This window comes from Myroides sp. LJL115, assembly GCF_054871665.1.
This window is the reverse complement of sequence record NZ_JBTXLS010000001.1, coordinates 1-57,671: the sequence shown is the minus strand read 5'-3', so window position 1 is coordinate 57,671 and position 57,671 is coordinate 1. Positions and strand designations below refer to the sequence as shown.

Here is a 57,671-nt window from a genome sequence, read left to right as displayed (position 1 = left end):
ATTACAGATACAGATAATTGGCCTCGTTGTGTACAGATTGCTTGGCAATTGCATGACGAAATGGGGAATCTAGTAGAACATCAGGATTACCTTATCAAGCCAGAAGGTTATGATATACCTTACGATGCTGAGAGAATTCATGGGATCTCTACTGATTTAGCTCTAGAGCAAGGTGTAGAGCTAAAACAAGTTTTAGACAAGTTTAATATTGCTCTATCAAAGGCTAAGTTTATTGTAGGGCAAAATTTAGGTTTTGATGTAAATATTATGGGCTGTGAATTTCATCGTTTACAGACTCCAAGCAATATGGCAAATATGCCAGTTTTAGATACTTGTACTGAAACTACTGCAGAATTACTTAAACTTCCAGGGGGAAGGGGAGGTAGGTTTAAGTTACCTACTCTGACGGAACTTCATCAGTACTTATTTGGAGTTGCATTTGGGGAGGCTCACAATGCAACTGCTGACGTTGAGGCTACCACAAGATGTTTTTTAGAATTATTAAGAAAAGGAGTATTTACTGCCGAGCAACTACAAAGGGATACTTCTTATTTTAAGGAGTTTGCTCGTGTTAATCCTCAGCCTTTTACTCCAATTGGTTTAAAGCATATTAACTTAAAAAAAGCTTCTTTAGACATTGCTAAGAAGTTAGCTAAAAAGCAAGGCAACGTTCAAGTTGAAATAAGCCAAGAGGATAGAGAGCGTTTTGAAAAGGCACGATTCGCGCATTTACATACACATACGCAATTCTCTATTTTACAAAGTACCATTGGCATAGGGAAATTAGTCAATAAAACAGCTGAATTAAATCTATCTGCTGTAGCTATGACCGATCATGGTAATATGATGGGGTCTTTTCTATTTGTAAAAGCAGTGAGTGATTATAATAAATCTCTCTCAAGCACAAATGCTGCTCGTTTAGAAGAAGGACTTGATCCTATTGAGCCGTTGACTCCTATTGTTGGGTGTGAATTCTTTGTATGTGAGAATCATTTAGATAAGAAAAAGAAAGATAATGGTTACCAAATTGTTCTACTAGCTAAAAATAAAAACGGCTATCATAATTTAGCCAAAATGGCATCTATAGCCTATACAGAAGGATTTTATTACGTTCCAAGAATTGATAAAAAAATCATCTCTGAGTATAAGCAAGATGTTATGGTGCTTAGTGGAAACTTATATGGAGAGATACCAGGTAAAATACTAAATATTGGGGAGCGCCAAGCTGAAGAGGCTCTACTATGGTGGAAAGAGGAATTTGGTGAGGATTTTTATATGGAGATTATGCGACATAATCAAGAAGATGAAAATCGCGTAAATCAGATTCTAGTACCTATGGCTAGAAGAAATAATGTAAAACTTATCGCTACTAATAATGCTTATTATTTAGATAAAAAGGATGCTAATGCCCATGATATTCTATTGTGTGTTAAAGATGGAGAAAAGCAATCTACCCCTATAGGGCATGGTAGAGGATATAGATATGGACTTCCAAATCAAGAATATTACTACAAAGGGGAACAAGAAATGAAAGAACTCTTTGAAGATTTGCCTGATGCCATTTATAATATTCAAGAAATTGTAGATAAGGTAGAACCCTTTGTTTTACATAGAGATGTCCTTCTTCCTAAATTTGATATTCCAGAAGAGTTTCAAGATCCCAATGACCTTTTAGGTGATGGGACAGGAAAAAATGGTGAGAACAACTATTTAAGACACCTTACTTACGTAGGTGCTGAAAGACGATATACTGAGATAACAGAGGAGATTAAAGAGCGACTAGATTTTGAGCTAGAGACAATAGAAAGAACTGGATATCCAGGATATTTTTTAATTGTACAAGATTTTATTGCAGCTGCTCGTAAAATGGGAGTTTCTGTTGGACCAGGACGTGGTTCTGCTGCAGGGTCAGCTGTAGCATACTGTTTAGGTATTACTAACCTAGATCCTATTGCTTACGATTTACTTTTTGAGCGTTTCTTAAATCCTGATCGTGTATCCATGCCCGATATTGATATTGACTTTGATGACGAAGGAAGAAGTAAGGTAATGGATTATGTAATTAATAAATACGGTTCTAGCCAAGTAGCTCAGATTATTACTTATGGTAAGATGGCTACAAAGAGTGCTATTAGGGATACAGCCAGGGTACTAGATTTGCCACTTTTTGAAGCAGACCGCATTGCTAAATTAATTCCGGCAATGATGCCTTCGAAGTGGAATTTACAGCGTTTTTTAAGTGAAGATGAATCAGCTATTAAGGCAGTGTTACGCCAAGAAGATTTTGATAAGATAAAGGAGTTAATCCAGCTAGCAAACGATAATTCTTTAGCTAGTGAAACCATTCAACAAGCAAAGATATTAGAGGGATCTATGCGTAATACTGGGATTCATGCCTGTGGAGTAATTATTACACCAGACGATATTACCAAGTTCGTGCCTGTTACCCTAGCAAAAGATTCTGATTTATATGTAACTCAATTTGATAACTCTGTTGCAGAGAGTGCAGGGTTATTAAAGATGGACTTCTTAGGGCTTAAAACCCTTACTCTTATTAAAGATACTATTAAGTTAGTGAAGTATCGTACAGGTATTGAAATTGATCCAGATCAAATACCAATTGATGATAAAAAGACCTATGAGTTATTCCAAAGAGGTGAAACCATTGGAGTATTCCAATATGAATCTCCAGGGATGCAAAAACATATGCGTGATTTAAAACCTACGGTGTTTGGGGATTTAATTGCGATGAATGCTCTATATAGACCTGGGCCAATTGAGTATATTCCCTCATTTATTAATCGTAAAAATGGTAATGAGCCTATTGTTTATGATTTAGATGCCTGTGAGGAATATTTACAAGAGACTTATGGTATTACAGTTTATCAAGAACAGGTGATGTTACTTTCTCAAAAATTGGCAGACTTCACAAAAGGTGAAGCCGATGTTTTGCGTAAAGCTATGGGTAAAAAGCAGAAAGATGTCTTGGATAAAATGAAGCCAAGGTTTTTAGCTCAGGCTTCTAGTAAAGGCCACGACACGGTTATTTTAGAGAAAATATGGAAGGACTGGGAAGCTTTTGCATCTTATGCCTTTAATAAATCTCACTCTACTTGTTATGCATGGATTGCTTATCAGACTGCTTATCTAAAAGCACATTATCCTGCAGAATATATGGCTGCCGTATTATCTAATAATATGAATGATATTAAACAGGTAACCTTTTTTATGGAAGAGTGTAAAAGAATGGGGTTACATGTTTTGGGACCAGATGTGAATGAATCCTTCTATAAGTTTACTGTAAATGAGGATTATGCTATTCGATTTGGTATGGGAGCCATTAAAGGTGTAGGTCAAGGTGCAGTACATACTATTGTAGAGAACAGAAAAGATGGTAATTATAAATCTATTTTTGATCTAGCAAAGCGTATTGACTTGCGTGCGGCAAATAAAAAAGCATTCGAGAATCTTGCTTTAGCTGGAGGATTTGATTGTTTTGAAGATAGCCACAGGGCCCAATACTTTTATTGCGAAGTGCCAGATGGTCCAGCTTTTTTTGAAAAAGCAATTCGCTTTGGAGCCAAGAGCCAAGAGAATGAGAACTCTTCTCAATTTAGTTTGTTCGGAAATACAGAGGAAGTTGCCATACCAGAACCTGTTCTTCCAATGTGTGAGGAATGGTCAACAATGGAAAAACTAGCCAAAGAAAAAGAGGTAGTAGGTATTTATATTTCAGGACATCCTTTAGATGACTTCAAGTTTGAGATGAAGTATTTCTGTAATGTATCTGTAGAACAAATGGCCAATTTGGTACCTTTAACAGGAAGAGTAGTCACTTTTGCAGGAATGATTAGTGATGTACAGTTTAGAACTTCTGCCAAAGGAAAAGATTGGGCTATGTTTACCATTGAGGGCTATGATGAAGGTTTTGAATTTAGAATGTTTAATGAGGAATTTTTAAAATTCAGGCATTTCTTACTTCAAAATACTTTTGTTCATATTAAGGTGATGGTAAAAGAAGGGTGGATCAAAAAGGAAACTGGTGAGAGAAGTGAGCCAAGGTTGCAGTTCTTAGAAATGCGTTTGCTGCATGAAGTCATTCCTAATTTTTCTAAAAACCTTCAAATTAAGATGAATGTTAAAGAAATTGATCCAGATATAATTTCTGAACTAAAACAAGTTTTAGACAAACACCAAGGAGATAAGACTGTAGGATTTGAAATTGTTGAAATTGAAAAAGTAATGGTTCCTGCGGACAATAATATACTATTTAATGCTTTAGACCAGGAAGAGGAACATGAGGAATCTTCTTTGGAAGATATGGAAGTGAACTTTAGTCCAATGGTGAAAGAGGAGCTTAAGGTAATAAATAGGATAGAACTATCTAGTCGAAATGCAAGAGTGAATATTACTTCAGAATTACTTGAAGAATTGGAGTCTTTACAAGTGAATTTTGGAGTGAATTAATTTTATACATCCCATTATAGATAAAATTAAATTAAAGTAAACAAGAAAGTTTAAATTATTTATTAGATTTGTCTATATAACTAAAAATATATTAAAGATGGCATTAGAAATAACAGATGCTACTTTTGAGGAAGTAGTATTAAAATCAGAGAAACCAGTAGTGGTGGACTTCTGGGCAGTATGGTGTGGACCTTGTAAAATGTTAGGACCAGTTATCGAAGAATTGAGCGTAGAATACCAAGATAAAGCAATTGTAGGAAAAGTGGATGTTGACGCTAACCAAGAATTTGCAGCTAAATTTGGAATTCGTAATATCCCTACAGTTTTAATTTTCCAGAATGGAGAAGTAGTAGGTCGTCAAGTAGGAGTTGCTCCAAAGCAAACTTATGCTGATGCAATCGATGCTTTATTATAGTAAGCAAGGACAATTTTGTAGCCTTTGCAAAAAAAAGCATTAAAAAACTTAGAAGAGTTAGCTCTTGATATAGAAAAAAATCTCCGTTTTACGGAGATTTTTTTGTTTGTTATTCTTTCTAAAGTCTGATTCTTGTTCACTTTGTGAAAAAAAAATAAATTTTTTTTACTCTCTATATTGTTGAGTTTCAATACGGTTTAAAAAAAAGTAAAAAAACTTTAAAATTTTTTCACTCCAGGATTTGCAAGTGATGAAAATGGTTGTATATTTGCACCGCATTACAGCAATAACGACGAAGGTTTGGTAGTTCAGTTGGTTAGAATACATGCCTGTCACGCATGGGGTCGCGGGTTCGAGTCCCGTCCAGACCGCACAAGAGAGATAGGCATCTCTATAGTAATGTAGAGATGCTTGTTAATCTAAATTTTTGAGAAAGCATTAATGAAAATTAAAGTTTGAATTCTTAAAAAAAGGTTTATCTTTGTCTAGAGTAATGATTTTTGGTTAATACTGGTTTGGTAGTTCAGTTGGTTAGAATACATGCCTGTCACGCATGGGGTCGCGGGTTCGAGTCCCGTCCAGACCGCCAGTAAAAGGAAGCCTCTCACAAGTTGAGAGGCTTTTTTTGCCCTGTAATTTCCACGTGAAATACAGTAAAGATATTTAAAAGTAGTTGTGTTGTTAAGTGCCTAAAAGCGCTATGGTTTAGTAGTTAGACCAATGAAAAGCTTTCCTAGTGCGGGAGAGCTTTTTTAAAGCACAAATTTGGTTTGGTAGTTCAGTTGGTTAGAATACATGCCTGTCACGCATGGGGTCGCGGGTTCGAGTCCCGTCCAGACCGCCAAAGAAGAATACTTCCTTTTATGGAAGTTGTTTTCCGACCTTATTCAATAGAATGGGTATACAATTTAGTTGTGTTGTTAAAGTGCTTAAAAGCACTTGGTTTAGTAGTTAAACCAATGAAAAGCTTTCCTAGTGCAGGAGGGCTTTTATTTATCTGGTTTGGTAGTTCAGTTGGTTAGAATACATGCCTGTCACGCATGGGGTCGCGGGTTCGAGTCCCGTCCAGACCGCCAGAGGAAATAATATTTCCAATTTAAAATAGAAAGCTATTTTAAAATAAAAACTAGTTGTGTTGTTAAAGTGCCTAAAAGCACTATGGTTTAGTAGTTAAGCCAATGAAAAGCTTTCCTAGTGCGGGAGAGCTTTTACTTATTCGGTTTGGTAGTTCAGTTGGTTAGAATACATGCCTGTCACGCATGGGGTCGCGGGTTCGAGTCCCGTCCAGACCGCCAGGAAACACAAGATCTTTAAAGGCCTTACAATTTTGTAAGGTCTTTTTTGTTTTATATAACTTGTTATAAGTCGTAAATAACGAAAAATCTAAAGTTAGATGTGGTTTTTATAGGTCTATATTGGGTAAAATTGAAAATTATTATACCTTTAACAGCATCTATGTTTACTATTATAGAGAGGTAGTTCCCTACTAGTTTAAACAATTTTAAAGGATCTAAAATCGAAAAGCTTACAATGAGAAAATCTTTAGTATTTATATTAGTTACGTTTATAAGTGGTGTTTTAAGTGTAGGGTGTTCAAGTGAGACGCCTACTGCAGTAGATCGTCCAAATGTTGAAATTGTAAATTATGACGTAATCAGTAGAGATTCCGCCTATGTGCAGTATACTGTCAAGGCTTTAGAACTTATTTCTCATGGGATTAAATATTCTACTGAGAGTAATCTTATAGATCAAGGGGAGTTAGTTACTTCTAAGGATGGTAAAGTTACACTAGATAATTTAATGTACAATACGACCTATTATGTTCAGGCATTTGGTACTAATGTACTAGGTACATCTAAAAGTGATGTGATCAGCTTTCAAACCGACGGTCCAAAAGAATATATGGATTTCGATAATTTGGCTGAATTAAAGAAATACATGGGTAAATATACTAATGCTGAACCAGAGGTATCCTACCTAACTATAGGAGGAGACTTACTTTTAGAGGATTATATGTTCTTAGGTGAATTAGGTGATGAGTCAGGAAGATTTCCTTCTTTAAAAGGACTAGTATTAACCCAGGTAGACTCTATTATTAGTGATGCATTTAATTCTGATTTAAATAAAGCGGCTACTTGGCTAGAAAGTATTTCTGCTCCGAATGCGGTTTCTATTGGAGATCAAGCTTTTTTAAACTGTTCGTTGTTAAGTGATATATATTTTCCAAATGTTACCTTAATAAAGACACAAGGCTTGTATAATATAGGCACTACGGACTTTACTAAAGAGCAGTTACCTTCTGTTGTTGAATGGGAAGATAATGTGATAGATGCCACCAAAGTAAATAGTATTGTTTTACCTTCTTTAAAAGAAGTAGGAAATAATTTACGAAACACACCAAAGATCCGTTATGTGGAAATAGGTTTAGAGGAAATACCTTCTAAAATGATGGTTTTTAGTGAAGGTATTACCGAGTTTGGAGAACGCTCTTTTTTAAATGCTACCTCTATTGGTGATTTAGCTTTTGCCTTTTGTCCCAATCTAAAACGCGCTACCTTTCCAAAGGTAAATACCATAGGTTCTGTGGCTTTTAGCTTTTCCAATCATATTATTCAATTGCGTTTCGATTCAGATATTGAACAAGTTGCACCAGATGCCTTTGATGAATTTAATACCCAAGAGTGTATTTTATTATTAACGGAGAATACTGCTGCCCAAGCTCAAGGTCAAGTTTGGCAAGGAAAGACTTGGAAGGCAATTATTACCTTATAGCATTACCCCCTTGTTTTAAATCGTATTTAAAGAATAAAGTGTTTTCTAAAGGAGTTGGATAATAAGGTTTAGTTGGCTTGAAACCTAGGCTTAAATAGAGTTGTACTGCGGCATCTAAGATGTCTAAAGTATCTAAATACATATGGTCATAGCCTTTATTTTTAGCAAATTCTATTAACTCTAAGCATAAGAGCTTACCTATTTTATACCCTCTATAATTGGGTTTTACAAATAACCTTTTCATTTCACAATCGTTTTGATTTAAAGGTCTTAATGCTATACATCCTACAGGCACATCTTGTAAAAAAGCAATGTATAATGCGCCATTTGGATTTTGGTATTCTCCAGGCAGATTATCGAATTCTTGGCTGTAATTTTGAAAGTCTAAGTCTATTTGTAAACTGTTAGTATATTGGGTAAATAGTTCCTTTATTTGCTGTAAGTGCCCATAAGCAGGTAGTATGCGTATTGCTGACATAATTTTTAATTTAAGATATAAAAAAAATCAATCTATATATATAGATTGATTTTTTTATTTTAAAGACAGTAGTTGAATTTTTCTATTGTGTTACCTCTAGATTTTTTAGGGTGAAATAAGCAGGTGTATTCATACCAAATTGGCCTGTATCTGAACTTTGTAGGTAGAAAACTAAATAAGAAGCATTTTGTAATTCTCTTAAATCTACTTTTTCCCATTCTTGAACAAAAGTTGAATTATCGTCTAGGAAGTTAGCAAGGTAAAATTCCACTGGGTTTTGATTAATCACCTTTTTATCATGGTCTAAACCGTGAATCATTAATTTGAAGTAATCTCCTTTTTCAAATTTCTTAGCAAATTGGTCTCCTTCTTTCATTGTGAAATAAGCATAAGGAGAGTTGGTTACCCATACACTTTGAGGTTTAGTAATAACATCTTGACTATTTTTTAATTCTATATAAGAATAGATCTGATCTAAATCAATTTGTGTTCCTTTGGTAATACCATCAGGGTATGCTTGAGAGTTTGCTACTAAGAATCTTTCTTCAGTAGATCCCATGGTACCATACATTTTTTGCTCGTGGAAACTTCCAATATGGTTTGCCTTATCCTTACTATTAGAGATAGTGAAACCTCTCCAAAATGTTCCCCATTCTGAAGCAGTCACATAATGGCTCATTTCAAAAATAGAAGTAGAGAAGAAAACCTTCTCATCCGGGTTTTCAGTTGGTTTTAAAGTGTTTTCCCAAATAAAACCTCCTTCTACTTCTTTATCTAATAAGAAAGACTCTAAAGAAAGGTTATAGGTTTGCTTGTCATCTGCAATAGTATTGTCGTCCTTAGAACAACTAGTAAAAGTAAAGCTGGTTAATAATAAAGCTAAAAAAGCTAAATAAGAAATGTTTCTAATTTTCATATTTTATAGTTGAAATGTTTATTTGTTCTAAATGTAAGTCTACTGCTCCAGTAATTTCTGTTGAGGATTCTCCAAGAATACCTACTTGTTGATTTACTCCACTATACACACGTATAAAATCAATTGCTTTTAAGTGTACTTTATTACCATCTTTGTCAACAGCCCATGAAATGTCGATGGCAGATTTATCATGTGTATTAGGGTAATTATCTGCATATCCATAATCATACATGGTATAACTCCAAGAGTTTTGAGTTTTATTGGCATTATCTGGAAGTAAGGTTCCTTCAAAGGTAATACTGCTGTGTTCTATCCATAAGGGATAATAACTCTGTTGATGGGAAGCATTTTTAGGTTTATAACCCTGATTTCCTTGGTTATCTGACCATTTTACATACTCTAAAACTTGACCTTTTGCAGCATCTAAATCCGCTGTTGGTTTGTAATAGGTAATTTGATAGTTTTTAATAGTTTTAGCATTGTGGTATTCACTACCTGCAATCTCATACCACTCGTTTGGGTCTGGTTTACCATTTCTGTTTTTATCCTGTGCCACTAAAATAATTCCTGGTTCAGAAGCTCCTGTGGTTAGGATTTGGTTTTCTTGCGCAATAAAAGCATTACCTAAAACTCTAAAATCTGCCTGTCCTGGGACATTGACAATACTGTGGTCAAAACCAAACTCTATAAATCCACCAAACCCACCTAAGGATACTAAATCTGCTTTAGGTTTGCTTAATAGCTCTTGGACTTTGTGTAACATCTCTACTTTAGTGTCTCCTTGTGTATAGGCTGGGTATTTATTGACAAATTGTCCATAAGCTGGTTGAAAGTCAAAAACTCTGGTAATATGAGAGACAAATCTTTTTTTCTCTTGAACTACCTCTACTTCAAATTCTTGCTCTACTTCTTGTTGGAAGTCACTCACAGTAACTCTTATGGTATAAGTACCTAGATCTAGAGAGATAAATTCTAAAAAAGGATCGTTTCCAAGAAAGATTTCCTTGTCAACCGAGTTATATTTTTTTTGTGTCCAAACTACAGTAGGATTGGAAAATTCACCTAATTTTGGGTATATGTCTAGCCATGTACTTCTATCTACTTTATAAGACTCTGCAAGTTGTAATGGACCAGTAAGTATAATTTCATCCTCATCAGCAATTAAGTGATCATCATTACTACAAGACCAAATTCCCAATGAAAATATTGCGATCAGTAAAATTAAATATGTTTTAAGTTTCATCATTATTTAATATGTAAATCGATTGCTCCTGCAACCTCCGTTGATATTTCTCCTAACCATCCTGCTTCTTGGTTTACTCCTGTGTATACTCGGATGAAGTCTATACCTCTTAGTTTGGCAGGTTTACCTTCTTTATCCACTGCCCAATCAATATCAATATGACTTCTTTGATCAGTATTTGGTGCGTTATCTGCATAGCCATATTCATAGGAGATTTGTTCCCAGAATTCAGTCTCAGTTCCTACGTTTTTAGCATTGTCTGCTAGACGGGTTCCTGTGAATGTAATAGATTGTTGATTTACCCAAAGTGGATAGTAGCTTTGTGTGTGAAAAGAGTTTTTAGGTTTAAATCCTTGATTCCCTTGGTTATCTTCCCATTTAATATACTCTTGGATATTTCCTGTAGCTTGGTCTAATTCTTTGGAAGGTTTATAGATGGTTATTTCATAATTGTGAATAGTGGAGCTTTTATTATACTGACTACCTGCTATTTCATACCATTCATCCGGATCAGGTACTCCATTACCATTTTTGTCCACTCCTACTAGAATAATCCCTGGTTCTGCACTTCCTACATATTCTCCTTGAGGATTTTTACCTGTAATAAAAGCATTACCTAAAATTTGGAAGTCTCTTTCACCTGCAACATTTTCAATTGTGTGATCAAATCCAAACTCTACGTATCCACCAAAGCCTCCCAAAGAAATCATAGAACCATTTTCCTTAGCAATAGCCATTTCTACTTTCTTAATCATGGTTTGTTTGGTGTCACCTGGCTCATATTTAGGCATCTCATTTACAAACTGTCCATAAGAGGGCATAAAGTCAAATACTTTAGTAATATGCCTTTTTAATTTTGTATTGTTTTGACTAACTTCTAAAGTTAATTCTTGGGATACAATGTGGTTTTGGAATTTGACTATCCCTTCTATTTTATAAACAACAGGGGTGAAGCTAACAATGTTAACTTTTTTAGTAGTAGCTATAATAGAATCCTTTACTATATCATCTTTTTCTACAACTTTCCATTGGTAAGTATATTCTTTATAATCTTGGATCTCTGCAGACAAGACAATACTTTTATTAGTTGTAGTCTTGTAATTGTTATCTAATCTAAAAGGATTATCTGTATTTTGTAATTGTTCGAAATACTCGGCTGCACTTAAATCAGGCGTCGAATTATCGCTAGAGCAACTAGCTATAGCTAATGCCAAAAAGGACATTATAAAAGTGGAATAAATTTTTTTCATTTTTGTAGGTTATAGTGTTTTTATAAATGCAATATGTGCTGGGATATTACCCGCGGTTGTTCTCCATTGTAAAAATCCTTGAGGAGAATAACAGTAGATATATCCCGTACCAACGTAATCTTGGGCATCTGTGATAAAAATTTCTTTTGTCTCTGGATTTACTGCGATTCCATAGGGAATAAGTATATTTTTCTGTGTTCCATCCTTAATAATTTGACTAGTAAGGAGTTCTTTGGTATTGGTATCTAAAATACCATAAGAAGGGGTTTGATTACCTGTAGCATACCTAAAAGGCGTAGATAAAAAGTATAATTTATTATCTAGGTAGGTCATATTGGTAACGGGGATATTTAAAGTTTGCTTTAGGATATCCTTTGTCGAATCTATGACATATAAATTGGGCTCGGTTCCATAGTAATCTCCTCTTGAGCTCACATAAATATCGTTATTATCATCTATTTGCATGCGATGTAGATTTGGAGCAACTTCTATTTTCTTTATCTCTCTAAAAGAGGTAAGATCAATCACAGAGATGGTTGTATCATAATTAGGTACTCTATATCCTCCGGAATTAGCCACGTATAATTTATTATTTGTGATAACCATTTCTTCGGGTTGGTACCCCACAGTTACTCTTCTAGAAATAGATAAACTAATGGTATCTATTTCTGCTACAAAGCCTAGTTCTGCATTAGGATTAATTTCTACTTTACCAGCATAAGAACTCACATAAACCTTTCCATTGTGGTAATTTAAATAACGACAGTTAGGTACGTGAATTTGAGCAATATGCTTACCGGTAGGTACGTCAAATACCTCTATGAAGTTAGATACATTAATGGTAGCATAAGCTTTGCTTCCGTAAATTTTAATATCATTTCCTACATCTCCTAGTTCTTTTGTTATTTCTGGATTCTTTTCAGAAAAGATATCTCTTGTATAACTCCCAGATAGATAATCGAACTGATCAATCGAGGCTCTATTCATTCCCATATTACCTTCATTTAGAAGATAAAATCCACTAAATTGTGTAGTGTTTTGAGGAGGAGCAACTGCAGAGTCATCCGAAAGGAAAATCATTTGTTCTTCTCTACACGAGATTACACAGGTTAGTAAAACTATAAAAAAGATTGTTTTTAAATGTCTCATAGGTTAAAGTTTACTGCTAAACGAAAGTTTCTACCTGGCATTGGAAAGTTAGTGACCACCTCGTAATATTGATTGGCTATGTTATTTGCCATAAGGGTAACTCTAAAGTTGTACTCTTTGTAGGTAAAGGATTTTTGTAAAGACATATCATGGGTATACCATGGCTGTACTTCATTTCGTTTAATATTGTTTTTATTGGCATTATAGCGCTTTCCTACATAAATAAAGCTATAATTTAATAGGTATTCTTTATAAGATAGGCTAAGAACTGCTGAACCTGAATTCCAAGGAGCATAAGGAATTTGATCTCCATAGTAGGAAGCCTTTCCTCCTGGAGTTAAGCTCTTGTCTTTAGCAATGGTATAAGCGTAGGTTAGATGTACATTTAGGTTTAGCTCTTTAGTTAGGGCAAGATCTGCTTGAACGAAAGATTCTAGACCATAAGACTCTACTTTACCTAAATTAGTCATCATCCATCTCATCATACTAGAAGTTGGAGTAGCAATGATTTTATCTGTTATATCCGCATAATATCCTTGTAAAGAAAAATGTATGTTTTTAAAAATAGAAGAATTAAAATCCTGGCTATAGGTTGCTCCTAGATTGATTTGTCTAGATAATTCCGGTTTTAAACTAGCTGTTCCGATTTGGGTGTAGTATAAATCATTAAAGGTGGGAAGGCGATAGATATATTTATAAAATAAATGTATGTCTAGTGCTTTATGGTCAAAAGGTTTATAGTTTAAAAACAAAGAAGGCGCCCACATATTTCTATCTGGAGCTCTGTAATTATGCCTTACTTTTTCATGGGTAAACGTACCTAGTACATTAGCTTGGGCTTTTACTTTTCCTAAATCTAAAGAAGTAGCAACAGAGCTTAAAAAAGTAAAGCGCTCAGGGTAAGTGAATAATGTGCCTTGGCCTTTTCTAGTAGCATTTAATTTATCATATTGAAAGTCTGTTGACACTGCAACTTCCCAAATCGGGGTTATTTTAAAAAGATGGGCCCCAGATACATAATAGTTTTGCTGATAAAAAGTATTGTCAAACTGCGGATTATAGGTCACTTCATCTCCTTCAAAGTCTACTGTTTTTCTTGAAAGGTAATTAGTGAAATCATAGGCATATTTGGCTTTTAGTTTAAAGGAATAAAAATCACTAATAAACCTAGTCCAGTGTCCTTGAACCATTATGTTTTTGTCTTTTTGGTTCTCGTTTATATTCTCTGTAGCTATAGTGTGGTCACTTTTTTTAATGATAGCTCCTGGAAGTCCTCTGCTAGATTGGTAATAATATAAATTGGCACTCCATTGATTATTTTGATCCTTACCAAACCAATTGTTTTCAATTCTATAAGCACTAATAGCGCTATTTAATCTAGTTCCTGTAGTATCATAGGCTACGCTACCATCAATATTTAATCTTTTTTGTCTGAATTTATACCTTCCATTGGAATGAATGTATTCTGTAGATATGCTTGTGGAAACCTTATCACTCACCTTGTAATCAACCACCAAGGAAGGATTGTTAAGTTGAATTGTACCGGTTTTATAACCCGCGTTTATATTTATTTTTTTATTTTGTTTAAAAGTAGGCTTTTTGGATTCTATATATACCACAGAGGCAGAGGCAAATTCTCTAGCAGATTGAAAAATAGCACTTCTTTGACCATTGTATAATTGTATTTTCTCTACATTTTCCAAGGAGAACTTACCAAGGTCTACAATGCCATTTTGTGCATTATCAATGGCTGCACCATTATAGAAAACACCTACATGGTGAGTTCCCATATTTCGCACGTCTATGGTCTTAAGACCTCCCATTCCCCCGTAATCCTTAATAGTGGCTCCTGAGAAATAACGCAGTGCATCTGCTACATTAAGTGTGTTTAGTTTTTGTAAGTTTTCTCCTGTTAAAGTTTGTACTGGAATAATTTCTTTAAAAGGGTCTTTGGAAATTACAATTTCTTTTAAAGTTGTAATAGAATCTAAGGAGTTTTGCCCATGGAATTTGTTACTTAGAAATAGTAAACAAAGGGTAAGCATTAAGGTTAAATAATTGTATTTCATTGTGCGTTTTTTGGCTGTACCTATTTTGGAATACTACGCAACAATTTAACCTAATTACAATAAGGCCAGTTAGCGTTTTGTTTTATACCCGAAAACATGGAACGATTTTATTGGCCGGTATTCTGACTTGCTTCTCAAAAGAACATCCTTCCCATTTAACACAGTGGATAATCAAGGTTCCTTTAATTATGAAGCTTACAGCAGCGGGTCTGTCTAGGATTTTCACCTAATTCCCGTTTAATTACAAATTGTAAACCATTTTAATATAGGCAAATATATGTGCAAAAATTTTGATAAAAAAATATATTATATCGATTGGCTGTCGAAATATTAAACACGTTAATTTTATTATGTTATAAATTTCGAATAATATAAAAGAAAGGACTTTGCTTATCTTTACTTTTAAAGGCTTGTGGATTTAAATTCTCACTCCAACTTGGATATAAACGAATTCCCATTTTGCCTTTAGAAGTAGGGTGGGATATTATTTGTAAAGTAGCCAGGTCTTGTTTTGAGAAGATAAACACGCCTTTGTTACGATTTTCTTCCACATAGATTACCATATGAGTAAAATCATCCTCTATAGAGAAAGGAGTGTTTTTGTTAGAAGAGTCTTTCTTCCATATAGCAACAAAAGCACCTGATTTTTTCGGTGTAATTTTAGCTGTACGATAGATTATTCTATGATTATAAATTTCTAGTTCACAGCTATCATACTCATTTTTATACGGGCTATCAATTCGCTTTTCGACTAGATACTCTATAGGAATATTAAAAATGGATTTAAAGGTATTAATAGCGTAATTTATCATAGTGTTTTGTGTTAATTTTCAAAAAGGAGTTGTTACTTTGTGCGATAGTCCAAAATATATCAATATGTTTAAGAATCCTAGAGTTTCTTTATTAATTGGAATACTTGGTATTTCGATTTTTCCAGTTTTAATAAAGTTAAACTTAACTCCAAGTCTGATTAGCGCGTTTTATCGCATGTTTATTGCTGCTATTGTAATTTTACCTTTCGCCATAATAACTAAGCGTTTAGAATTATATGACTTTAATACAATGGCCCTTATTGCTTTGGGTGGAGTTTTTTTTGGTTCGGATATAGCCGTTTGGAATTATGCTATAGTAGGTTCAACTGCTACTCAAGCCACTTTACTTACCAATTTGGCCCCTGTATGGGTTGGGGTTGGGAGTTACTTTTTTATGAGTAATAAGCCCTCTGTCAATTTTTGGATTGGAACTGTATTTGCTTTAGTTGGTATGGTTGTTTTAGTGGGGGTCGATGTGTTTCTAGACCTTTCATTCAATCTGCCTTTTTTAATGGGAATACTCTCTGGTATTCTATATGCTTGTTATATTTTAGTGAGTAAACTGGTTTTAGATAAAGTAGATGTTATCCCATTTATGAGTTATAGCTTAACGTTTTCTTCAATTTTCTTGGCCTTAATTAATCTTTTTATGGGGTCTGAGTTTAGTGGTTTTTCCTCTATGGGTTGGTTGACTTTAATTATTCAAGGACTTATTTGTCAATTATTAGCTTGGTTTTGTATTAGCTATGCCACTAAAAGCATGAGAGCAACTAGGGTATCCCTTAGTCTTTTAAGTCAAGTACTTTTCTCAGGATTATTAGCTTGGTTTTTTATAGAGGAGACCATTACCTACAATATGTTAATTGGAGGAGTGATTTTACTTTTTGGTATTGCTATTACTTTTTATAACAAACCACTAATTGACAAAAAATCTTAAAACCAAATCCCGCTGTTTTTAATAATTACATAAATACCAATTCCTAAAAAGAAAAGAGAAGTAATAATTTTTATAAAAGTAGAGGCGAGAAAGCCTAAAAAGGATCCGATGGCCGCTTTAAAGGCTCGATCAACTTTAGTTGGTTTATAGATTATTTCCCCTATAAAGGCACCTATAAATGGTCCTAGTATAAAACCTATTGGAGGGATAAATAGCCCTACCACAAGGCCTATATTAGTACCCCAAATACCATATTTACTACCTCCAAATCTTTTAGTGCCATGGGCTGGGATGACATAATCTAAGACAGTTATGGCAATGGTAATTATTAAGGTAATCCATAGGATTGTTGGATTCATTTGTATATCTTTCACTAAATAAAGACTCAAAAAGCCTAGCCAGCTAATTGGCAAACCTGGTAAAGCAGGAAGTATACTTCCCACAATGCCAAATATTAACAGCACAATGCTTAGTAGTAATAGAAAGTATTCCATTGTTTTTTTTGTATTTTTGATGATTAAATATAAGATATTAAACCTTATTAATGTACATGAATAAGTTAATAGTGTTAGTCTTTTTGTCCTTTTTTATAATTGGCTGTGACTTTAACGTCTCCCAGGAAGTAGAAAGGGATAAACTTTTGCACAGTGAATTGACAAAAGTAGATTGGAATAAGGTAGATACTTATCCCAGTACTCCGAGTTGTGATACTATTTCGGATGTTGACAGAAAAAAAGAATGTTTTTATGCTTTTATGACTGCGGAGTTGCAAAATAGATTAAGTCAAGATACCCTAAAGGGAAGCTTCCAAGCTTTAGATACTTTGCATGTTTTAGTTAAAATCAGTTGGGATAATAATATCTCTTTCCAATTATTACCTCTAGTGGATAGTTTAAAAATGCAAAATGTTGCATTAGATAGTCTGGTTAAAATAAAAACTAGAGATTTCCCGTTGATTTATCCTGCAACTAAACAAGGAATAACAGTTAACAGCGAATTTATATTGCCTATTGTCTTAGTTAAGCAATAGAACTAGGTTCTGTTTTAACTTTAAAAGACAGGACAAAAAAGCTACCAATACTTATTGGTAAAACGATATTCAAAATCCATATTAAAGTTGCTACTAATGCTACAATCCACTGGTTTACTCCCAGAGTTGTAAAGATAAACATAGCTATACTTCCTTTTACTGCAAATTCTAAAAACTGGAAATTAGGCAAAGAGGAAGCTAACAGATAAATTGCTGCTACAGCACAGAATAATTCTATGTATGGAAGCTCTACTCCTAATATATAATACAATAAGATATATTGATGTGTAAAGGATAAATAGCGCAATAAAGCTAAAAACATATTTTTTCGATGTGTTTTTTTAGGTATTTTTTGCAGACTACTTATTAGGGTTTGTATAGAATACCCCTTGATAGTGAAATTTCTAATGCTGAAGATAAGCAGTAGTAATACCAGTATGATACCATATAGAGTATAAAGGTAAGAGTTAGGAATTATGGGATGTATATTATTTAATATAGTCAAACCAAATAGACCAAATACAATAGCGTAAATTACCTGTATACCATTACAAACCATATTTAAGAAGATAACTCTAGATGTGTATTTTTTATCAAAATAAAGAGCTTTTCCTGCATATTCCCCAATTCCATTGGGAGTGAATATTCCCAAAGTAAGTGCACTTAAAACTTGGCGAGTTGCCATGCCAAGGCTTACTGGTCGAATCAAAGAGGACAAGTTTTGCCATTTTAGAATTTCTACAAAACGGTTGGAAAAAGTCAATAGAACTACACCTATAAGTGGGATAGTATTTTTCTTTTGTTCTAATACTTCTAATAGAATAGCTAGATCTAGAGTTTTGTCATTAGACAATTGGTTATAGATATAGTAAATAGCGGCTAGGACCACTAATATTTTGATTAGAAGTACTAAGAATTGCTTAGTTTTGTCAGATAGTATTTTCATCCTTGCAAAGAAAGAGAATATTTTTATGCTTATCGTTAAATTGAACAAAAAAATAATAATTTGGCCCACGAGAGAATCATTTTAGGAATCGATCCAGGAACCACTATAATGGGTTTTGGTATAATAAAAGTTGTGAACAAAAAAATGGAATTTGTTCAATTAAATGAGCTTCAATTGCAAAAAGTAACGGATCCTTTTACTAAGCTAAAAAAGATTTTTGAACGTACTATTGAGTTAATTGATACCCATCATCCCGATGAAATCGCCATTGAAGAGCCTTTCTTTGGGGTGAATGTTCAATCTATGTTAAAGCTAGGAAGAGCTCAGGGAGTAGCAATTGCTGCTGGGCTCTCTAGAAGTATTCCTATTACAACCTACGAGCCAAAGAAAATAAAAATGGCCGTTACAGGTAATGGTAATGCCACTAAAGAGCAAGTGGCAAAAATGCTGCAACAGCTTCTTCATTTAAAAGAATTACCAAAGAATTTAGATAGTACCGATGGTCTTGCGGCTGCGGTTTGTCATTTTTTCAATTCTAATAGAGTAGTTGGAAAGACAAGCTACTCAGGTTGGGATGCTTTTGTTAAACAAAATCAAGATAGAATTAAAAAATAATGGCTGGAATTTATATACATATACCATTTTGTAAGCAGGCATGTCATTATTGTGATTTCCATTTTTCAACCTCCTTGAAGAATAACCAAGCTATGCTCGATGCTATTGCTAAGGAAATGCAATTAAGGGCAAGCAGTTTACAAGGTAAAATCATCGACACCATTTATTTTGGGGGTGGTACTCCAAGTATTTTAGAGGTCGAGCAAATAAATACGTTAATTGATAAGGTACATGCTTTATTTGAAGTAAATCCTATCGCGGAGATTACTCTAGAGGCAAATCCAGATGATTTAGATTTAGCTACAATTATAAAATTAGCAGATTCAAAAGTAAACCGATTGAGTATAGGAGTGCAGAGTTTCGATCAAGGGGATTTAGAAATGATGAATAGAGCCCATAATCAAGGACAAGCAATCGAATCTTTAGAGAATGCTAGTAAATATTTTGATAATATTTCAGTAGATTTAATTTATGGTATTCCTGGGCTTAGTAATGATAGGTGGCGTGAAAATATTCAAAGAGTTGTGGATTTAGGGATTAAGCATATTTCGTGCTATGCCTTAACTGTGGAGCCTAGGACTGCTCTAAATAAATTAATTCAAAAGGGAGTAATTCCAATGCCTGAAGAGGATCAAGCTCATGAACACTTTGTGATCTTAATGGATATACTCAAAAAAATGGGTTACCAACACTATGAACTCTCTAATTTTAGTATGCCAGGATATCATTCTAAAAATAATACTGCCTATTGGTTAGGAAAAGTTTATTTGGGATTAGGACCTTCTGCACATAGCTTTGATGGAGAATCAAGGAGCTGGAATATCGCCAACAATAACTTATATATTAAAGGGGTAGAAAGCTCAGAATTACGTTTTGAAAAAGAACATCTTTCACTAGCAGATCGTTATAATGAGTATATTATGACTGGGCTTCGAACCATTTGGGGAGTGGACACTTTAAGAATAGCAGAAGATTATGGTAAGACTTTTCAAGATTATGTTCTTCAAGGTGCTCAAAAGCATATAAATAGTGGTTTAATGCACTTGGAGAACGGAGTTTTAACCATAACAGATCAGGGTAAATTTTTAAGTGATGGACTTGCAAGTGATTTATTTTGGACCAAATAAAAGGTATTACTATGAAAGCAACTATAGAGTATAATGCAACTACGTACAATATTGACTTGTCTTGTGCATTGGATTTGAGTATTGAACTTCAAGGCAACCAAAACAATCCCATTGCTTGGTATTTATCCGAACCAAGTATTTTACCAGTAAAAATAGGGGATTGGGTAGGAGAAGTTAAAAGCGGTAGTTCTTCTACCAATTTTAATACTATAACAGTTAATCCCCATGCTCATGCTACCCATACAGAATGTCTTGGACATATTACCTTAGAAAAGTATTCTATAAATGATCATTTAAAGGATTTCTTTTTTCTTAGTCAATTGGTAAGCGTTTATCCACAATACTTGGAACAGGATCAAGTTATCACATTAGAACAAATTGAATCCCTGTGGGTAGATAAAGGACAAAGTGCTTTCATAATACGTACTCTACCCAATAATAATGATAAAAAAAGCAAAAAATACTCTCATACTAATCCGCCTTATTTATCTTGGGAAGTTGCTGAATTTTTAAAGGAAAAAGGAATTAAACACCTACTGGTAGATCTGCCAAGTGTGGATAAAGAAAAAGATGATGGAGCACTTTTAGCGCATCGCGCATTTTGGAATATTACCCAAATAGATCCATTGAACCGTACTGCTCGCTTAGATGCTACTATTACGGAGTTGATTTACGTAGAAGATAAAATCAAGGATGGCTTTTATTTTTTAAACCTTCAAGTAGCCTCTATTGCTAATGATGCAAGTTTAAGTCGGCCAGTCTTATTTAAGATAGAACAGTAAAAGGGTTTTGCATACAAAAGAGAGTTATCTTTTGTATGCAAAGTATTTTACCCGTGTATTTGCTCTTTGTTACCGTAACTTTGTATAAGGTTACCTTCAAACTCTAACCATTCTTTCCATCTTTTGTCTACATCTACCTTTTCGGTGTATTTTCTAGCAAAATTTAAAAAAGTAGTATAGTGATTAGCCTCAGAAACCATTAGGTCATAATAGAATTTTGCTAACTCAGGATCTTGAATGTTTTGGTGAAGAACTCTAAAACGCTCACAACTTCTTGCTTCAATCATTGCAGCAAACAATAGTCTGTCGATAAATGCATCATTTCGACTTCCATCTTTTTTACAAAACTTATAAAGTTGATTTACATAGTCATCTTTACGCTCTCTTCCTAAAGTATATCCTCTATCCTTGATGATTTGATGTACCATTCTAAAATGTTCCATTTCTTCAATAGCAATATTTGTCATTTCATCTACTAAATCTGGATATTCAGAGTTATAGGTGATAATAGTAATTGCATTGGTTGCTGCTTTTTGTTCACACCAACAATGGTCTGTTAAAATCTCCTCTAAGTTTGATTCAGCGATATTTGCCCATCTTGGGTCGGTCAATAATTTTAATCCTAGCATAATCCGTTTCTTTTATGCAAAAATACTAAATATTATATAGATTAAAAATGAGTGTATTCCATCTATAGAAAGTGTATTTTTGCCTTTATGAATACAGCATTCCAAAATAAAAGAATTGTCATCCTAGCACAAGTGTGGCCAGAGAGTAGATCATCAGCTGCTGGAAAGCGCATGCTTCAACTTATTGAAACTTTTCAGAGTTGGGATATGGAAATTTTTCTAAGCTCAACAGCTAATAAGAGTGAGTTTAGTGATGATTTAAGCCCTTTTAATGTAAAGGAGTTTGAGTTTTGGCTCAACGACTCAAGAACAGACCAGGTCCTAAAAGAATTAGATCCAGATATTGTGTTATTTGATCGCTTTATGGTAGAAGAGCAATTTGGTTGGAAAGCTCAAGAGCAATGCCCAAGAGCAATGACGGTGTTAGATACAGAGGATTTACATTTTTTGCGTTATGCACGAGCTCAAATGTTTAAGGACAATGCAACGGATTTACAATCTTATTTATTTACAGATAGAACTAAAAGAGAATTGGCAAGTATCTTGCGTTGTGATCTTAGCCTACTTATAAGTGATTTCGAATATGATTTACTTATCAACACCTTTGAGGTGAAAAAGAGTCTACTTTTTGTGTTGCCTTTTTTGGAGGCACCTTTGCGAACACAAGAGATGGATAGTTGGTTGACTTATGAACAAAGGCAGAATTTAGTCTTTATTGGCAATTTTATTCATGAGCCTAATTGGCAAACGGTACTATACATAAAAAAACACTTATGGCCTTTATTGAGAAAGCAATTACCAGGTGTTAAGATGCATATTTATGGAGCTTATCCCTCCCAAAAGGTATGGGACTTGCATAATGCTTCCCAAGGATTTTTAGTACACGGTAGAGCCCAAGATGCCTTAGGGGTAATTGCCGAAGCTAGAATCATGTTAGCTCCAATTGTTTTTGGAGCTGGTATCAAAGGAAAGTTTATTGATGCCATTAGAGTAGGAACCCCTTCTATTAGTTCTGAAATTGGAGCAGAATCTATGGGGGATCAAACCATTTGGCCAGGATTTATAGCCAATACTCCAGAGGATTATGTACAAAAGACCCTTGAGTTATATACCAATAAAGAGTTGTGGCTAGAAAAGCAACATAAGGGCAAGGATATAATAGAAAAACTGTATAATAAAACAAAGCATGCTTCTAATCTATACCATTGTTTAGAGAAAATATTTAAAAACTTAGAAAAACATAGACAAGAACATTTCTTAGCACAAGTTTTTAAACACCATAGTGCTTTAAGTTCAAAGTATATGGGATTGTGGATTGAAGCAAAAAACGCTTTAAAGTAACTACATATTAAAAAAGTCGGATTAGTGATCTAATCCGACTTTTACTTTTATAAACTATTTAGCTAATTCTGTGTAGTATTTGTAGAATAATGGAATAGTTTCAATTCCTTTTAAATAATTAAATATTCCAAAATGTTCATTTGGTGAGTGGATTGCATCTGTATCCAAACCAAAGCCCATCATAATACTTTTAGAGCCTAAAACCTCTTCAAATAAAGCAACAATTGGAATACTTCCGCCAGAACGAACAGGAATTGGATCTACTCCAAAAGTATCCTTATATGCTTTTTCAGCTGCTTTATAGCCAATAAAATCAATTGGAGTTACATAACCTTGTCCACCGTGGTGTGGAGTTACTTTAACTTTAACTGATTTTGGAGCTATACTTTCAAAGTGCTTCTTAAATAATTCAGTAATTTCCTCCCATTCTTGGTTTGGTACTAATCGCATAGATATTTTAGCAAATGCTTTACTTGCTATTACTGTTTTAGCACCTTCTCCTATATATCCTCCCCAGATTCCATTTACGTCTAGTGTAGGGCGAATAGAGTTACGTTCATTTGTAGAGTAACCTGCCTCTCCATGTACGTCTAAAATATCTAAATGTTCTTTGTAAGCATCCAAAGAGAATGGTCTTTTTGCCATTTGATCCCTTTCTTTTTGAGAAAGCTCTTCTACTTTATCGTAGAATCCGGGAATAGTAATTTTATTGTTTTCATCATGTAACGATGCAATCATCTTAGTTAAGATGTTGATTGGGTTAGCAACAGCTCCACCGTATAACCCTGAGTGAAGGTCACGGTTTGGTCCTGTTACTTCTACCTCTACGTAACTCAAACCACGTAAACCTGTAGTAATAGAAGGATGCTCATTAGAAATCATTCCAGTATCACTAATTAAAATTACGTCATTTTTAAGTTTCTCTTTGTGGTTTTTAATAAACCAACCTAGACTAACTGAACCTACTTCCTCTTCTCCTTCAATCATAAATTTGACATTACAAGGTAAGGTGTTTGTAGAAATCATATATTCTACAGCTTTAACATGCATAAACATCTGGCCTTTATCATCACAAGCTCCTCTTGCGAATATGGCTCCCTCTGGATGAATAGCTGTTTTTTTAATCACTGGTTCAAATGGGGGAGAGTCCCAAAGTTCAATTGGGTCTGCAGGTTGCACATCATAATGACCATAAACCAATACAGTAGGCAAAGCTGGATCGATTATTTTTTCAGCGTAAACAATAGGATATCCTGGTGTTTCACATATTTCAACGTTATCACATCCGATCTTTTCTAAATTTTCTTTTACAGCTTCTGCTGTATTGAAAACATCCTGTGAATAGGCACTGTCTGCACTTATAGAAGGCATTTTTAATAGTTCAATTAACTCATCTATAAGACGTTGTTTGTTTTCTTGAACAAATTGTTTTGAATCTTTCATTTTTTATAAAGGTAGATTGTTTTTGTAGTTACAAACATAAGCATAAAAAAAAATAAAGTTTTTCTTGCAGATTAAAAAAGTCATTGTATATTTGCAACGTCTTAAAGAAACCAAGACAGGTTTCTTACCAACTGTTCGCGGGTATGGTGAAATTGGTAGACACGCCAGACTTAGGATCTGGTGCCGCAAGGTGTGAAGGTTCGAGTCCTTTTACCCGCACAAAGCCTCTTCTATAACAGAAGGGGCTTTTTTTATTCCTTCTTTTTAAAGGAGAAAAAAAGTTTTTTTAAAATAAATATTGCGCATTAAAAAACTAATAGTATATTTGCAACGTCTTAAAGAAACCAATGACAGGTTTCTTACCAAGTGTTCGCGGGTATGGTGAAATTGGTAGACACGCCAGACTTAGGATCTGGTGCCGCAAGGTGTGAAGGTTCGAGTCCTTTTACCCGCACAAAACCTCTTCTACAACAGAAGAGGTTTTTTTTATCCGTATTTATTCATTACACTACTAATCCCCAAGAAATAATTGATTTTGAATTAGTTATTTTTACCTTAGATAAGATTATTTAATGTAATGCCAATTATATGGTTTTAGAGTATGATTTTTTTTGTAAATTCACACTTAAAATTGAATCGCTTTTTCATTAAAACGAATTATTATAGGGAATTAAATCCATTGCATTGAATTTAAAAGCATTTTTTACTAAACTCTTACATTACGAGTTTTACGCAAGCCAGTCTATGTCCATAACCGTAGGAACTATTTTGTTTATTATAGTAACAGTTATTGTAACGCGTTATGCATTATATTTTTTAAGGAAGGCCATTTTGAAGATGGTTACTCCAGATGTGACTGCTCGTTTAAAGACAGTATTTAACTTTGTTAATTACTTTATTTATTTGATAATGTTTTTTTTCATTCTAAATGCTATTGGAATAAACATTACTTTAATTCTAACTACTTCTGCAGCCTTATTTGTAGGTTTAGGATTGGCATTGCAAGATATTTTTAGAGATTTGATTGCCGGAATTTATATTATTATTGATAAGACTTTAAATGTTGGAGATGTTATTCAAATTAACAATGAGGTAGCTAGAGTAAGGTCCATTAGTTTGCGTTGTACTATTGTAGAGACTAGAAATAGAAAAAACATTGTAATACCTAACCGTAAACTTATAGATGATGTGGTGTATAACTGGACACATATGGATCCAGTTATTCGTGCTAAAATAGAAGTTGGAGTATATATTGGAACAGATCCAGAATTAGTTAAAGCAGTACTTCTTTCTTGCGTGGATAGTAATCCAAAAGTTTTAAAAAATCCAAAAAGCTTAGTGTTTCTTCATGACTTTTCAGAGAGTACAGTGCGCTTTTACCTATATTACTTTATCGATAGAGCTTTTGAAAATGATCGTATAGCTAGTGATATTCGCTATGAAATTGATCGTAAATTTAAACTTAATAATATTCCATTACCTGTTCCTGTTATTCGATTAGATAATCATAAAATGTAGATGGTTTATTTGTTTCATTTTAATTCTACAAAATAATAGGTATCATGTCAAAGTCAGATCCTAAGCAAAAAGACGTTGATTCAGCAATAAAGAAGATACGCAAAGCGCCTAGAAAAACTACTTCCACTACGGTTAAGAAAACAACAAGTAAAAGGCCTAGAAAAAAAGTGGCTCCAAAGAAGACCGCTAGTATGAAACTTTATTTAAATAGAATAAAGTGGATTACTATAATTGTGGGATTATTGGGTATTGGTATTTGGTTCGGAATTCATTTCAAGGAAGGTATTCAATATATATTACAAGATAATTCCAAAGGAGGTGGGCCTAAGAGTCTCTATGATGTAAGGACCGTTGAGGTGCTGTCTAGACATCAAGAGATGATGGTAGGATTCGATGTTTCCCATTACCAAGGAGTAATAGACTGGCAAAGTATTGATTCTATTGCTTCTTTGAAGCCTTTAGAGTTTGTATTCATTCGCGCTACAATGGGAGCTGATGGAGTGGATAAGGCTTTTAAGTTAAATTGGAAAGGGGCAAGGAGCAATCACTTTATTCGAGGTGCATATCATTATTACCGTCCGGATGAAAATTCTTTACAACAAGCCAATAACTTCATTAAAAACGTTAAATTAAGTGAAGGGGATTTACCTCCTGTTTTAGATATAGAGGACTTACCAAAAGAACAAAGTATGGATTCTTTACGCAGTGGTTTACAAAGGTGGATTGCTACTGTAGAGAAACATTATAAAGTGAAACCTATTCTGTATTCTGGTGAACATTATTACACGAAAAATTTAAAAAAATGGTTCCCAGACCATATTTTATGGATCGCTAATTATAATTTTTTTGTAGAGGAAATTAAACCAGATTGGCATTTCTGGCAATTTAGTGAAAAGGGAATAATCCCGGGAATTGATACCAAAGTAGATTTAAATATTTATCAAGGAAATAAGACACAAATGAGAACAATGCTCATTAAGTAATTATTTACTTTTTACATCCAAGGCGTCTCTTAGAGCATTTCCTATCATCATAAAGCTAACTACTACCAAAAACATTGCAAATCCTGGGAATAGGGCTAAATAGGCTTTTCCTACTAGAATGTAATTATAATTTTCTTTAATCATAGCTCCCCAACTAGGGGTAGGTATTTGTGTACCTAGTCCTAAAAAGCTTAGACCACTTTCCATGAGTATTGCTGATGCAAAGTTTGCTGCACATATCACAATAATAGGGCTTAGGGTATTGGGCAAAATATGTTTGGACATAATACGCAAATCACTATAACCAAGAGCTTTTGCCGCAATGACATATTGTTGGCGCTTAATGCTTATTATTTGTCCTCTAATTACACGTGCAACTTCTACCCACATGGTTAATCCAACTGCTATGAAGACTTGCCAAAAACCCTTTCCTAGAGCTAGGGTTATAGCAATTACTAACAAAAGCGTTGGTATTGTCCAGAATATGTTGATAATCCATAAAATAAATGCATCGATTTTTCCTCCATAATAGCCTGCTATGCTTCCTAGGGTAATACCAATTAGTAAAGAAATACTCACTGCAACAAATCCAATGCTTAAAGAAACTCTTGAACCTAAAACCAAACGACTTAAAAAGTCTCTTCCTTGATTATCTGTTCCCAGATAAAAAGTTTTGTCTTTAATTATTTTATTTAAAGGGGTATTAGCAGGCCATAGATCCAGTGAGATAGAATCCATTTCTGTCCTTTGAATTCCGTTGGAGAAGGGTTGGTAGTAGATATTGTTTTTATCTATAAAGAAAGTGTCAATACTAATAGGCGAAACATAATTAGCACGTCCAATAAAATAGTCCTTAACACTAGCATTACTTTGTTGAGGTAATATAATTTGCTTAACACTAAATCCAGGTGATTTGGAGTGTAGAGCTAAATCACCACTATTTGCATTTTTACTCTTATCTGGTATGATAAAAAAAGCACCTAAAGAAAGTATAAATAATAGGATGATTATCCAAAAAGACAAAACGCCCCAAAAATTTGATTTGAATTTTTGGAGCGCTAGTCTGTTATGTGAATTTCTATTTGAAATCATTATTTAGTTTAATGGGTATAATTCAACTGAGCATCTATTTTTTTCATGCTACTTGGAGTCTTTTGAGATTGTAAGTCTTTTAAGATATTAATTCCTTCTTCTACATAAACATCTGATTTTAGCATTTCATGCCATCTATCTCTTTTTAATTTAATTAAGGAATCTTCTTCCACTCTAATCATTTCACTTGGTAGTGAAGCGAAATTAAGAGAGTTTTTATATTCAGAAATAGGTTTGAATTTTTTAGTGATCTCTTCTATTTCTTTTTGTTTTCCTTGGAATTTATCTAAGTTTAGTGAGAAAGTCTTTTCATCTTTTCTTTGATTAATCCATTGTGCATTTTCATCAATTAAATTGAATTGTGCATTTTCCAAGATACGTTTTTTACTCTTATCGATGACAGAAGAGAAGTCGTAATTATAAGGGACATACGCAGCACGCTCGATTTTATCCCAAGGCATTGCATTTTGTAAATCTCTTTCTCCCATATCAATATAAGAATAGCGATCTGGAAGTACAATATCACTTAGAACTCCTTCTTTTTGAGTGGAACCTCCATTAATTCTATAGAACTTTTGTAAGGTTACTTTTAGAGCTCCTAAATCCCCATATGGTTGTTTTTTTAATAGATCATTTAAGTCAATAAGGTTTTGAACTGTTCCTTTACCATAGGTGTGCTTACTTCCAATAACAATCCCTCTGTTATAATCTTGTATTGCAGCAGCAAAAATTTCTGAAGCTGATGCTGAGAAGTTATTCACTAAAACTACTAGTGGACCATCCCAAACAATTTCAGTGCGTTTATCATCTAAAACTTGTTGCTTACCACGAGAGGCTTTTACTTGTACCACTGGCCCTGGTTTGGCAAATAATCCCACCATATCAACAACAGTAGATAAAGAACCACCACCGTTGTTTCTAAGATCCATGATTATTCCGTCAATACCTTGTTCTTTTAATTCTATTATTTCTTTTTGAACATCTGTAAAGGCATTTCTTCTGTCTTTATTTTCAAAATCAATGTAGAATTTAGGTAAGTGTATAATTCCATATTTTTTACCTTTATCTTCAATGATAGAACTCTTAGCATAGGTTTCTTCCATTTCAACTACTTCACGCATAATAGGTACTACTTTAATAGTTCCATCTATTTTTTTAATCGTTAAGTAAACCGTTGTTCCTTTTTTACCTTTAATCTGTTTTACTACATCGTCTAATCTAACTCCAACGATGTCGGTAGGTTCTTCATTTTTATTTTGGGCTACTTTTAAGATAATGTCTCCCACTTCAATTTCTTTACCTTTCCAAGCTGGACCACCAGTAACAAGTTCGTTGATTTCAACACCTTCTGCTTTTTTGCGTAATACAGCTCCAATTCCTTCAAAGTTTCCACTAATGCTTGCATCAAATCGATCTTTGTCTTCTGGTGCGAAATATAAGGTATGTGGGTCATATTGCTCCATAATAGAGTTGATGTATACAGTAAACCAATCTTTTCGCTCCAAATCTTTCATTGCATCAAAGTATTCTGCAAGTGATTTTCCAATAGATTCTCTTGCATCTATTTCTAATTGCTCAAAAGATTTAATTTCTATCGGTTTTGCTTTTAAAGAGTCGTTTTCTACACTAGTATCCTTATCTACAAAAATTGCTTCTTGTTCTGGTGTGCCAGCCTCTATGATTTCTTGTTCTTGCGTAGTATCTAACTCAGCATCTTGTTCTTTTTGTCTTTTTTCCTGTATTTTAAGGTTGTCTGTAATAGTAGATAAAGCATTTAACTTAAGTTGTCTAGCCCATCTTTGCTTTAATTCCTCGCGGTCCTTAGCAAAGGCTAAATTTTCATAATCTGCATCAAATTCTTCATCAATACTAAAATCAAATGGCGTGGCTAAAACTTCTTGGTAAATCTGTTCCGATTCAGCCATTCTTTGTTCGATACGTTTTTGAGTTAAATCAAAAAAAGATAAATCCTTTAATTGAATCATATCATCAATTAAAAGTTCATATACAGCAAATTCGTCTACGTCGGATTGAAGTAGATATCTCTTCATAGGATCGATTGCTTCTAAGTAGGACTTATATACGTTTTGTGAGAATTCATCGTCTATTTTTGCAGGGTCATAATGTGTTTGCTCTAAAAGATAAGTTACTAGCTCTAGTAATAATTGGTCTTTTTCAGGACTATCTTTCGGATCTTTCGGCATAAAACTCCATAGCACTGCCGATACTCCTAAGAGAAGTAATATAACTTTAAAATTCTTTTTCATAAACAGCCAAATAGTATTCATTAAATAGTTTTCATCTAAAGTAATTAAAAAAGCAAAGATATAGATGTAATAGGAGATAATTATTTGTTAAAGGGATATGTTTTTGTTCCACTAGAGGTTAACTTGGCTATAGAAAGCTTTTAAAGTGAATTATGCTAAAGTTATAATTAGTAAATTTGCTTGAGTTAAAAACATAAAAATGAAGAAAAAACCACTAATATTAGTTACAAACGACGATGGAATTACAGCTCCTGGGATGAGAGCACTTATTGAAGTAATGAAAGAGCTTGGAGAAGTTGTTGTTGTAGCACCAGATAAGGCTCAGTCAGGAATGGGACATGCAATGACTTTAAATGATACATTGACTTTGGAAAAAGTAAATATCGATAAGGACATAGAGGTAGAGTACGCTTGTTCTGGGACACCAGTGGATTGTGTAAAGATTGCTTTAAGTCAGATTTTAGATCGCAAACCTGATTTATGTGTTTCAGGGGTTAATCACGGATCTAACTCTTCCATTAATGTTATTTATTCGGGTACGATGAGTGCAGCACTGGAAGCAGGAATGAGTGGAATACCTGCTATTGGTTTCTCTTTATTAGACTTTAATTGGGACGCTGATTTTGATCAAATCAAACCTTTTGTAAAGAATATAACACAAAAAGCACTGGAAAATGGTATTCCTACCGATGTAGTTTTAAACGTAAACTTCCCTAAATTATTAACCCAAGAAATAAAAGGAGTTAAAGTTTGTCGACAAGCTAAGGCTACTTGGAATGAAGAATTTGACAAAAGGGTTTCTCCACATGGAAAGGAATATTACTGGTTAAAGGGAGAGTTTGTGAATTTCGATAAGGGGGAAGATACCGATGAATGGGCTTTACACAATGGATATATCTCTGTTGTTCCTGTACACTTTGATTTAACTGCTTACCATAGTATTAATCGTTTAAATGATTGGGATTTATAATGAAATCAAATATAAATCAACTACTTATAGGTTTTTTTAGTGCTTTACTAGTCACTATTATAGGAAGTGAACTTTATTTAAGGGGTTTCACTCATTTTGACTTTATTTTAGATTTTGAATTTATTGTCAAAGCAAAAATGCTTGGCAAGGTAATTGCAATTGGGTCTATTTGTAATTTATTATTATTTAGTGTTTTTATAAATAAAAAGTTAGATAATTACGCCAATGGCTGTATTTTAGCCGTTATAATTTTAACCATTGTAACCCTAGTATTTTAGATGAGGTATTACATTATAGCAGGAGAGGCTTCTGGAGACTTACACGGCTCGAATTTAATTAAGGCAATCAAGAAAAATGATTCTAGTGCGGTGATCCGTGCCTGGGGAGGTGACTTAATGCAAGATCAAGGTGCTCAATTAGTTAAGCATTATAAGGATTTGGCATTTATGGGTTTTATTGAAGTGATTCAAAACTTAGGTACTATTTTGAAAAATATATCTTTTTGTAAAAAAGATATACTAGAATTCAAACCAGATGTGTTAATATTTATTGATTACCCTGGATTTAATATGCGTATTGCAAAATGGGCAAAGCAATTAGGTATACCTACCCATTACTATATTTCTCCTCAGATTTGGGCGTGGAAAGAAAATAGGATTAAAGCCATTAAAAGAGATGTGGATTATATGTATGTAATCCTACCTTTTGAAAAAGATTTTTACCAAGGTAAACATGACTTTCCAGTTACTTTTGTAGGACACCCACTAATTGATGCTATCGATAATTATAAGATTAATTATAAAGGTGATTTCAGAAAAGAAAACAATTTAGATGATAGGCCTATTATAGCTTTATTACCAGGAAGTAGAAAACAAGAAATTAGTAAATTACTCGAACAAATGTTGGCGGTAGTTGAATTTTATCCTCAGTATCAGTTTGTTATAGCGGGGGCTCCAGGGCAAAATAAAGAATTTTACGATAATTTTATAAAAAAATCAAATATTACAGTTGTCTTTAATCAGACTTATGCTCTACTCAACCAAGCTTACGCAGCCCTTGTAACTAGTGGGACTGCCACACTTGAGACAGCTCTTTTTAGAGTGCCTCAAGTAGTTTTATATAGAGGAAATGAAATTTCTTTTCAGATTGCTAAGCGAATTATTACTTTGAAATTTATATCTTTAGTGAATCTTATCATGGATAAAGAATTAGTTGTGGAATTAATTCAGAAAGATTGTAATCCAAATAGGATAAAAAAAGAGTTAGATAAAATTCTTCAAACACCTTATAGAACTAACTTATTAGCAGAGTATGATCAATTGATTAATAAGTTAGGAGGAAGTGGAGCTAGTGAGGTAACTGCTTTGAAGATAATTGAAAATAGTCCTATTACGGATAAATAAACTTTGATTTATGGCAAATTTAATTGGTTTAGCAGTTAGCTTTCTATGCACTACAGGTTTAGCTATTGGCAGTGTAAATGCAGCAAATGGTAATTTGGAGCAGTTAGATAATTTTAAAATAGAGAAGATAGAATCGTCTTATAATGATCCTAAGAAGGTCACTGTTTTAACCCAAAGTAAAGACCAGGATAAAGAGCTGCAAGAACAATTAGATAACCTTTTAGAGGAGTTTATGGCACAAATGGATCAAAGAGAAGTAGAACTTTCTTTTGTTTCTAGTCAAATTATAAATTCTGCTTTTGATTTCTACGGTGTACGCTACCGTTATGGTGGTACCACAGAAAATGGAATTGACTGCTCTGGATTAGTTTTAAATGCTTTTTCTCAAGCTAGTATAGATTTACCTAGACGTTCTTTAGATATGGCTAAGGTAGGGGAACAGGTTGAAAAGGTAGATGCTCAGAAAGGGGATCTTATTTTCTTTAAGACCAAGGGAAGCCGTATTAATCATGTAGGTATCATTACAGAAGTATCTCAAGACGAAATCAAATTTATTCATTCCTCTACAACAAGAGGCGTAATTGTTTCTTCTACTAAGGAAAATTACTACCATAATAGATTTGTTCAAATCAATCGTGTTTTAGATAAATATAGTATTTAATCCTTTAGGGACTATTTCGAAATAAGATATAAAAAAAGGGCTATCTCATCGAGATAGCCCTTTTTTTATAGGATATATATTATAATTTTGGTGCTAATTCTGTAGGAGTTTTATACCCAACAATAACTTCACTTACATTTAAATCATTTCCTAAAATTACCATAGAAGGGTAACCAGGGATATTTAAAAACTTAGTGAATTCATGCGTAGCATTTCTTCCTTTGCGATTTGCATCATAATTTGGATTAGTGTACTGTTGTCCTTTGTAATTAATTGTCTCTGTACCTTCAGCATCAAATTTTACTGCATTATACTTTGTATTAATTAATTCAACAATAGCAGGGTCACTAAAGGTATTCTTATCTAACATTTTACAAGGTCCACACCATGCTGTATAAGCATCCATGAAAATTGGTTTACCGTTTTTCTTTTGAGCTTCAACTGCTTGGTCAAAAGTCATCCAGTTAATCTCTTGAGCATAGGCTCCTAAAGAAAGAAGAGATACTGCTAAAAATAAAAATATTTTTCTCATAGTATTTAATTTTAAATTACCAATTATTTTACTCCATGCATTAATTTCTTAAGCACAGGATTTAATGCAATTACTAAAATACCTGCAACTATTGGTACTATTGTAAAGATTAAGAAGAAGGTTGAAAGTGAATACTGTTGTGTAATTACTTCAATTTGTCCTCCTAATTTAGCTGCTAAGTTGTTTCCAATTGCGATGGCAAGATACCACATTCCGAACATTAGTGCAATCATTCGGGCAGGAACTAATTTAGAAACATAAGATAGACCAACTGGTGAAGAGAATAATTCTCCTAGAGTATGCAGTAAGTAAGCAAATACTAACCACAGCATAGAAACTCTTGTATCCTCAGTAATACCATGAGATCCATAAGCTAATATACCAAATCCTAAAGCCATAATAATTAGCCCTAAACCGTATTTAACAGCAGCAGGTGGATTGTATTTAGAGTCCCATAATTTAGAAACTAAAGAAGCAAATGCGATGATAAAGAACGAGTTCAAAATAGAGAACCATGAAGCGGTTATTTCTACTTGATTGTCTTTTGTACTTACGATAGTACCTTGAACAATTTCTGGTACTTTATCATACTTAGCATAGTCTTGTGTTAGTTTATGGTGCTGAGAATTATCAATGATGTGATATTTACCTAATTCTTCATACATAATAACAGGTGCTCCCTTGTCTAATAATTGTTCATTAGCAACTATTGCATGATGAGTAACAACTGTTTCTCCTGTTGTAGCGACATAGTTTTCACTAACTGGTTGGTAGTGATAAATTAAGTCTCCGTGCTCACTTTTTTGGTGCTCACCTGATTTGTCCATCACTGGTGATTGGATAGCTCTATAAGATATTTCATAGGTATGAGATGACCAGTCACGGTTAAGCATCCATATAGCAGCTGCCCAAACTCCGATAAAAGTAATAGCAAGAATTACATTGGATAAAAGTGCTTTTTTATAGGTTTGTTTAGCCAATAAAATAAGTACGTAACTTACTATTAACAACGGTACAATAGTCAATAAAAGATTAAAGATATTAAAGGTTGTAGCTAAATTACCAGATAAAATTCTTTGGGTATTATCTCTAGCAAAAATTACTAAAGAAGTTGCTCCTTGCTCAAAACTCATCCAGAAGAAAATAGTAAAGAATGCAAAAATAATTACAGCAATCATTCTATCTCTGACTATTTTAGTGTAACGAATGATTCGTGAAATAATTAAATATAAGAAAATTACAAGGCCAAAGGCAATTCCTACTGTCTTTCCATCAATACCAAAGATAGTATCTGGGAATAATCCGAAACCACCAATAACCCTAAAAGGATCATCAAAGGCATATAAGAACCCAATTATGGTAGTTAATACAATTAAGATGTAATCTGTTGTGGTAAAAGGATTCGGTTTCTCTACCTCTTTTTCAGGTTGAGTACCACCTTGTGTAGTTTGTATTTGTTCTTGTTGCTCTTCTTCTTGTTTTTGTTTACTTGGAATATCTCCAATATTTCCAAAAATTGGTTTTGCTAACCAGAATTGTAATGTTCCTAGTAACATGAAAATACCAGCTAAACCAAATCCATAATGCCAACCAATCTTTTCTCCTAAATATCCACAAAGCATCATTCCAAAGAAAGCACCTGTGTTTACCCCCATGTAGAAAATCGTATAAGCTCCATCTTTCTTTTCTGGGAAAGACTTGTACATTTCCGAAAGGATAGAAGTCATATTGGGTTTAAAGAAACCTGTTCCAGCAACTAGTAGAGCTAGACCTAAATACATGTAAAAAGGAGACTCTAAAGTCATAGAAGCATGACCTAAGGTCATTAATAAGGAACCAATTAAAACGGCCCATCTATAACCTATATATTTATCGGCAATTATACCTCCAAAAATAGGAGTAATATATAGTAGCATTGCATAGGTTGCAAAAATTGAACCTGCATCTACGGTAGACATTTCCCATCCAGGGTTAAGTCCAATAACTGACATTGTTAAGAATTGAATCAAAAGTACTCTCATTCCGTAAAAGGAGAATCTTTCCCACATTTCTGTGAAAAACAATACAAACAGCCCTGAAGGGTGTCCTAGTACTTTTGTGTCAAAAAAATTTGGATTTGCTCCGATGCTTTTTTCCATGTTAATAAGTGTAAGTATTTGAAAACAAGAGGTGAATTACTTCACCTCTTGCATTAATTTTTTAATAAATGGGGAAAGCGCAATTAGGATCACTCCTGCTATTACTGCATATAGCCCTAATTCTTTGTATCCATTGGTAAATGCAATTAAAGCATCATAATTTGGATCTCCTCCAGTTGATTCTACCGCATTTTTACTCATTGCAGCTCCTAAAAGCCCTGCTACATATTGTCCATATGCACTAGCTAAAAACCACATACCCATCATCATTCCTTGTAGATTTGCCGTGGATAATTTTGTCATAATAGACAGTCCAATTGGCGATAAACAAAGCTCTCCTAGAGTAATGATTAATAGGGCTAGTGTAAAGAAATCTAAAGAAGTTATCCCTTGTAGAGTTGCGAAGAATTTTGTTGCAAATAAAGCATAGTAACCAGCTCCTAAAAGTAAGAATCCAAGACCAAATTTTATAATTGTATTTGGTTCAATTCCTTTTTTATGTAAGTAAATCCATAATAGACCTAATACAGGTGCTATGAAAATAATAAAGAATGCTCCACCTGAATTATTTACTCCGTTTGGATCTAAGTGCATACCTAAAAGATTAGCATCTAGGTTTTTTGAAGCGAAAATACTAAGTGATCCTCCTGCTTGCTCATAGATTCCAAAAAACAAAATGGAGAAAACAATAAAGATTAATGCAGCAATGATTTTCTTTCTTTCACTTGGCGTTAGCTTTGTCATTTCATAGAATAAGTAAAGTAGAGCTAAAGGACCTACTATTATCATGAAATAATTGGTGTACTCGGTATTGTCAATCATTAAAACTACCAATGGAATCATTGCAAATGTAGCTATGTAAGTAGCTATTTCTTTCCATAAAGGCATTTTAGTTTCTTTACCATCTTTATCGATTTGCATCGGTTGTAGACCAATAGGACCTAATGATTTTTTAGTTAAAACAAAGTTTATTAAACTAATAATCATTACTAATGCTGCTAAACCAAAGGCAACATTCCACGTTTTATCGGATGGAATATAAGTTTCAAATAAGTGCCCTTTTCCAATTGCGATACATACATATCCACCGATTAGTGCACCAAGGTTAATCCCTGCATAAAACAAAGAGAATCCAGCATCTGTACGGCCATCTCCTTTTTTATATAGCTTACCTACCATTGTAGAAATATTTGGCTTAAAGAAACCTGTTCCAATTACTGTAAAGGCTATTCCAGTAAAGAAAAAAGCTTTCGGATCATAAGCTAAAATTAAACTACCAATAATCATAAGTAGACCTCCCCAGAATAGAGATTTTCTAAAACCTAAAATTTTGTCTGCGAAAATACCTCCTAAGAAGGTAAACGCGTAAACAAATGCTTGGGTGGAACCATACTGTAAATTGGCTTGCTCTTCTGCAAAATCCAGTTGGTAAATCATAAAGAATACCAACATTCCTCTCATACCATAGAAGCAAAAACGCTCCCACATTTCTGAGAAGAATAAACTCCAAATTTGCTTTGGATACTTTCCAGAGAAATTTTGGATTTGTTCTAATGTTTGTGTTTGACTCATTTAAAAGGGTAGTTATTACAAGCAAGGGGTTTGATTATCGAACCCCATGCATTAGTTTTTTTAATAATGGATTTAATAATATAACTAAAACTCCAGCTAAAGCAGGTATTAAAGTGAATAAGAAAAAGAAGTGACTCAAAGAGTAAGACTCTTTAATTACTTCGATTTGACTTCCTAGAATAGCTGCAAATTTCTGTGCAATTGCTAAAGCTAGGTACCACATACCGAACATAAAGGCTAACATTTTTGCTGGAACAAGTTTTGAAACATATGAAAGTCCAACTGGTGAAATAAATAATTCCCCTAATGTATGGAATAGATATGTTAAAACTAAAAATATCATCGACATTTTTACACCTGGACCCATTCCATGAGATCCTAGGCCTAAAATTAAAAATCCAATGGCTACTAAAATAAGTCCGAAACCATATTTAAAAGCTGCAGGTGGATTGTACTTAGAGTCCCATAGTTTAGAAACTGTTGAAGCTAAAGATATAATAAAGAAAGAGTTCAAGATAGAGAACCAAGAAACTGTAATTTGAGAAGTCTCTCTTGAAAACTCATTGTTTAACATCCAAATTGCCAATAACCAAATACCTATAAAACAAATGAAAAGTATTACGTTAGATAAGGCTATTTTTTTCCAAGTGGCTTTGGCAAGTAGGAATAAAACCCAAGAAATAATTAAAAGTGGAATAATAGTCAAGGCTGTATTTACCACATTAAAAATTATTAAGGAATTTCCTTGAAGATCTCTATCAACATAATCTCTAGCTACAAGAACTAAAGAAGTAGCACCTTGTTCAAAACTCATAAAGAAGAACATTACAAAGAATGCCAGTATAATTACGGCAAACATACGGTCTCTAATAATAGAGCCATATCGTAAAATTCTAGAAACTACTAAGTATATAAATGCTACTAAGGCTAAAATACCAACTAAATTTTGCCCTCTTAAAAATGGGGTGTCAAAAGCTTGAAATATATCGATTACTCCATTTTTAGATAAAGGGTCGTTAAAAGCATATAATAATCCAATAATAGAAACAAATGCTATCAAGATATAATCTTTCGCTGTATAAGGGTTTTTCGTTTCTTCTATTTCCTTTAACTCCTGTGGTGTTGGTTTAGTTTGGGTTTGTGTGTTTTCTAATACACCTACATTTCCAAACAAAGGCTTAGCTAACCAGAATTGAATAGTACCTAAAAGCATAAAAATTCCTGCTAGTGTAAATCCATAATGCCAACCTTGCGTTTCTGCAATGTATCCACAAAGCATCATTCCAAAGAAAGCACCAGAGTTTACTCCCATGTAAAAAATGGTATAAGCAGAATCCTTTTTCTCTGGTAAATATCTATACATTTCTCCTAGCATCGAAGGCATGTTTGGCTTAAAAAAACCAGTTCCTAGTACTAGGCAGGCTAGTCCAATGAAGAACATAAATTTAGCATCGAAAGCCATAGCACCATGGCCTATAGTCATAATAATAGCTCCTACTATTACAGCCCATCTTGAACCAATGTATTTGTCAGCAATGATACCTCCAAAAATAGGAGTAAGGTATAAAAGCATTGCATAAGTACCATATAAGGCACCTGCTTGTTCTGCGCTCCATCCCCAACCGGAGAAAGGATCATTGTCAAATAATACTTTTGCTGTTAAAAATTGAATTAATAAGACGCGCATTCCATAGAAGGAAAATCGCTCCCACATTTCTGTGAAGAATAATACGAAAAGACCTGCAGGATGGCCTAGTACTTTTGATTCAAAAAGACTTGCATTGGTAGAAGTTTCTACTGCCATTTTTTAATTAGTTTGTTTTGGGTTATGTAATGTAATTGTTTTGGAGAACAAGGGGGGATTATAAATTATTGACAACGAAATCTGTCATCTTGTTGTATAATTGTAATCTTGTTTTACCTCCATAGATTCCGTGGTCTTTGTCTGGGTAGATTAACCAGTCGAAATCTTTTCCTTCTTGCACTAAAGCCTCAATCATGGACATTGCATTTTGAACGTGAACATTATCATCTGCCGAACCGTGAATTAAAAGGTATCTACCTTTTAAGTTTTCTGCATATGTAACAGGTGAGTTCATATCATATCCTGATGGATTCTCTTGTGGAGTTTTCATATATCTTTCTGTGTAGATAGTGTCATAATATCTCCAGTTAGTTACTGGGGCAACAGCAATAGCTAATTTAAACACATCTGGTGATTGAAGTAAACAGTTAGAAGACATAAAACCTCCATAACTCCAACCCCAAATACCAATTCTACTTGCATCTACATAAGGAAGGTTTCCTAAGTGAATTGCAGCATTTGTTTGATCTTCTACTTCGTATTTACCTAATTCATTTTGAGTAACTTTTTTGAAGTCAGCTCCTCTATAACCTGTACCTCTTGGGTCAACAGTAACTACAATATAACCTTTTTGGGTAAGCATTGCATGCCAGTAATCATTAGAGTCATACCATTTATTTGCAACGTTTTGTGAACCAGGTCCACTATATTGGTACATAAATACAGGGTATTGTTTTGTAGGGTCAAAATCAGCAGGTTTAAACATCCAAGCATTTAATGTTACTCCGTCAGTAGTAGGAATTTCAATGAATTCTTTGACAGGTAAATTATAGGCTTGTAGCTTTTGTTCTAGCTCTTCATTATTTAGAATCTCTTTTACAACTTTAGCTGTTTTACTTTGTTTAAGTGTGTATTTTGGTGCTGAAGTAGTAGAAGAATGTATGTTGATAAATAAATCATATGCAGGACTGAAAATAGCAGAGTTAGTACCTTTTTCAGAAGACAGTTGTTTTTTGTTTTTACCATCTAATCCAATAGAGTAAATATCTCTATAGATAGGCCCATTTTCAACAGATTGGTAGTATACTTTTTTATTCTTCATATCCACTCCATAGTAGTTCGATACTTCCCAATCTCCTTGAGTAATTTGATTGATCAACTTACCGTCTTTATTATAGTAATAAAGGTGATTGTAGCCATCTCTTTCACTTAACCATACAAAATCATTATTGTCTTGGAAAGTGATTGTTTGTATATCTACATATGCTGGATCTGTTTCATTTAGAATTAAGTTTTTATCTAAAGTGTTTCCATCAATGAAAAATACCTTCAAATCATTTTGATGTCTGTTTATGATTTGCGCACTTAGATATTTGTTGTCATTTGTCCATTTTATGCGAGGAATATAGAAGTCGTTAAACTCACTTAAATCTACTGTTTTAGTGTCTTTATCCTTTAGATCATAAATATGTAAAGAAACGATAGAGTTTTGCTCTCCTGCTTTTGGATATTTAAATTTTTGTTGTGTTGGGTATAATGCTTTTCCATAGATATCCATTGAATACTCAGGAACCTGAGATTCATCGAATTTTACATAGGCAATTTTGTCGGAATCTTTGCTCCAATCGAACATTCTTACTATTCCAAACTCTTCTTCATATACCCAATCTGAAATACCATTAATGATATGATTAGACTGACCATCTGTAGTGATTTGAGTGGTTTTATGATCTAGGATATCATAGATATAAAGATTGTTTTTATAAGCATAAGCGATTTTATTTCCATCTTTAGAAAAAGTTGGTTGTAAAATTTGGTGGTCTGCTATTTTTGTGAAAGAATTATCCTTTGGATTAAATAAGTAATAATCTGCTAAGGTAGAGTGTCTGTAAATTGAAGTGGGGTTAGTTCCAATTAAGATTTGTTGCTCTTTGTCATCAAAAATATAAGAAGCAATAGAGCTAATTTGTTGATGATCTTGGGTAGAGAACAACGTTTTAACTTTTTCTAGTGTTTTGAAACTATATAAGTTGATTTCTTGGTTGTCTTTGCCATTACGTTCAAGACGAGTGTAGTTATTCGAGTTTTTCATCGAATTAACAGATTGCATTGCTTTTGAACTAAAAGTTCCATTCCACAATTCTTCTTGTTGGATTTTCTTCTGTGCAAAGGCTATTTGGGTCAAAATAATGCACAATAATAAGGTTAGGTTAGCGTATTTCATGGTTGTCATAATTGAAAAATCTGTCAATTTTAAACAAAAAATATGATTTAGCCCAATTTATTTTTGGTATTAACTAGTAAAAGGATAAAAAGATAGCTATAAGAAGCAATAGTTGCATATAAATGGGACATTAAGTGGTAATTGTGCTTAGATAAGAATTTTTATCTCACTTAGAATAAGTTATATTTGTGCTTTAAAAATAGAAATTTATGCAAAGTAATATTAACGGTTTTTCTAAACTTGATAAGCTTGAGAAAATCAATTGGATAGCTAAGACTTATTTTCAAGATTCTAGTGAAGTAGAAAAAACAATACAAAAATATTGGAATACTGATAAAGATTTACAGAAACTCCATGATGAATTCATTGAAAATACTATTACTAATTTCTATTTGCCTTTTGGTGTTGCGCCTAACTTTTTAATCAATGGGAAGTACCATACTATTCCAATGGTTATCGAAGAAAGCTCTGTAGTTGCAGCAGCATCTAAAGCAGCTAAATACTGGAGTAAAAGAGGTGGCTTTAAAGCAGAAGTTTTAGGGACCAAAAAAATAGGACAAGTCCACTTTATTTTTCAAGGAGAAAAAGAAGTTTTAGAGAAGTTTGTAGAGAGTATCCAAGAGGATTTTTATAAAGATACCCTTGCTATTACACAAAATATGCAAAAGCGTGGGGGTGGAATTTTATCCATAGAATTGAGAGACAAAACCCATGATATGCCTAATTACTATCAGCTTCATGTAAGTTTTGAAACTAAAGATAGTATGGGTGCTAACTTTATCAACTCTTGTTTAGAGCAAATAGCTTCTACTTTAAAGCAAAAAGCCCTAGAATATAGTGGATTTACATCAAGTCAACAAGACATAGAGGTGATTATGAGTATTTTGTCTAATTACGTTCCAGAGTGTGTCGTTAGAGCAAGTGTAAGCTGTAAAATTGAAGAGTTGCGCTCTAGTGATATAGAAGATCCTTATATGTTTGCTGAAAAATTCATTCAAGCTATTCGCATTGCAGAAATTGAACCATATAGAGCAGTTACTCATAATAAAGGAGTAATGAATGGTGTGGACGCGGTTGTTTTAGCAACTGGAAATGATTTTAGAGCTATTGAGGCAGGAGTGCACGCTTATGCTAGTAAAGATGGACGCTATAGTGGATTATCTCATGCTAGTATTCAAGGTGATGAATTTACTTTTTGGATTGATTTACCTTTAGCAGTTGGAACAGTAGGAGGGCTTACTTCTTTACATCCAATGGTGAAGGTTGCCTTGCAAATGCTAGAGAATCCTAATGCACAGGAATTAATGCAAATTATGGCAGTAGCTGGGTTGGCTCAAAACTTTGCGGCTGTGAAATCTTTGACTACAACAGGTATTCAGAAAGGACATATGAAAATGCACCTTAATAATATTCTAAACCAATTTGGTGCAGATAAATACGAAAAGAAATGTGTATTAGAACATTTCGAAAATAAAGTAGTTACGCACAGTGCTGTTGTTGACTTTTTAGAAAATTTACGTTCGTAAAACTATGCAGAAGTTCTATAGTAATGCAAAAGTATTATTAACAGGAGAGTATCTTGTTTTAGATGGGGTTAGATCTTTAGCTTTGCCTTGTAAGAGTGGACAAACTATGGAGGTTAATCCTATAGAACAACCAATCATAAAGTGGAGTAGTTTTGATAGCGATGCTTCACTTTGGATGCAAGAAAGTATTGAAGTTTGCGATATTTTAAATAATACCCCAAAAAATGCACAAAGTGGATTCTATACTGCTTTGTTTGAGGTGTTACAAGTAGCTCATACTTTAAATAAGGATGTATTAAATAGCCAGAGCGGATTTGAAGTTAAATGCTTTTTAAGCTTCCCTCGTTTATGGGGATTAGGAACTTCTTCCACTTGGATTAACAATGTAGCCCTTTGGTTTAAAGTAAACCCTTATTTACTTTTAGAAAAATCTTTTAAAGGTAGCGGGTATGATATTGCTTGTGCCAACGCACAAGGTCCTGTTTTTTTTACAAGAAAAGAGTACGACCCTGTAATAGAAGCTATTTCTCTTGCTTCAAGTTTGACAAAAGATTTATACTTTGTGTATCTTAATCAAAAACAATGTAGTAAAGAAGGTATTGCTCATTATAGAGAAGTTCTCAAAGAGAATAAGTTTTTATTTGAAAGCAGTGCTAAAGAGGTAGAGCATATAGGACAGACAATTAGTAAATGTAAGGAAGTAGAGGAGTTTATTTCACTTATAGCTACTCATGAGAAGATTATTTCTCAATTAACTAATCAAAGCTGTGTGCAAGAAACTTTGTTTTCTGATTTTAGTGGACAAATAAAGAGCTTAGGTGCTTGGGGAGGAGACTTTGTTTTAGTAGCAAGTAAAAACGATCCTAGTTCTTATTTTATAGAAAAGGGGTATACTACCGTTATACCTTATCAAGATTTTATTTTAGATTAGAAATAAAACTATATAAATGTAAAAAGCGCTTTCCAAAAAAGGAAAGCGCTTTTTATTTTATCTCACTGGTCTTAAAGTATTACTGAAAGTTACTTTAAAAGGTGTTTTTTTATTTGCGTTGTTTTTCATGATGTAGATAAACTTAAACTTTTTAGCAAGTGAGTTCTCTATGATAACCTCGCCGTTAGTATAGTTATCCTTTACAATGAAGTCTTTGGTGTTGTCTACTCGAATAGATTTTGCTATTCCTGTAGACAAATCACTCATTGTCATGGCGTTAAAAAAGGATTTGTCCTTATTTTTAATGCTTATATTCTCTCCTTTATATCCTTGAGTTAATATAACAACGGAATACATATCCTCTGTTGCGCGCATGCCCGCTAAATAGTTGTTCTTTGTTGGTTCTGAAACAGAACGAAAATCGTCTCTAATTTGAGCGAATTCAGGCAAATCGAAAACTTCCAATTCCTCCTCTTCGTCTTGTTTTTTGTCTTTTTCTTTTAAAACCTCCTTATTTACCGAATAATCCTTTTTATTGGAAATGTGTTTAGCGGATTTACACATTGTAAATAACGCTAGTAAAGCTAAAAAGGGTAATTTTTTCATATTCTTATAATTAACAATGATACGTATGCGATCGTAAGTAAGTATCTTTGTGGTGGTAAAGATAATTTTTTAGCCCTATAAAAAAAAAATATAGTGTCTAAAAAATTAAAACTAAAAAGGAAATGAATTACGACGTTATAATAATTGGTGGTGGAGCTGCCGGATTTTTCACTGCTATCAATATAGCTCAGTCTAATGCTGATTTGAAAATTGCTATTTTAGAGAGAGGTAAAGAATTTTTAACTAAAGTGAAAATAAGTGGAGGTGGTAGATGTAATGTAACCCATGGATGTTTTGATCCTAAGGAATTAACTCAATTTTATCCTAGAGGAGAAAAGGAGTTGTTAGGGCCATTTCATCAATTTTGTAGTGGAGATACTATTGCTTGGTTTAGTGATCATGGAGTAGAGTTAAAAATGGAAGAGGATGGAAGAATGTTCCCTACTACGGATAGCTCCCAAACTATCATTGATTGTTTTTTACGTTTAGCAAAGAAATATAAAATTGATTTAATTTCTAGTTGTAGTGTTTCAAGTTTATATCAAAAACAGGATACTTGGCGATTAGATACTATTAAAGGTACTTTTGAATGTGCTAAGTTAGTTATGACTACCGGAAGTAACCCAAAAATGTGGGGTTTATTACAGGAACTAGGGCACACTATTATAGATCCAGTACCTTCTTTGTTCACTTTTAATATCAAGGATAAACGTATTAAGGATTTAATGGGGATAGCCCAATATGCTAATGTACAAGTAAAATCTACCAAGTTAGAAGCACAGGGACCAGTTTTAATTACCCACTGGGGAATGAGTGGACCTGGGATTTTACGTTTATCGGCTTGGGGGGCTAGAATATTGGAAAAGAAAAATTACCAATTTTCCATTTTAGTAAACTGGCAAGTGGATCATGATGAAGATTCCATGTTTGAGCAGTTGCAGGCCTTAAAGAAAGAACACGCTAGAAAAAATGTTGTAAAGCGTTGTTTTTTAGAAATGACCAATAGGTTATGGGAGAGCTTAGTTATCGCTAGTGGGATTGATTCTAGTTTAACTTGGGCTGATTTAAATAATAAGCAATTACATTCTTTAGCTAAAGAGCTAACAAATGGGGAATATGCTGTTAATGGGAAAAGTACTTTTAAAGAAGAGTTTGTAACAGCAGGGGGAGTAGATTTAAAGCAAGTTAACTTTAAAACAATGCAAAGTAAAGTTTTGGATAACATGTACTTTGCTGGAGAGATTATTAATATAGATGCTATCACTGGTGGTTTTAATTTCCAAAATGCATGGACAACAGGTTTTATTGCAGCTAGAGATATTGTCGCTAAATTGGATATAACAAATGAGTAAATTTAGTTATTATAATTCTACAAGTAGGATATTATTATTGCTTTTAGCCATAGGGCCATTTTTTAGTATGTCTGGTTACTTACTAGTTTTTGGTAATACTTTAGCCAAAGTTCTAGGAGTGGTATTGTTTTTTCTCTTTCTTGTATTTGGCTATAAGTCTCTTTGTATGAAAGTTATTTTAGACCAGGAAGGGATACATTATAAAAGCTTGTTCAAGAAGCAAACAATTCTTTGGGAGCAATTATATGATGTGTTAATTGTAGTTAGACAAAGACGAAATATGCCGGACTATTACAATTATCAAGAGTGGATTCAAAGTGGAAATTCTAGTAACGGTAGCTTTTTGCTATTTAGAAGAAACCAAAGTTTTCCAGAAAATCCAATGTTTATGTTTAGTCTGCCTGTAACCCAGAATTACATTAGTGTACAGTACAGAGATAAAATAAATGATTTACTACAGAAGTATTATAAGCCTGGTAGTAAAAAGGAAGTTGCAGATGTAAAAAAGTAGATTAAACCATAGGGCTTTTCCTATTTGCTTATTTAATTATAATTGAACAGATTCCGGCGGAGATTATCTTTTTTAACTAGGGCTGTTTCAGTCAAAAGACCCCTTGAGATTTGATTGTTATAAAAAGGTAGTATTTTTGTATAAAGTAGAAAAAAAATTGACATGACTATAGAAGAATTTATTTTTAATAAACCAGTAGATTATACTCAAAATAGAATAGGAAAGTTTTCTTGGAACTCTCCTAGTAACATAGCCCTTGTAAAGTACTGGGGTAAAAAGAAAGATCAACTTCCAGCTAACCCTTCTTTGAGTTTTACCTTGAACAACTGTAAAACTACAACTGAATTAGCCTTTACTTCCAAAGAAGAAAAGGCGATTAGTTTTGAATTGTTTTTTCACGGTGAATTAAAACCTTCTTTTAATGAAAAAGTAGGTAAGTTTTTTGAGCGAATAGTAAAATATTGTCCTTATATAGAGTATTTTAATTTTAGTATTCATACTGAAAATACCTTCCCGCATTCTTCAGGAATTGCTTCTTCTGCCTCAGCTATGGCTGCTTTAGCGGTTAACATAATGAGTTTAGAGAAATTACTTAATCCTGCAATGGAGCAAGATTATTTTCATAAGAAAGCTTCTTTTTTAGCTCGTTTGGGTTCTGGAAGCGCTTGCCGTAGTATACATGGAGAAGTTGTGGTATGGGGACAGCAAAAAGATATTGAAGGAAGTAGTGATTTATATGGAGTGGAGTTTCCATATGAGATAAATCCTGTGTTTAAAAATTATTGTGATGTAGTTCTATTAGTAGATAAAGGACAAAAGCAAGTTTCTAGTACGGTAGGACATGAGTTAATGCATGAGCATCCATTTGCACAAAGACGCTTTGAACAAGCCCATGAAAATTTAAGCAAGTTAAAGGACATATTAATTCAAGGTGATTTACCAGCATTTATGGCCCTAGTGGAGAGTGAGGCCCTTACTTTACACGCTATGATGATGACCTCTATGCCTTACTTTATTTTATTCAAACCCAATACTCTTGAGATTATTGAAAAAATTTGGGCCTTTAGAGAACAAACAGGTGTTCCAGTATGCTTTACTTTAGATGCAGGTGCGAACGTTCATTTATTATTCCCAGAAGAAACTGAGCAACAAGTAATGAAGTTTGTAGAAGAGCAATTAGCATCGTTTTGTGAAAAAGGTCAATTTATTGCTGATAAAATGGGCTTAGGTTCAACAGAAAATAAATAATTTTTAGTATCTTTATACTATAAAGTATGTAATTATAAATATAAATATCATGAGAAGAACGTTGTTTATTTTTACCTTGTTTTACATGAGCTTATTTACTCAAGCAAAAGGTTATGCACAAGAATTAGCTCCTGATCAAAATCCGAATTACAGAAGTAGTATGTACCATTATTTAGCTATAGCGGATTCTATTACTCAAACAGAAGGAACGACTCTTCAAGATACTTATAAGGCCTACGATTGGTATGAAGCTAAGCAAGAAAAGAAGTTATTAAGAAAGCAGTGGCGTCATGAACAACGCATGGAGAGAGCTAAGTATTCTAGAAATTACTATAACGGTTATTCAGGAGGTTATTATGGTAACTATTATAATCGTTGGAATAATGGGTGGAATTGGGCACCTAGGATAGGATTTAGAACTGGAAATTGGTGGTTCTCCACTTAAAATAAAATAATACAATACATAAAACTAATATAAAAGAAATTATGCAAATAAAACGTATCGCATTAGCAACAGTTTTTGCTCTAAGCGCCTTAGCGATTACTTCTTGTGGTCGTCAAGTAACTCGTGTAAGTACAGATGAAACAATTGACATTAGTGGTCGTTGGAATAATTCGGATTCTAGAGAAGTTGCACAGCAAATGACTAGACAAGTCTTAGAAGGATCTTGGATAGGGGATTTCCAAGAGCAGCATAATGGTAAGAAGCCTGTTGTAATTGTTGGTATGGTGTACAATAAAAGTCATGAGCATATCGATGCAGAAACATTTGTAAAAGATGTGGAGCAAGCCTTTATTCAAAGCCAACGTGTGCGTTTAGTACAAGGAGGACAAAAAAGAGAGGAGCTTCGTGCAGAAAGAGCCGATCAACAAACTAATTCTTCTGTTTCTACAATGAAGAAGTTTGGATTAGAAAATGGTGCGGACTTTATGCTACAAGGTTCTATAAACTCTATTGTAGATTCTCATAAGAAGAAGAAAGTAGTGTACTACCAAGTAAATCTAGAATTAACTAATATTCAAACAGGAGAAGTAGTTTGGATTGGGGATAAGAAAATTGCCAAGTACGTTAAAAATTAAATTAGCTAAAAATGGTGTTTAACCACTTATTTTCTATACTCAAAAGAACATCAGTATTTTTTATACTGGTGTTCTTCTTGTTTGGGTGTGCCTCATATAATCAAAGGATTACAGAATATTATAATTATGTAAGCTCAGGTGATCTAGAGGGAGCAAAAAAGTCATTAGAGAAGAATAAGCTTTTAAAAAAGCCTAGGAACCAGTTATTATATGATATGGAGATGGGTAGACTTATGCATTTAAGAGGCGAATACGCCTTGAGTAATGAGTATTTGAATAAAGCAGATTTACTAATTGAAGATGGTTTAAGCTCAGGCTCAGATGTAGTAGTAGGATTAGTATTGAACTCTATGTCCCAAAACTATAAGGGAGAAGAGTTTGAAATCTTCATGCTACATTATTATAAGGCTTTAAATTATATGTATTTGGGACAAATCCAAGAAGCTGTTGTGGAAGCTAGAAGAATTAGCTTACAAAACTATGCACAAGGAGATAAGTATAAAGATAGATTAAACCGATACTCTAAAGATGCCTTTTCTTTGATATTACAAGGATTGATTTACGAATATGATCGCAATTACAATGATGCTTTTATATCCTATCGCAATGCAGTTCAAGTGTATACCTCTGCTGAAAATGGTACCTATTACGGGGTTAAAATGCCTAAAGATCTGCAAAAAGATGTAATGAGAATGGCGTATCTAGTTGGTTTTACTGGTGAATTAAAACAATTTGAACAAGACTTTAAAGTCAACTATACTTACTCACCTCCTAGTCAGGGTGGGGATTTGGTTATTTTCTGGGAAAATGGTTTAGCGCCTATAAAACAACAAGAAGATGTTATGTTTGCCTTAGTAAAAGGGCAAAGTGGGGGACTGTTTTTCACGAATGCTTTAGGAATCATGATTCCCGTAGATTTAGGAATAGCAGGTGGAACCTCTTTAAATAATGTACATAGTTTAAATATTGCCTATCCCAAGTACTTGTCTATAGTTAAGCCTTATATTAGCGCCGTTGCTAGTGTGAATAATAAGGGTAGATATGATTTTGAATTAATTCAAGATGTAGATAATCTTGCTGTTGCTACATTAAGAGAAAGATCTACAAGAGAACTCAGTAAGATTTTAACGCGTATGGCAGTTAAGAAATCTGCCGAATATACTTTAAAAGCTGCTGCTAAGAATAATGGTAGTAATGGAGATAGTAATCCTTTATTAGAAGGACTTGGTTTTGGTGTACAACTTTATAATTTGCTCTCGGAGAAAGCGGATACTAGAAACTGGCAAACCTTACCTAGTCAAATTAATTATGTACGCGTAGGTTTAGAAGAAGGAGAAAATAAAATTAAAGTTGACCTACAGCCTAATAGTGGTGGTAAGTCTCATTATGAATTTAAAATGCAAGGAAATGGAAATCTTCAATTTTATAACTTTGCTACAATGAAATAAAACAATGGATAAAAATATAAAGTGCACGCATTGCTTAGAACCAATACAATGTAAAGTAGAGGATATTGGCAATTGTGATTGTTCAAAGGTAGATGTAAGTAGTGATCTTAGGGTTTTTTTAGCCAATAGCTATCATAAATGCCTTTGCGTGAGTTGTTTGGAGAAGTTTCAGAAAATGTTGGTGTATTCTAAGGAGAATATATTTCCAAGTCGCAGAAGCCAAATGATAGAAGGAGTACATTACTATATAGAAGGAGGATATTTCGTTTTTACCGAACAGTATCATTTATCCAAAGGACAATGTTGTCAAAATGGATGTAGACACTGTGTTTATGGCTTCAAAAACAGATATTTATAAATTATTGATTAAATTTACACTCGGGTGAAAATATAATATGTATTTTTGTCAGGTAAATTACTTTTGTGTTATGAAAGGACCTTTGTTTTATTCGAAAATTCTTCTTTTTGGAGAATATGGAATCATTAAAGATTCTAAGGGTTTATCTATACCCTATAATTTTTATAATGGAGCTCTTAAGATTGAGCAGAATTTAGATCAGGTTGCCTCTAAATCTAATCAGAGTTTAAACAGTTTTGCTTTATACTTAGAAGATTTGCAGTTAGCTCAACCAGACTTAGTACAATTTGATTTACAAAACTTATTCAAGGACATTGAAAATGGACTTTATTTTGACTCAAGTATCCCTCAGGGATATGGAGTAGGAAGTAGTGGTGCTTTAGTTGCTGCTATTTACGATAAGTATGCACAAAATAAAATTACTGTTTTAGAAAACTTAACTAGAGAGAAATTAATTGTTCTAAAGAACATATTTAGTAATATGGAGGCTTTCTTCCATGGGACTAGTTCTGGTTTAGATCCTTTGAATAGCTATTTAAGTCTTCCGATTTTAATTAATTCTAAAGATAATATTGAACCTACAGGAATTCCTTCTCAGCAAGTAGATGGGAAAGGAGCTGTATTTTTAATTGATAGTGGTATAGTAGGAGAGACTGCTCCAATGATTACTATTTTCATGGAAAAATTAAAAGACCATGGTTTTAGACAAGTTTTAAAAGAACAGTTTGTTAAACATACGGATGCTTGCGTAGAGAATTTCTTGAAAGGAGATATTAAATCTTTATTTTCTAACACAAAAGAACTTTCAAGAGTAGTTTTTAATCACTTCCAACCAATGATTCCAGAACAATTCCACAAAATTTGGAAGCAAGGAATTGAATCTAATGATTACTACTTAAAACTATGTGGTTCAGGTGGTGGTGGATATATCTTAGGATTCACTCCGGATTACGAGAAAGCAAAAGAATCATTGAAAGATTATAAACTAGAGTTAGTTTATCAGTTCTAAAAATATAAGCGTATAATAAAAATAGTATAATCTTTAATTGTGAGTTAATCCCAAGCTAGCATGGAAATATTACCTAGGAAATACAAAATACTCTTAGCGAAAGTTTTCAGTTTGTTTTCTGTAGTCAGAGGTTATAATATTTTTATTATTGTTTTAGCCCAATATTTGGGGTCAGTATTTATCCTAGCTAATGAGAAAAGAGCGTGGGATGTAATTTTTGACTGGCGTCTATTTTTGATTATTTTTTCTAGTTCGTTAGCTATTGCTGGTGGTTACATTATCAATAATTTTTACGATGCAGAAAAAGATCAGATAAACCGTCCGATTAAATCTAAGTTGGATCGTTATGTAAGTCAAAGTACCAAATTAAGGGTTTACTTTACACTAAATTTTATAAGTGTAGCTTTAGTGCTACCAGTTTCTTGGCATGTAAGTTTATTCTATGCTATATATATATTTCTTTTATGGTTTTACTCCCATAAATTAAAGAAGTACCCGGTAATAGGGAATTTAATGGCTTCATTGTTAGCTATTCTGCCCTTCTTTAGTATTCTGATGTATTTCCAAAACTCTTATCCCCAGATTTATTATAATGCTTTTTTTCTTTATTTGATAATCTTAATCCGAGAGCTTATTAAAGACATGGAGAATGTTCCAGGAGATTTTGCTAATAACTATCAGACTATTGCAGTGAGATTTGGAGAAAAAACAGCCAAGAAAGTAATTACATTCCTAGTTTTTTTAACGCTCGTTCCAATCTATTTGTTGTTAAAAGATGATAGTATGGGATATATGGGCTATTATTTTTACCTATGTATCGGAGTTTTGTTTATCTTTCTATTTAGGTTATGGAAATCAAGTACTTATAAGCAGTACCATCGACTACATATCAGTTTAAAACTATTGATTTTATTAGGAGTTTTCTCTATTGTATTGATAAAACCTTCTGTAATTGTAAGTGGAACTACAATTTTAAGGGAAGATATTCAATTAAGAAATGGGAAAAGTTAAAAGTATATTTAATAAAGACTTTGTTTAACTATCTTTGCAAAAATAATTTATTATGAATAACGGTAAGTCAAATTCAAAAAATAACAAATCTTCTTTTGGTAGAAGTAAGAAAAATGATGCTAGAAAGCCATTTAAGAAGTCTACTGTAAATAAGAATAAAGATACAGGAGCAGGTTTCTTAGCAAGCTCTAATCAGCCATTTGACGCTAAGCCTAAAGTAAAAGCTGCTAATAGTTTAAAGGAATCTTCGGATATACGTTTAAATAAATATATAAGTAATTCTGGAGTTTGTTCTCGTCGTGAAGCAGATGTTTATATTGTTTCTGGGAACGTTAAAGTAAACGGTGTTGTAGTAACAGAAATGGGACATAGAGTTAAGCCTGGTGACGTTGTAAACTTCGACGGATCTTTAATTACACCTGAGAAAAAAGTTTACGTTTTATTAAACAAACCAAAGGGCTTCTCTACTATTAATGAAGAGGGTATTTCTCAAGAAAATGTACTTTCATTAATTAAATCAGCAAGTAAATCTTATTTATCTCCAGTTGGTAGAATGGATAAAAGTACTTTGGGTTTAATGCTATTTACCAATGATAGCGATTTATTGCAAATGCTAAACTCTCCTAATCAACGCTCTTCTAAAGTATACCAAATTTCTTTAGATAGAAATCTAAAATACGAGGATTTAGAGAAGGTGAAGAAAGGACTTTACATTGATGAAAAACGCGTTTTTGTGGAAGATATCGCATATGTGGAAGATCAACCTAAGACAGAAATAGGAATTAAGCTTAAAGCTTCTAACGTAAAGTTAGTACGTGCTTTGTTCGAAAGTTTAGATTATAATGTTCTAAAAGTAGACCGAGTAATGTATGGACAAATTACTAAATGGAATTTACCAAGAGGTAAATGGCGTTTTCTAACCGAGGAAGAAGTTCGCAGTTTAAAGAAAGGATAATTTAAGAAGTAACAATAAAAAAAGCTCAACACATTAATTGTTGAGCTTTTTTGGCTTTAGTACTATAGGTTTGTTGTTTATTGTGCTAGATAAGAAGGTAATTCCATTGGAATATCCATAAGTAATAGCTCACTATTTGACTGAGCTATAATTTCAATATTGTCTTCATTGCTAATACCAATGGCATCTCTTGTTTGCAATGTAGTATCGCCAATTTTAACTTCACCACTTAAGACCATAAGAAAAATTCCGTTTGCTTTATCTTTCTTTTGGTATTCCAAAGTAATGTCTTTATCTACATCGGCTAAAGAAAACCATGCATTTTGATGGATGTATGTACCCTCTCCATAAGATTTAGGGGAGATAATTGTATCCCACTTATTAGACCTATTTTCTTTGTCTAAAGTAATTTGATCATAACGAGGTGTTACATGTAGAGTATCTGGGAACACCCAAATTTGTAAAAAGTGAACCTCATTTGTCTTACTTGGGTTAAATTCACTATGCTGAACTCCTGTTCCAGCACTCATTACTTGAATATCTCCTGTTTTTATTTCGGAGCTATTTCCCATAGAGTCTTTATGGGCTAAACTTCCTTTCAAGGGAATAGAAATGATTTCCATATCTTGATGTGGATGTGAACCAAAGCCCATATCTGGAGCCACGATATCATCGTTTAATACTCTTAATACACCAAAGTGCATACGTAGGTAATTTTGGTAATTAGCAAAGCTAAAAGTATGGTTAGAGTTTAACCAACCATGATCTGCTTTACCTCGAGAGTCTGCTTTATAAATTATACTATTTTCCATTTTCCTTTGTTTTAATACAAAGGTAGTAGGAAATTCACCTAGAAGTACTTAACCTAAATTAAGTAAAACAGTTTATTTGGGATTTTTAAGAAGATTTTTCTTCATTTTACTAAAAAATTCTGGAGTAACTCCAAGATACGAAGCGATCTGCTTTTGTGCTAGGCAATTTTTGATAGTTGGATATCGCTTGTTAAAACGCTCGTATCTTTCCTGTGCCGTTAGGCTTAAATTATCTATTATTCTTTGTGAATTCGCAATTAAAGATCTTTCGAGTAATATTCTAAAATAGCGCTCCATCTTTGGTACATTCTCAAACAAAGCAGTTTGATTTTCTCTGGTTAAAATAAGAACTTCCGATTGTTCTAATACCTCAATATAAGAGGAACTCACACTTTGGGATAAAAAGCTATACATGTCGGCCATCCACCACCCAGAACTAGAAAAGCTTAAGGTATGTTCGTTGCCTTGTTGATCCACATAATAGTTTCTTAAAATTCCAGATAAAACAAAATAGGTAGAACTAATTTGCTTCTCTGCCTCTACAAGTCTTGTTTTACTAGGATAGGATTCTTTAATAAAGTAACTGAGAACTTGTTGTTGTTCTTGTTCACTTAGATTGATATGAAGGGCAATGTTTTTTAAAAGTAAATCCATAGTTGCATAATTTTGTGAGATATTAGGTATATCTATAGTCAAATATACACATTGTAGTTTGTTTGTGTAGGGAATTGTTTTAAAAAACAAAAGGAGATACCTTTTTAAAAAAGATATCTCCCTTGTATTATATGAGTATAAGCTTGATTAGATAGTCAATGCTTTTTTAATTCTAGCAAAAGCTTCTATTAATTGGTCCTCACTAGTTGCATAAGAAAAACGAATACAATCTGGGTTACCAAAAGCTGCACCTGTTACACAAGCGACGTGGGCTTTTTCTAATAAGTAAAGAGCTAAATCATCTGCATTGTTAATCAATGTACCTTGAAGAGTTTTTCCAAAAAAGGAAGATACATCTGGGAATACATAAAATGCTCCTTCTGGTACATTTATTTTAACTCCAGGAATTTCTCTTAAAAGTCCAACTACTAAATCTCTTCTTTTTTTGAAAGCATCAACCATTTGATGTAAGACACTTGGGTCAGCCTCTAAAGCGGTAATAGTAGCACGTTGAGCAATACTATTAGCTGCAGAGGTAACTTGTCCTTGTATTTTAGTACAAGCCTTGGCAATAAACTCAGGTGCTCCAATATAACCGATTCTATAACCTGTCATAGCAAAGGCCTTCGCAATTCCATTAACCGTAATAGTTCTATCAATTAAATTATCAATAGCTCCAATACTTGCAGTTTTACCACTAAAGTTGATATGCTCATATATTTCATCCGAAAGGATAAATACATTTGGATGTTTCTCTAGTACTTTAGCTAATCTCTGGTATTCTTCTAAGCTGTAAACTGAACCACTTGGATTACATGGAGAACAAAACCAAACCATCTTAGTTTTGTCTGTAATAGCATTCTCTAATTGTTCAGGAGTGATTTTAAAATCGCTCTCAATACTTGTAGGCACCTCAACTGGTATTCCACCACATAGTTTTACAATCTCTGCATAACTCACCCAGTATGGAGCAGGGATAACGATTTCATCTCCAGGATTAATCATTACTTGAGCAACATTATATAAGGATTGTTTAGCACCTGTAGAAACTACGATTTGGCTAGGGGAATAGTTTAAATTATTATCTCTTTTAAACTTTTCACTAATAGCTTGTCTTAATTCTAAATATCCATCCACAGGAGGATACTTACTATAGTTATCTTCGATGGCTTGAATAGCCGCTTTTTTAATAAAATCAGGTGTATTAAAATCAGGTTCTCCTAGACTTAGACTTATCACATCAACACCTTGTTGTTTTAATTCTCTTGCTAAAGCTGCCATAGCTAAAGTTTGAGAAGTTGCTAAGCCCTTAATTCTATCGGATAAAAATTCGCTACTCATAATTTGAAATAATTTTTTTTGAGGGATATCAACCAAAGGTACTTATTCTAGTTTTATAATTGAAGTTTTCAAGAGGTTTTTACCAATAAAAAAGCTTATTTTTGTCAAAATTTAAGACATGGAAGAAATTTTGAAATATTTCCCAAACCTTACTGAACTACAAATCGAGCAATTCACTAAGTTAGAAGAAGTATATACGGATTGGAATGCAAAAATAAATGTTATTTCAAGAAAAGATATTCATCAATTATATACCAAGCACGTGCTTCATTCTTTAGGTATAGCTAAGATTATGGAATTTAAAGACGGGGCATCTATTTTAGATGTTGGTACAGGAGGTGGATTTCCTGGAATCCCATTAGCTATTTTATACCCTGAGGTAAACTTTTATTTAATAGATATTATTGCTAAGAAAATTAGAGTTGTCAATGAGGTAGTAAAGGAATTAGGACTTAAAAATGTTCGCGCAGAGCAAAAAAGAGCAGAAACCCTAGAGGAGAGTTTTGACTTTATTGTAAGTAGAGCAGTAACAAATATGCCTGATTTTGTTAGTTGGATTAGACATAAAACAAAGAAGGAAAACCATCATGAATTTGAAAATGGAATTCTTTACTTAAAAGGAGGAGACTTAACGGAAGAATTGGCTGATTTTCCAAAAGCAGTGCAATTTGATTTAAGCAATGTTTTTGATGACGAATTTTTCGAAACTAAAAAAGTAGTTTACTTACCATTAAAGTATAAGTCAAATAAAATATAATAAAAAAGGGCTATCTTCAATTGAGGTAGCCCCTTTTTTAGTGTGCCCAGCATGGGTAGTAACTCTAGGGTGTAAGTCCCGAACACGCCTTTACAACGGGAAGTGTTAGCCAAATGCAAGGGTGTCCATCGCAAGGTGGAATCTGAAGGAAGCGCTAGGCAAACCCTTGACCTGACGAACAGAAACTATATCAGGCTCAATAATATCGGATAAGGTTGCTAAACAAACTGAAGTCCAAAGTTGTACGGAGATATTTAGGGTAAATATAGCAGGTATATGAGGGGAAAGTTACTGTTCTTACCTGGGGAGGTCTTACAGACATAGGAAAGTTTTTTTTTACAGAACTATGGATAACAATTGCTGTAAGAAGTCAGCAGAAGTCATAGTAGGTATGGATACAAGCTTGGCAATACCAAGAAGTCTTACGAAATACTGAAGGACTGAACTTAATTTAAATGAGTAGTAAATGAATGTTACCTAATGAAGG

Annotated in this window: 50 protein-coding genes, 7 tRNA genes and 1 riboswitch (1 of these 58 running past the window's edge); of the genes, 35 read left to right on the top strand and 22 right to left on the bottom strand. The window is 33.5% G+C overall.

What is annotated here, in order from left to right; genetic code table 11:
• The 8 genes from dnaE to ACYSNX_RS00250 all read left to right on the top strand — a co-directional run.
• Nucleotides 1-4,467: the 3' portion of a DNA polymerase III subunit alpha gene (gene dnaE / locus ACYSNX_RS00285; RefSeq protein WP_461752683.1), read on the top strand. Its footprint begins 57 nt before the window's first position; only the last 4,467 of its 4,524 coding nucleotides appear in the window; its start codon lies off the left edge, out of view; it ends in the stop codon at nucleotides 4,465-4,467.
• A 97-nt stretch (nucleotides 4,468-4,564) separates the two neighbouring features.
• A complete protein-coding gene (trxA, locus tag ACYSNX_RS00280; protein ID WP_461752682.1) occupies nucleotides 4,565-4,882 on the top strand; it encodes a thioredoxin in 318 nt (105 codons plus the stop codon).
• A 297-nt stretch (nucleotides 4,883-5,179) separates the two neighbouring features.
• A tRNA-Asp gene (locus ACYSNX_RS00275) sits at nucleotides 5,180-5,253 on the top strand.
• Nucleotides 5,254-5,394: 141 nt separating this feature from the next.
• Nucleotides 5,395-5,471, top strand: a tRNA-Asp gene (locus tag ACYSNX_RS00270).
• A 178-nt stretch (nucleotides 5,472-5,649) separates the two neighbouring features.
• Nucleotides 5,650-5,726 (top strand) — tRNA-Asp (locus ACYSNX_RS00265).
• Nucleotides 5,727-5,881: 155 nt separating this feature from the next.
• Nucleotides 5,882-5,958: transfer RNA gene (locus ACYSNX_RS00260), tRNA-Asp, on the top strand.
• A 142-nt stretch (nucleotides 5,959-6,100) separates the two neighbouring features.
• A tRNA-Asp gene (locus ACYSNX_RS00255) sits at nucleotides 6,101-6,177 on the top strand.
• 235 nt (nucleotides 6,178-6,412) lie between these two features.
• The gene (locus tag ACYSNX_RS00250) at nucleotides 6,413-7,654 is read left to right on the top strand and encodes a leucine-rich repeat protein (protein ID WP_461752681.1); all 1,242 of its coding nucleotides are present in this window, start codon (nucleotides 6,413-6,415) and stop codon (nucleotides 7,652-7,654) included.
• On the opposite strand, the gene ACYSNX_RS00245 is transcribed toward ACYSNX_RS00250, so the two are convergent.
• From ACYSNX_RS00245 to ACYSNX_RS00215, 7 genes are all read right to left on the bottom strand, one after another.
• Entirely contained in the window at nucleotides 7,644-8,132 is a 489-nt protein-coding gene (locus tag ACYSNX_RS00245) for a GNAT family N-acetyltransferase (RefSeq protein ID WP_461752680.1), read from the bottom strand. The genes ACYSNX_RS00250 and ACYSNX_RS00245 overlap by 11 nt on opposite strands.
• Nucleotides 8,133-8,214: 82 nt before the next feature.
• Nucleotides 8,215-9,048 (bottom strand): DUF4465 domain-containing protein, encoded by an 834-nt coding sequence (locus ACYSNX_RS00240; protein ID WP_461752679.1) that lies wholly within the window; start codon nucleotides 9,046-9,048, stop codon nucleotides 8,215-8,217.
• On the bottom strand, nucleotides 9,038-10,294 hold the full coding sequence (locus ACYSNX_RS00235) for a cell surface protein (RefSeq protein ID WP_461752678.1): 1,257 nt from the start codon (nucleotides 10,292-10,294) through the stop codon (nucleotides 9,038-9,040). Before ACYSNX_RS00235 ends, ACYSNX_RS00240 begins: the two co-directional genes overlap by 11 nt.
• Nucleotides 10,294-11,541 carry a cell surface protein gene (locus tag ACYSNX_RS00230; protein WP_461752677.1) on the bottom strand — a complete coding sequence of 416 codons (1,248 nt, stop codon included), beginning with the start codon at nucleotides 11,539-11,541 and terminating at the stop codon, nucleotides 10,294-10,296. The genes ACYSNX_RS00235 and ACYSNX_RS00230 overlap by 1 nt, the downstream gene beginning before the upstream one ends.
• 9 nt (nucleotides 11,542-11,550) lie before the next feature.
• On the bottom strand, nucleotides 11,551-12,690 hold the full coding sequence (locus tag ACYSNX_RS00225; protein ID WP_461752676.1) for a YncE family protein: 1,140 nt from the start codon (nucleotides 12,688-12,690) through the stop codon (nucleotides 11,551-11,553).
• Nucleotides 12,687-14,759 (bottom strand): TonB-dependent receptor, encoded by a 2,073-nt coding sequence (locus ACYSNX_RS00220; protein WP_461752675.1) that lies wholly within the window; start codon nucleotides 14,757-14,759, stop codon nucleotides 12,687-12,689. The genes ACYSNX_RS00225 and ACYSNX_RS00220 overlap by 4 nt, the downstream gene beginning before the upstream one ends.
• 95 nt (nucleotides 14,760-14,854) lie before the next feature.
• A riboswitch (cobalamin riboswitch) is annotated at nucleotides 14,855-15,034 on the bottom strand.
• 78 nt (nucleotides 15,035-15,112) lie between these two features.
• The gene (locus ACYSNX_RS00215) at nucleotides 15,113-15,571 is read right to left on the bottom strand and encodes a MepB family protein (RefSeq protein WP_461752674.1); all 459 of its coding nucleotides are present in this window, start codon (nucleotides 15,569-15,571) and stop codon (nucleotides 15,113-15,115) included.
• Nucleotides 15,572-15,635: 64 nt separating this feature from the next.
• On the opposite strand from ACYSNX_RS00215, the gene ACYSNX_RS00210 reads away from it, so the two are divergent.
• Nucleotides 15,636-16,508 (top strand): DMT family transporter, encoded by an 873-nt coding sequence (locus ACYSNX_RS00210; protein WP_461752673.1) that lies wholly within the window; start codon nucleotides 15,636-15,638, stop codon nucleotides 16,506-16,508.
• Here ACYSNX_RS00210 and ACYSNX_RS00205 read toward each other — a convergent pair.
• The gene (locus ACYSNX_RS00205; RefSeq protein WP_461752672.1) at nucleotides 16,505-17,002 is read right to left on the bottom strand and encodes a DUF456 domain-containing protein; all 498 of its coding nucleotides are present in this window, start codon (nucleotides 17,000-17,002) and stop codon (nucleotides 16,505-16,507) included. The genes ACYSNX_RS00210 and ACYSNX_RS00205 overlap by 4 nt on opposite strands.
• A gap of 56 nt (nucleotides 17,003-17,058) precedes the next feature.
• Here ACYSNX_RS00205 and ACYSNX_RS00200 point away from each other — a divergent pair, with 56 nt between their 5' ends.
• Nucleotides 17,059-17,538 (top strand): hypothetical protein, encoded by a 480-nt coding sequence (locus ACYSNX_RS00200; protein ID WP_461752671.1) that lies wholly within the window; start codon nucleotides 17,059-17,061, stop codon nucleotides 17,536-17,538.
• Here the strand turns inward: ACYSNX_RS00200 and ACYSNX_RS00195 are convergent.
• Complete coding sequence (locus ACYSNX_RS00195) at nucleotides 17,528-18,484, bottom strand: hypothetical protein (protein ID WP_461752670.1); 957 nt, start codon at nucleotides 18,482-18,484, stop codon at nucleotides 17,528-17,530. The two genes, ACYSNX_RS00200 and ACYSNX_RS00195, sit on opposite strands and share 11 nt — an antisense overlap.
• Nucleotides 18,485-18,544: 60 nt before the next feature.
• Between ACYSNX_RS00195 and ruvC the strand changes: the two genes are divergently transcribed.
• The 3 genes from ruvC to ACYSNX_RS00180 are packed head-to-tail and all read left to right on the top strand — an operon-like array spanning nucleotide 18,545 to nucleotide 21,008.
• Complete coding sequence (gene ruvC, locus ACYSNX_RS00190) at nucleotides 18,545-19,099, top strand: crossover junction endodeoxyribonuclease RuvC (protein ID WP_461752669.1); 555 nt, start codon at nucleotides 18,545-18,547, stop codon at nucleotides 19,097-19,099.
• Complete coding sequence (gene hemW / locus ACYSNX_RS00185) at nucleotides 19,099-20,226, top strand: radical SAM family heme chaperone HemW (protein ID WP_461752668.1); 1,128 nt, start codon at nucleotides 19,099-19,101, stop codon at nucleotides 20,224-20,226. Before ruvC ends, hemW begins: the two co-directional genes overlap by 1 nt.
• Nucleotides 20,227-20,237: 11 nt before the next feature.
• A complete protein-coding gene (locus ACYSNX_RS00180) occupies nucleotides 20,238-21,008 on the top strand; it encodes a cyclase family protein (protein WP_461752667.1) in 771 nt (256 codons plus the stop codon).
• 47 nt (nucleotides 21,009-21,055) lie between these two features.
• Here ACYSNX_RS00180 and ACYSNX_RS00175 read toward each other — a convergent pair whose 3' ends face one another.
• Entirely contained in the window at nucleotides 21,056-21,637 is a 582-nt protein-coding gene (locus ACYSNX_RS00175; protein ID WP_461752666.1) for a MiaE family protein, read from the bottom strand.
• Between the two features lie 87 nt (nucleotides 21,638-21,724).
• On the opposite strand from ACYSNX_RS00175, the gene ACYSNX_RS00170 reads away from it, so the two are divergent.
• Nucleotides 21,725-22,978 (top strand): glycosyltransferase, encoded by a 1,254-nt coding sequence (locus ACYSNX_RS00170; protein ID WP_461752665.1) that lies wholly within the window; start codon nucleotides 21,725-21,727, stop codon nucleotides 22,976-22,978.
• A gap of 54 nt (nucleotides 22,979-23,032) precedes the next feature.
• On the opposite strand, the gene ACYSNX_RS00165 is transcribed toward ACYSNX_RS00170, so the two are convergent.
• Nucleotides 23,033-24,421 (bottom strand): dipeptidase, encoded by a 1,389-nt coding sequence (locus tag ACYSNX_RS00165; protein WP_461752664.1) that lies wholly within the window; start codon nucleotides 24,419-24,421, stop codon nucleotides 23,033-23,035.
• 137 nt (nucleotides 24,422-24,558) lie between these two features.
• On the opposite strand from ACYSNX_RS00165, the gene ACYSNX_RS00160 reads away from it, so the two are divergent.
• The 4 genes from ACYSNX_RS00160 to ACYSNX_RS00145 all read left to right on the top strand — a co-directional run bounded on the left by ACYSNX_RS00160 (nucleotide 24,559) and on the right by ACYSNX_RS00145 (nucleotide 26,922).
• Nucleotides 24,559-24,640 (top strand) — tRNA-Leu (locus ACYSNX_RS00160).
• Between the two features lie 153 nt (nucleotides 24,641-24,793).
• Nucleotides 24,794-24,875 (top strand) — tRNA-Leu (locus ACYSNX_RS00155).
• Nucleotides 24,876-25,105: 230 nt separating this feature from the next.
• Complete coding sequence (locus tag ACYSNX_RS00150) at nucleotides 25,106-25,939, top strand: mechanosensitive ion channel family protein (RefSeq protein ID WP_461752663.1); 834 nt, start codon at nucleotides 25,106-25,108, stop codon at nucleotides 25,937-25,939.
• 191 nt (nucleotides 25,940-26,130) lie between these two features.
• Nucleotides 26,131-26,922 (top strand): glycoside hydrolase family 25 protein, encoded by a 792-nt coding sequence (locus tag ACYSNX_RS00145; RefSeq protein ID WP_461752776.1) that lies wholly within the window; start codon nucleotides 26,131-26,133, stop codon nucleotides 26,920-26,922.
• Here ACYSNX_RS00145 and ACYSNX_RS00140 read toward each other — a convergent pair whose 3' ends face one another.
• Together ACYSNX_RS00140 and ACYSNX_RS00135 are read right to left on the bottom strand one after the other, a co-directional pair.
• Complete coding sequence (locus ACYSNX_RS00140) at nucleotides 26,923-28,014, bottom strand: ABC transporter permease (protein ID WP_461752662.1); 1,092 nt, start codon at nucleotides 28,012-28,014, stop codon at nucleotides 26,923-26,925.
• Nucleotides 28,015-28,022: 8 nt separating this feature from the next.
• Entirely contained in the window at nucleotides 28,023-30,302 is a 2,280-nt protein-coding gene (locus ACYSNX_RS00135) for a carboxy terminal-processing peptidase (protein WP_461752661.1), read from the bottom strand.
• Between the two features lie 178 nt (nucleotides 30,303-30,480).
• Between ACYSNX_RS00135 and surE the strand changes: the two genes are divergently transcribed.
• The 4 genes from surE to ACYSNX_RS00115 are packed head-to-tail and all read left to right on the top strand — an operon-like array spanning nucleotide 30,481 to nucleotide 33,315.
• A complete protein-coding gene (gene surE, locus ACYSNX_RS00130; protein WP_461752660.1) occupies nucleotides 30,481-31,251 on the top strand; it encodes a 5'/3'-nucleotidase SurE in 771 nt (256 codons plus the stop codon).
• Nucleotides 31,251-31,529, top strand: a complete 279-nt coding sequence (locus ACYSNX_RS00125; RefSeq protein ID WP_461752659.1) for a hypothetical protein — start codon at nucleotides 31,251-31,253, stop codon at nucleotides 31,527-31,529. The genes surE and ACYSNX_RS00125 overlap by 1 nt, the downstream gene beginning before the upstream one ends.
• Nucleotides 31,530-32,654, top strand: coding sequence for a lipid-A-disaccharide synthase (gene lpxB, locus ACYSNX_RS00120; RefSeq protein ID WP_461752658.1), 1,125 nt, complete (start codon nucleotides 31,530-31,532; stop codon nucleotides 32,652-32,654).
• Nucleotides 32,655-32,664: 10 nt separating this feature from the next.
• Nucleotides 32,665-33,315 (top strand): C40 family peptidase, encoded by a 651-nt coding sequence (locus ACYSNX_RS00115; protein ID WP_461752657.1) that lies wholly within the window; start codon nucleotides 32,665-32,667, stop codon nucleotides 33,313-33,315.
• A gap of 79 nt (nucleotides 33,316-33,394) precedes the next feature.
• On the opposite strand, the gene ACYSNX_RS00110 is transcribed toward ACYSNX_RS00115, so the two are convergent.
• From ACYSNX_RS00110 to ACYSNX_RS00090, 5 genes are read right to left on the bottom strand one after another with little or no spacing between them, the layout of a single operon-like run.
• Nucleotides 33,395-33,847 (bottom strand): thioredoxin family protein, encoded by a 453-nt coding sequence (locus tag ACYSNX_RS00110; protein WP_461752656.1) that lies wholly within the window; start codon nucleotides 33,845-33,847, stop codon nucleotides 33,395-33,397.
• A 23-nt stretch (nucleotides 33,848-33,870) separates the two neighbouring features.
• On the bottom strand, nucleotides 33,871-35,985 hold the full coding sequence (locus ACYSNX_RS00105) for a peptide MFS transporter (RefSeq protein WP_461752655.1): 2,115 nt from the start codon (nucleotides 35,983-35,985) through the stop codon (nucleotides 33,871-33,873).
• 36 nt (nucleotides 35,986-36,021) lie between these two features.
• Complete coding sequence (locus ACYSNX_RS00100; protein WP_461752654.1) at nucleotides 36,022-37,557, bottom strand: peptide MFS transporter; 1,536 nt, start codon at nucleotides 37,555-37,557, stop codon at nucleotides 36,022-36,024.
• Between the two features lie 34 nt (nucleotides 37,558-37,591).
• The gene (locus ACYSNX_RS00095) at nucleotides 37,592-39,361 is read right to left on the bottom strand and encodes a peptide MFS transporter (RefSeq protein ID WP_461752653.1); all 1,770 of its coding nucleotides are present in this window, start codon (nucleotides 39,359-39,361) and stop codon (nucleotides 37,592-37,594) included.
• A gap of 58 nt (nucleotides 39,362-39,419) precedes the next feature.
• Entirely contained in the window at nucleotides 39,420-41,585 is a 2,166-nt protein-coding gene (locus ACYSNX_RS00090; protein WP_461752775.1) for a S9 family peptidase, read from the bottom strand.
• Nucleotides 41,586-41,794: 209 nt separating this feature from the next.
• On the opposite strand from ACYSNX_RS00090, the gene ACYSNX_RS00085 reads away from it, so the two are divergent.
• Together ACYSNX_RS00085 and ACYSNX_RS00080 are read left to right on the top strand one after the other, a co-directional pair.
• Nucleotides 41,795-43,111 (top strand): hydroxymethylglutaryl-CoA reductase, degradative, encoded by a 1,317-nt coding sequence (locus tag ACYSNX_RS00085; protein ID WP_461752652.1) that lies wholly within the window; start codon nucleotides 41,795-41,797, stop codon nucleotides 43,109-43,111.
• 4 nt (nucleotides 43,112-43,115) lie between these two features.
• Entirely contained in the window at nucleotides 43,116-44,042 is a 927-nt protein-coding gene (locus tag ACYSNX_RS00080) for a GYDIA family GHMP kinase (RefSeq protein ID WP_461752651.1), read from the top strand.
• A gap of 57 nt (nucleotides 44,043-44,099) precedes the next feature.
• Here the strand turns inward: ACYSNX_RS00080 and ACYSNX_RS00075 are convergent, their stop codons facing one another.
• Nucleotides 44,100-44,648: a hypothetical protein gene (locus tag ACYSNX_RS00075; protein ID WP_461752650.1), complete on the bottom strand. Its 549-nt coding sequence runs from the start codon at nucleotides 44,646-44,648 to the stop codon at nucleotides 44,100-44,102.
• Between the two features lie 122 nt (nucleotides 44,649-44,770).
• Between ACYSNX_RS00075 and ACYSNX_RS00070 the strand changes: the two genes are divergently transcribed.
• The 10 genes from ACYSNX_RS00070 to ACYSNX_RS00025 all read left to right on the top strand — a co-directional run bounded on the left by ACYSNX_RS00070 (nucleotide 44,771) and on the right by ACYSNX_RS00025 (nucleotide 53,620).
• Nucleotides 44,771-46,000, top strand: coding sequence for a BaiN/RdsA family NAD(P)/FAD-dependent oxidoreductase (locus tag ACYSNX_RS00070; RefSeq protein WP_461752649.1), 1,230 nt, complete (start codon nucleotides 44,771-44,773; stop codon nucleotides 45,998-46,000).
• A 166-nt stretch (nucleotides 46,001-46,166) separates the two neighbouring features.
• On the top strand, nucleotides 46,167-46,511 hold the full coding sequence (locus ACYSNX_RS00065; protein ID WP_461752648.1) for a hypothetical protein: 345 nt from the start codon (nucleotides 46,167-46,169) through the stop codon (nucleotides 46,509-46,511).
• Nucleotides 46,512-46,673: 162 nt separating this feature from the next.
• Nucleotides 46,674-47,759, top strand: a complete 1,086-nt coding sequence (gene mvaD, locus ACYSNX_RS00060; RefSeq protein ID WP_461752647.1) for a diphosphomevalonate decarboxylase — start codon at nucleotides 46,674-46,676, stop codon at nucleotides 47,757-47,759.
• Between the two features lie 49 nt (nucleotides 47,760-47,808).
• Nucleotides 47,809-48,204: a hypothetical protein gene (locus ACYSNX_RS00055; protein WP_461752646.1), complete on the top strand. Its 396-nt coding sequence runs from the start codon at nucleotides 47,809-47,811 to the stop codon at nucleotides 48,202-48,204.
• Nucleotides 48,205-48,245: 41 nt separating this feature from the next.
• Nucleotides 48,246-48,839, top strand: coding sequence for a penicillin-binding protein activator LpoB (locus ACYSNX_RS00050; RefSeq protein ID WP_461752645.1), 594 nt, complete (start codon nucleotides 48,246-48,248; stop codon nucleotides 48,837-48,839).
• Between the two features lie 11 nt (nucleotides 48,840-48,850).
• Complete coding sequence (locus ACYSNX_RS00045; RefSeq protein ID WP_461752644.1) at nucleotides 48,851-50,287, top strand: COG3014 family protein; 1,437 nt, start codon at nucleotides 48,851-48,853, stop codon at nucleotides 50,285-50,287.
• A 4-nt stretch (nucleotides 50,288-50,291) separates the two neighbouring features.
• Nucleotides 50,292-50,645, top strand: a complete 354-nt coding sequence (locus ACYSNX_RS00040) for a cysteine-rich CWC family protein (RefSeq protein WP_461752643.1) — start codon at nucleotides 50,292-50,294, stop codon at nucleotides 50,643-50,645.
• A 70-nt stretch (nucleotides 50,646-50,715) separates the two neighbouring features.
• Nucleotides 50,716-51,654 (top strand): mevalonate kinase family protein, encoded by a 939-nt coding sequence (locus ACYSNX_RS00035; protein ID WP_461752642.1) that lies wholly within the window; start codon nucleotides 50,716-50,718, stop codon nucleotides 51,652-51,654.
• A 66-nt stretch (nucleotides 51,655-51,720) separates the two neighbouring features.
• The gene (locus ACYSNX_RS00030) at nucleotides 51,721-52,665 is read left to right on the top strand and encodes a geranylgeranylglycerol-phosphate geranylgeranyltransferase (RefSeq protein ID WP_461752774.1); all 945 of its coding nucleotides are present in this window, start codon (nucleotides 51,721-51,723) and stop codon (nucleotides 52,663-52,665) included.
• A gap of 52 nt (nucleotides 52,666-52,717) precedes the next feature.
• Nucleotides 52,718-53,620, top strand: coding sequence for a pseudouridine synthase (locus ACYSNX_RS00025; protein WP_461752641.1), 903 nt, complete (start codon nucleotides 52,718-52,720; stop codon nucleotides 53,618-53,620).
• Nucleotides 53,621-53,697: 77 nt separating this feature from the next.
• Here the strand turns inward: ACYSNX_RS00025 and ACYSNX_RS00020 are convergent, their stop codons facing one another.
• The 3 genes from ACYSNX_RS00020 to ACYSNX_RS00010 all read right to left on the bottom strand — a co-directional run bounded on the left by ACYSNX_RS00020 (nucleotide 53,698) and on the right by ACYSNX_RS00010 (nucleotide 56,427).
• Entirely contained in the window at nucleotides 53,698-54,432 is a 735-nt protein-coding gene (locus ACYSNX_RS00020) for a pirin family protein (RefSeq protein WP_461752640.1), read from the bottom strand.
• A 72-nt stretch (nucleotides 54,433-54,504) separates the two neighbouring features.
• The gene (locus ACYSNX_RS00015) at nucleotides 54,505-55,086 is read right to left on the bottom strand and encodes a Crp/Fnr family transcriptional regulator (RefSeq protein ID WP_461752639.1); all 582 of its coding nucleotides are present in this window, start codon (nucleotides 55,084-55,086) and stop codon (nucleotides 54,505-54,507) included.
• 147 nt (nucleotides 55,087-55,233) lie between these two features.
• Nucleotides 55,234-56,427, bottom strand: a complete 1,194-nt coding sequence (locus ACYSNX_RS00010) for a pyridoxal phosphate-dependent aminotransferase (RefSeq protein ID WP_461752638.1) — start codon at nucleotides 56,425-56,427, stop codon at nucleotides 55,234-55,236.
• Nucleotides 56,428-56,545: 118 nt separating this feature from the next.
• Between ACYSNX_RS00010 and rsmG the strand changes: the two genes are divergently transcribed.
• A complete protein-coding gene (rsmG, locus tag ACYSNX_RS00005; RefSeq protein ID WP_461752637.1) occupies nucleotides 56,546-57,184 on the top strand; it encodes a 16S rRNA (guanine(527)-N(7))-methyltransferase RsmG in 639 nt (212 codons plus the stop codon).
• The last annotated feature ends 487 nt before the right edge of the window (nucleotides 57,185-57,671 follow it).

What these genes read in the sequence shown, in the direction of transcription:
- trxA (WP_461752682.1), top strand. Translation starts at nt 4,565, where the DNA reads ATGGCATTAGAAATAACAGATGCTACTTTTGAGGAAGTAGTATTAAAA.
- ACYSNX_RS00250 (WP_461752681.1), top strand. Translation starts at nt 6,413, where the DNA reads ATGAGAAAATCTTTAGTATTTATATTAGTTACGTTTATAAGTGGTGTT.
- ACYSNX_RS00245 (WP_461752680.1), bottom strand. Translation starts at nt 8,132, where the DNA reads ATGTCAGCAATACGCATACTACCTGCTTATGGGCACTTACAGCAAATA.
- ACYSNX_RS00240 (WP_461752679.1), bottom strand. Translation starts at nt 9,048, where the DNA reads ATGAAAATTAGAAACATTTCTTATTTAGCTTTTTTAGCTTTATTATTA.
- ACYSNX_RS00235 (WP_461752678.1), bottom strand. Translation starts at nt 10,294, where the DNA reads ATGATGAAACTTAAAACATATTTAATTTTACTGATCGCAATATTTTCA.
- ACYSNX_RS00230 (WP_461752677.1), bottom strand. Translation starts at nt 11,541, where the DNA reads ATGAAAAAAATTTATTCCACTTTTATAATGTCCTTTTTGGCATTAGCT.
- ACYSNX_RS00225 (WP_461752676.1), bottom strand. Translation starts at nt 12,690, where the DNA reads ATGAGACATTTAAAAACAATCTTTTTTATAGTTTTACTAACCTGTGTA.
- ACYSNX_RS00220 (WP_461752675.1), bottom strand. Translation starts at nt 14,759, where the DNA reads ATGAAATACAATTATTTAACCTTAATGCTTACCCTTTGTTTACTATTT.
- ACYSNX_RS00215 (WP_461752674.1), bottom strand. Translation starts at nt 15,571, where the DNA reads ATGATAAATTACGCTATTAATACCTTTAAATCCATTTTTAATATTCCT.
- ACYSNX_RS00210 (WP_461752673.1), top strand. Translation starts at nt 15,636, where the DNA reads ATGTTTAAGAATCCTAGAGTTTCTTTATTAATTGGAATACTTGGTATT.
- ACYSNX_RS00205 (WP_461752672.1), bottom strand. Translation starts at nt 17,002, where the DNA reads ATGGAATACTTTCTATTACTACTAAGCATTGTGCTGTTAATATTTGGC.
- ACYSNX_RS00200 (WP_461752671.1), top strand. Translation starts at nt 17,059, where the DNA reads ATGAATAAGTTAATAGTGTTAGTCTTTTTGTCCTTTTTTATAATTGGC.
- ACYSNX_RS00195 (WP_461752670.1), bottom strand. Translation starts at nt 18,484, where the DNA reads ATGAAAATACTATCTGACAAAACTAAGCAATTCTTAGTACTTCTAATC.
- hemW (WP_461752668.1), top strand. Translation starts at nt 19,099, where the DNA reads ATGGCTGGAATTTATATACATATACCATTTTGTAAGCAGGCATGTCAT.
- ACYSNX_RS00180 (WP_461752667.1), top strand. Translation starts at nt 20,238, where the DNA reads ATGAAAGCAACTATAGAGTATAATGCAACTACGTACAATATTGACTTG.
- ACYSNX_RS00175 (WP_461752666.1), bottom strand. Translation starts at nt 21,637, where the DNA reads ATGCTAGGATTAAAATTATTGACCGACCCAAGATGGGCAAATATCGCT.
- ACYSNX_RS00170 (WP_461752665.1), top strand. Translation starts at nt 21,725, where the DNA reads ATGAATACAGCATTCCAAAATAAAAGAATTGTCATCCTAGCACAAGTG.
- ACYSNX_RS00165 (WP_461752664.1), bottom strand. Translation starts at nt 24,421, where the DNA reads ATGAAAGATTCAAAACAATTTGTTCAAGAAAACAAACAACGTCTTATA.
- ACYSNX_RS00145 (WP_461752776.1), top strand. Translation starts at nt 26,131, where the DNA reads ATGAAACTTTATTTAAATAGAATAAAGTGGATTACTATAATTGTGGGA.
- ACYSNX_RS00140 (WP_461752662.1), bottom strand. Translation starts at nt 28,014, where the DNA reads ATGATTTCAAATAGAAATTCACATAACAGACTAGCGCTCCAAAAATTC.
- ACYSNX_RS00135 (WP_461752661.1), bottom strand. Translation starts at nt 30,302, where the DNA reads ATGAATACTATTTGGCTGTTTATGAAAAAGAATTTTAAAGTTATATTA.
- surE (WP_461752660.1), top strand. Translation starts at nt 30,481, where the DNA reads ATGAAGAAAAAACCACTAATATTAGTTACAAACGACGATGGAATTACA.
- ACYSNX_RS00125 (WP_461752659.1), top strand. Translation starts at nt 31,251, where the DNA reads ATGAAATCAAATATAAATCAACTACTTATAGGTTTTTTTAGTGCTTTA.
- lpxB (WP_461752658.1), top strand. Translation starts at nt 31,530, where the DNA reads ATGAGGTATTACATTATAGCAGGAGAGGCTTCTGGAGACTTACACGGC.
- ACYSNX_RS00115 (WP_461752657.1), top strand. Translation starts at nt 32,665, where the DNA reads ATGGCAAATTTAATTGGTTTAGCAGTTAGCTTTCTATGCACTACAGGT.
- ACYSNX_RS00110 (WP_461752656.1), bottom strand. Translation starts at nt 33,847, where the DNA reads ATGAGAAAAATATTTTTATTTTTAGCAGTATCTCTTCTTTCTTTAGGA.
- ACYSNX_RS00105 (WP_461752655.1), bottom strand. Translation starts at nt 35,985, where the DNA reads ATGGAAAAAAGCATCGGAGCAAATCCAAATTTTTTTGACACAAAAGTA.
- ACYSNX_RS00100 (WP_461752654.1), bottom strand. Translation starts at nt 37,557, where the DNA reads ATGAGTCAAACACAAACATTAGAACAAATCCAAAATTTCTCTGGAAAG.
- ACYSNX_RS00095 (WP_461752653.1), bottom strand. Translation starts at nt 39,361, where the DNA reads ATGGCAGTAGAAACTTCTACCAATGCAAGTCTTTTTGAATCAAAAGTA.
- ACYSNX_RS00090 (WP_461752775.1), bottom strand. Translation starts at nt 41,585, where the DNA reads ATGAAATACGCTAACCTAACCTTATTATTGTGCATTATTTTGACCCAA.
- ACYSNX_RS00085 (WP_461752652.1), top strand. Translation starts at nt 41,795, where the DNA reads ATGCAAAGTAATATTAACGGTTTTTCTAAACTTGATAAGCTTGAGAAA.
- ACYSNX_RS00080 (WP_461752651.1), top strand. Translation starts at nt 43,116, where the DNA reads ATGCAGAAGTTCTATAGTAATGCAAAAGTATTATTAACAGGAGAGTAT.
- ACYSNX_RS00075 (WP_461752650.1), bottom strand. Translation starts at nt 44,648, where the DNA reads ATGAAAAAATTACCCTTTTTAGCTTTACTAGCGTTATTTACAATGTGT.
- ACYSNX_RS00070 (WP_461752649.1), top strand. Translation starts at nt 44,771, where the DNA reads ATGAATTACGACGTTATAATAATTGGTGGTGGAGCTGCCGGATTTTTC.
- ACYSNX_RS00065 (WP_461752648.1), top strand. Translation starts at nt 46,167, where the DNA reads ATGAAAGTTATTTTAGACCAGGAAGGGATACATTATAAAAGCTTGTTC.
- mvaD (WP_461752647.1), top strand. Translation starts at nt 46,674, where the DNA reads ATGACTATAGAAGAATTTATTTTTAATAAACCAGTAGATTATACTCAA.
- ACYSNX_RS00055 (WP_461752646.1), top strand. Translation starts at nt 47,809, where the DNA reads ATGAGAAGAACGTTGTTTATTTTTACCTTGTTTTACATGAGCTTATTT.
- ACYSNX_RS00050 (WP_461752645.1), top strand. Translation starts at nt 48,246, where the DNA reads ATGCAAATAAAACGTATCGCATTAGCAACAGTTTTTGCTCTAAGCGCC.
- ACYSNX_RS00045 (WP_461752644.1), top strand. Translation starts at nt 48,851, where the DNA reads ATGGTGTTTAACCACTTATTTTCTATACTCAAAAGAACATCAGTATTT.
- ACYSNX_RS00040 (WP_461752643.1), top strand. Translation starts at nt 50,292, where the DNA reads ATGGATAAAAATATAAAGTGCACGCATTGCTTAGAACCAATACAATGT.
- ACYSNX_RS00035 (WP_461752642.1), top strand. Translation starts at nt 50,716, where the DNA reads ATGAAAGGACCTTTGTTTTATTCGAAAATTCTTCTTTTTGGAGAATAT.
- ACYSNX_RS00025 (WP_461752641.1), top strand. Translation starts at nt 52,718, where the DNA reads ATGAATAACGGTAAGTCAAATTCAAAAAATAACAAATCTTCTTTTGGT.
- ACYSNX_RS00020 (WP_461752640.1), bottom strand. Translation starts at nt 54,432, where the DNA reads ATGGAAAATAGTATAATTTATAAAGCAGACTCTCGAGGTAAAGCAGAT.
- ACYSNX_RS00015 (WP_461752639.1), bottom strand. Translation starts at nt 55,086, where the DNA reads ATGGATTTACTTTTAAAAAACATTGCCCTTCATATCAATCTAAGTGAA.
- ACYSNX_RS00010 (WP_461752638.1), bottom strand. Translation starts at nt 56,427, where the DNA reads ATGAGTAGCGAATTTTTATCCGATAGAATTAAGGGCTTAGCAACTTCT.
- rsmG (WP_461752637.1), top strand. Translation starts at nt 56,546, where the DNA reads ATGGAAGAAATTTTGAAATATTTCCCAAACCTTACTGAACTACAAATC.